Here is a 57671-nt window from a genome sequence, read left to right as displayed (position 1 = left end):
AAATTCAATACCAGCTTTTCGATTACCGAATTAAGGATCGAACCGGCAAAGGATTAATTGGCTGGGCAGGACTTATAAAGTTTTGCCACCGCTATGCTTTACCAGCCTTGTAAGTTGCGGAGGCTAGAAACTTCTGAAGTCAACAAATCACTTTAACGCTTCAGTAAATTGTCTGCTAACAAATATTTCTTATTTTTGCGGCATAAAATCTACATTTTGGATACTCAACTTATACATCAATTCATAAAAAATGCCCTTGCCGAAGATGTTGGTGACGGCGATCATACCTCACTTTCAACAATTCCTTCTGGTACACAGGGAAAAGCAAAGCTGATTATCAAAGAAGATGGTATTTTGGCAGGAATTGAACTGGCTCTTGAGATTTTTAAGGAGGTTGATGCCGAACTGAAAGTTGATGTATTGCTACAGGATGGTGTAGCGGTAAAAGTAGGTGATATTGCCCTAACCGTTTCAGGAAGTACACATGCTATTTTAATTGCTGAACGATTGGTTTTAAACTGCATGCAAAGGATGAGTGGTATTGCAACTAAAACCCATCGGATTGTTTCTTTATTGAAAACAACTAAAACTAAAATTTTAGATACGCGTAAAACTACTCCAGGTTTGCGCTATTTAGAAAAGTGGGCAGTTAGGATTGGTGGAGGTGTAAATCACCGCATTGGTTTGTATGATATGATCTTAATTAAAGACAATCATGTAGATTACGCAGGAGGGATTTCGAATGCCATTACAGCCGCTAAAAAATATCTAATAAATAAAAATAAATCACTTCAGATTGAAATTGAGGTGCGTAACCTGGAAGAGTTATCTCAAGTTTTGCATATTGGTGGTGTAGATCGTATTATGCTTGATAATTTCAGTTTCGAAAACTTAAGGGCTGCGGTTAAATTAATCGACGGTAAATTCATTACAGAGGCTTCTGGAGGAATTACTGAAGAGAATGTTGCCGAATATGCTGCTTGCGGAGTAGATTTTATTTCGATGGGTGCGCTTACACATTCTGTGAAAAGCCTTGATATGAGTTTAAAAGCATACTAAAGTGATTTGCTATAAAATTAAAAGCTTATTTTTTGTATCATTGTAGGCTATGGTTACGGTTTATTCTCTCAGCGCGTTATTAATTGCCTACCTTTTTGGATCTATACCAACAGCTGTATGGCTTGGTCAGGCCTTTTATGGGGTTGATGTAAGGGAGTATGGAAGTGGCAACGCTGGCGCAACCAATACCTTTAGGGTACTGGGCAAAAAAGCCGGAATTGCTGTAATGATCATCGATATTGCAAAAGGTTATACCGCAACCAATCTGGCCTATTTAATCGGCATGTCGGTAACCGGACCACAAAACTCAGTTGTTTTTGTCAATTATCAGCTCGCACTCGGTGTAACCGCAGTAATGGGACATTTATTTCCTGTTTTTGCAGGTTTTAGAGGTGGAAAAGGTGTTGCTACACTTTTTGGAATGATTTTGGCAGTTAACTTCGAAGCATCTATGCTTTGTGTTCTGGTTTTTGTGGTGGTATTGTTGTTAACCAAATATGTTTCATTAAGCTCCATTTGTGCAGGATTTACTTTTCCGCTCAGTGTGGTGTTCTTGTTTCAGGTTTCAATCAAATCGGAAGTGCTTTATGGCATGGTGGTTTGTATTTTAATCTTAGTTACACACCAGAAAAATCTCGAAAGATTGCTGAAAGGCAAAGAATCTAAAGTGTATTTGTTTAGGAAGAAAACTAATTAATTAAACAAAACACATTTCATTAAAACTTATTTATAGGCTTACTGTTTAATCTTCGGTTTTGCTTATCAGTATTTACTAATCATTTAAAATCGCATTATGAAAAAGTTATTTTTAACAGCAAGTGTTGCTGGAGTATTATTATTTAACTCCTGTTCTACCGTTCCTTTAACAGGCCGTAGTCGATTTGATTTAGTGAGTAACGACCAGGTTTTGCCAATGGCTTTCCAGGCTTATAGCACCTTTTTAACGGAGAATAAAACTACAGTTTTACCAGCCTCGAATGCGCAGGCTTTGAAAGTTAAAACCGTTGGTAGCAGATTAATTACGGCTGTAAAATCGTATATGAACAGCAATAATTATGGCAACCTGATTGCAGATTACCAGTGGGAGGTTAATGTTGTACAGAACAACGAGAAGAATGCCTGGTGTATGCCTGGAGGGAAGATTGTAGTTTATACAGGTATTTTGCCTATAACACAAGATGATGCAGGTTTGGCCACCGTAATGGGCCACGAGATTGCTCACGCTATTGCAGGTCACTCAGCAGAACGGATGTCGCAAGAAATGGTTGCTCAAGGTATTGGTGCAGCAGCAGGTGTTGCATTATCTAAAAACCCAAAAACTCAATCTATTTTTAATACCCTTTATGGTGTAGGCACGCCAGTTGCGATGTTAAAATTCAGTCGTAATCAAGAATTAGAAGCCGATCGTTTAGGCTTAATTTTTATGGCCATGGCCGGATACAACCCTCAAAATGCGACCAGTTTCTGGAACAGAATGTCTGCTGCATCTGCAGGAGCTCAAAAACCAGCTGAGTTTTTAAGTACTCACCCAAGTGATGCTACTCGTATTGCTCAGATCCAAAAATATTTACCAGAAGCACAACAATATTATAAGAAATAAGGTTTAGGGCTTAAGGTTTAAGGTGGAAGGTTTTGCATGATGTAGAAAATTCCACCCACTTATCTGGTCTTAGCGTCTCGCTAAGACCTTTTTTATTTAAATTAAGGCTTAAGATATTGTTGAAGTCGTAGCGAGACGCTACAACTAGAAAGCGTCGAGAAATCTGGGTAGATAGATCTCTCCATTTCACTGCGTTTCAGTCGAGATGACGGATTGCTGAGGACAAATGAACTGATGGTAACTGAACCAATTAACTGCCCAGCACCTTCAAAATTGCACTGGCCTTCAGTAAACACTCTTCGTATTCTAAAACAGCATTACTTTGGTAGGTAATGGCTCCACCGACCTGAAAAGATAAATAACTAGATTCAGCATTGTACAAAATACTCCGGATAACCACATTAAAGTCGAAATCACCATCTGGACTAATGCATCCAAAAGAGCCGGAATAAATACCTCTTTTGGTCACTTCGTATTCTTCAATTAATTTCATTGCTTTAACCTTTGGAGCGCCTGTCATAGAGCCCATTGGAAATGCATTTTTAATGGCGTCGATAAAGTGAACCTTTGGGCTTAATTCGCAACTAATGGTAGAAATCATCTGATGCACCTGAGGGAAGCTGTAGATGCCGAATAACTCGTCGACTGTAACGGAACCCTTAACGGCCGATTTGGTGAGGTCGTGGCGCACCAGATCAACTATCATTACATTTTCGGCTTGTTCTTTAATATCGTTCCTGAGCTGCAGTTTTATAGCCTCATCTTCCATTGGGTCTAAACTTCTTTTCGCGGTTCCTTTAATGGGTTGTGAGGTAAGTTTCAATCCGCGTTTGCACAAAAATCTTTCTGGTGTTGCAGATAAAACATATTTACCCTGAACTTTAAAATAACCGGCAAATGGAGTGGGCGAGACGCTGTTTAATGCTTCGAAAGTTTGAACAGGATCTATTTCTGCATTTTCGGCAAAAAACTCCTGGCAGAAATTAACTTCATAAATATCGCCACGAATAATATGCTCTCTTAAAGCTTCTACTTTTTGAACATATTGATCTTTCGATAACCGTTGTGCTACCGCTGCTTTTTTAGATTGGACATCTGTTTTAAGCCGAAAGGAATTAATCTCTGCTAAAATCGATTCAGGACCAACCAGAACCTCGGCATTGCCATTTTTAAAGGCAATCAGGTATTTTGGAACAAAAAAGTATAAATCTGGAAAATTTAAATGATCCGGATTATTAGAATGGAGTTCTTCTATTTCGTTTTTTAAATCGTAGCTGAAAAAGCCAAAAACCCACTGTTTATGTAATGCGTAAAAACTTTTTAGTTGATCAAATGCATTCTCAGTGGCACATTTTAGTTCATGATGTGCGTCGACAGCAATAATGAAATCGTAAGCCGAGTAGGCATCTTTGTAGTTATTTGAATCTAAAAAGCAGCAAACCTCGAACTGGTTGGCCCAATGCAAAGCTTTTTGTTTAAAATGGGATATGTTTTGTGTGGTTTTCAAGCTGCGGCAAAGGTAAAAATAGCGTTGATAATTGTAAGAAATTAATTTTTTTATCGGGCGATCGTCATTTCGAGCGGACCCGATAGCTATCGGGTGCAACGCAGTCGAGAACCACGAAGTGCTCAGCGAAGCTAAATCTGTTTAGGTAGATCTCTCCGCTTCGCTTTGCTACGGTCGGGATGACGCCAATTAAGCAAGTAGCCAAGTTGATTTGCTATCAATTGGTAAGAGTTGTCAGCTTTCTAGCGATATTGTTATTAAAGTTGACAACTCTTAAATGAAAAAAGCAATCCGCTATGGATTGCTTTCTTTCGTGTCCGTCATCCTGATCCGATAACTATCGGATTTATTTCAAGGGCTATCAGTTGATGAACAATATAGATGCTGAAATAAATTCAGCATGACGAACTGAGTGTTATTAACGTAATTCTAAAGTTTGTGCTCTATCTGGCCCTACTGAAAGGAATTTGATCGGCACTTCTAATTCTTTTTCTAAGAACGCAATATAATCAGTTAATTTAGCTGGAATTTCATCTACAGAAGTAATTTTAGTTACATCAGTAGCCCAACCGTCAATTGCTTTCAATACTGGTTTTGGTTCGATTGAAATGATGTCATACGGCATGTAATCAATTGTTTCGCCATTGTATTCGTAGTGGGTACAAGCATAAATGGTATCGAAAGTATCCAAAACATCAGCTTTCATCATAATTAACTCGGTTACACCGTTTAACATGATGGCATATTTTAATGCAGGAAGATCGATCCAGCCACAACGACGGGCACGACCTGTAGTTGCGCCAAACTCGTGACCTAAAGCGCGTAAATTTTCACCAACTTCATTATCTAATTCGGTAGGGAAAGGACCGCCACCAACACGTGTGCAATATGCTTTGAAGATGCCATAAACAGCACCTACTTTATTTGGTGCAATACCTAAACCGGTACAGGCACCTGCAGTTGTGGTGTTACTAGAAGTTACAAAAGGATATGAACCAAAATCTACGTCTAATAACGTTCCTTGGGCACCTTCTGCTAAAACCGCTTTTCCTTCTTTTAAGAAACCATTCACATAATGTTCGCTATCTACATGAGGAATCGTTTTTAAGAATTCGATTGCTTCAAAGAATGATGCTTCTTTCTCCGCTAGTTCATATTCGAAACCTTCGTAATGCGAAAGAATTTCTGTGTGTTTTTCTACCAATTTAGCATAACGCTCTTTAAAATCAGGTAGTGTAGTATCGCCAACACGTAAACCATTACGGCCAGTTTTATCCATATAAGTTGGACCAATACCTTTTAAAGTTGATCCAATTTTATTTTTACCCATGCGTGCTTCGTTAGCAGCATCCAATAATTGGTGGGTTGGTAAAATTAAGTGTGCTTTACGGGCAATCACCAATTTGCCATCGGCAACAGGATCATGACCAGCTTTTTTTAAATTATCTAACTCTCTTTTTAGGATAATAGGGTCTATTACTACGCCATTACCGATCAGGTTCATGGTTTTTTCGTTAAAAATTCCTGAAGGGATTGTGTTTAAAACGAATTTTTTGCCATCGAACTCTAAAGTGTGTCCGGCATTTGGGCCACCCTGAAAACGGGCAATAAGATCATATTTTGGACTTAGTACATCAACGATTTTTCCCTTTCCTTCATCACCCCATTGCAGGCCGAGAAGTACATCTACTTGCGTCATTATTTAATAAATTAAGCTGGTTTTATTTGTATTTTGATTTAATTTTCTACAATTTTTGCGGCTGTTGCTGCACTTTCGTTTACTTTTCTGGCCATACTGCAATCAGAGCAGAAACCATAAAGATTTAGCGAATGGTGTTTCACATCAAATTTTAAAAGATCACCAACCATGGTTTGGATCTGGTGGATGCGTGGATCGCAGAATTCTACTACTTTACCACATTCGATACAGATTACATGATCGTGTTGGCGGTAACCATAAGATTTTTCGAATTGTGCCATATTTTTACCAAACTGGTGCTTGGTAACTAAATCGCATGAAACCAATAACTCCAATGTATTATAAACCGTAGCACGACTTACGCGGTACTTTTGGTTTTTCATGTGGATATAAAGGGTTTCTACATCAAAGTGGTCGTTTCTTGAATATATTTCTTCCAATATAGCGAAACGCTCTGGTGTTTTACGTAGATTTTTGTTTTCTAAATAAGCCTCAAAAATCTTGCGAACGAGCTCATTTGTTTTTTGTTCAGACATAGTTTTTAAACTCCATTCAAAGGTAGGTAAATTGTTTGATTGTTATAGTGTTTGATTGTTGAAATGTTGTAATAAGTCGGAGGTTTGGGGTCGGGAGTCAGAAGTTTAAATTGCAAATAGCTTGCAACTTAGGCCTCAAAATCCTGACTTCCGACATCTGACTCCGAACTTTCCAACTCATTTATGCATCAAACCTCGTTACTCCGGTAACACCTCTAACTTTTAATAAATTTTTAATCAGGTTTTCCAGATGTTCGGTATCGTTTACGAAAATCATAATCGAACCATCAAAAATCCCCTCATTGGTATCAACAGTAATCGATCTCATATTTACTTTAAAGTCGGTAGAGATAACCCTGGTGATATTATTGATCAACCCTACATCATCAATACCTACAATGCGCAAGCCGGTTAAGAAAGTTAATTCCTGTTGTTTGTTCCATTTTGCTTTCACCACGCGATAACCATAATTGGCCATTAGCTGTGCAGCGTTAGGGCAGTTGGTACGGTGTATTTTAATGCCTTCGCTCACGGTAATAAAACCAAAAACATCATCGCCGGGAATTGGGTTACAACAAGCAGCCAAGGTATAATCAATGCGCTGCATATCTTCGCCAATCAATAAAATGTCAGATTCTCCACCTTTAATTTTACTCTTGATTCCGTCAACTGAAAGATTTTCAGGGCGTTCCGGGCCGCGGTTTTCAACTTCTTTCTCGCTTGATAGATACTCTTTTATATCTTTCAGTTCGATTTTTCCAAGCGCAACATTAACAAAAAGCTCTTGTGTAGAAGGCAGTTTAAAGAAATAACTTAACTTTTGTAGATTATCAGTATTGTAGGTAATTTTTAACGATTTCAGCTTCCTTTCTAAGATTTCTTTTCCATTTTCGGCAATTTTCCGCTTTTCTTCTTTTAGAGATGACTTAATTTTCGATTTCGCTTTGGCTGTAACCACCACGTTTAACCAGTCTTCTTTAGGCGTTTGTTTGCTTGAGGTGATAATCTCTACCTGATCGCCATTTTGAAGTTTATACGAAATAGGGACCAGCTTGTGATTTACTTTAGCGCCTATACAGGTTGCGCCTACATCGGTATGGATCTCGAATGCAAAATCTAATGCGGTAGCGCCTAGAGGCAACTGGATCAAGGCACCTTTTGGCGTGAAAATAAAAATCTCATCCGAGAAAAGGTTCATCTTGAAATCGTCCAGGAAATCTAAAGCGTTGGCTTCCGGGTTGCTCAGCATTTCGCGTACTTTCTGGATCCACTGATCAAGACCGTTATCGTTACTCGATTCTTTGTATTTCCAGTGTGCAGCAAAACCTTTCTCTGCAATTTCGTTCATGCGTTGTGTACGGATCTGTACCTCAACCCATTGTCCGCGTGGCCCCATCACCGTAGTGTGCAAACTTTCATAGCCATTTCCTTTTGGTGAGGAAACCCAATCGCGTAAACGATCTGGATTTGGGCGGTATAAATCGGTAACAATTGAATAGGCTTTCCAGCAATCGGCCTTTTCATTTTCGGGTGCCGAGTCCAAAATAATCCGGATGGCAAAAAGATCGTAAACCTCTTCGAAAGGAATATTTTTCTTTTTCATCTTGTTCCAGATGGAGTGGATTGATTTGGGTCTGCCGTAAACATCGGCCACTAAACCTTGTTCGTGAACAATTTCATCAATCGGTTCGACGAATTTTTTGATGAAAAGCGCACGTTCAGCTTTTTTCTCGTTTAATTTTTTTGCTATGAATTTGTAAGTGTCAGGGTCGAGATATTTCATCGAAAGATCTTCCAACTCTGATTTTATGGCATATAAACCCAATCTATGGGCTAATGGTGCATACAAATAAATGGTTTCTGAAGCGATTTTAAGCTGCTTGTGGCGGGGCATAAAATCCATTGTACGCATATTATGCAAACGATCGGCAAGTTTGATCAGGATTACCCTCACATCATCTGCAAGGGTAAGCAACATTTTACGGAAATTTTCGGCCTGTAAAGAGCTATTGGTATCGAAAACGCCAGATATTTTGGTTAAACCGTCGATAATTTTAGCGGTTTTCTTGCCAAATTCGCGTTCAATGTCTTCTAAAGTGATATCGGTATCTTCTACCACATCGTGCAATAAGGCACATACAATAGAGGTTGTTCCTAAGCCAATTTCTTCAGCAGCAATCTGCGCCACAGCGATGGGGTGGTAGATATAGGGTTCGCCAGATTTTCGGCGCATATCTTTATGGCTCTCCAGTGCCATATCGAAAGCTTTCCTGATTTCTTTTTTATCGCCCTTTTGTAAAGTAGATTTGCTTGCCCGTAGTAATGCCCTATATCTTTTTAGAATCTCTTGCTTTTCCGCCTCTAAATCAATCACTAACTCTGTTTTCATTTGTATTTTTTGCGTAAAAATTGCGTCTTATTTATGAATAAAACTTATATTAGTTTTGTGAAACACCTAATATATGAAATAACACCTAACTTTGTAAAAGTATAAATTTATGAAAATTAAAGGGCTCTTTTTTCTTTGTATTGTAATGATTTGTAGCATTTCGTTACGGGCACAGGATCCTGCTGCGCCAATATTCCCTAAATTGGGTAAAAGCGATACAATAAGAGTAGCCTCAACAAATGATAATGGCGTAATGATTCCGTGGATGCAGCTTAACGATGTATCTATTTATGCTGCAAGGATATGGAAATCGCCGGCAGAACAGGCCGCATATAATCGCTTAAGGTATAACGTATTAAAAGTAATGCCATATGCACTGTTTGCAAAACGTAGATACGAGCAATTAGAGCAGGATATTGCCCGTACACCAGAGAAAAAGGAACAGAAACAACTGGTTAAACAATGTGATAAAGAAATTAAAGACATGTTTAACCGCGAAATAAAGGAATTAACGATTACTCAAGGTCAGATTTTAACGAAGCTGATCGACCGTGAAGTGGGCAGAACAACGTATGATATTGTAAAGCAAACCAAGGGTGGTTTTGCTGCATTTTCTTATCAGATTGTGGCCCGCGTGGTAGGACATAACTTAAAAAGCACTTACGATCCGAACGAGGATAGGGATATAGAATCTATTATCCGTACTTCAGGATTTTATCAATAACATATAATGCAGGAACGCATTCCGAATATTTATTCATTTAAGGTTAAAAAAATTAATGGCGAAGAGCAGCCGTTATCAGCCTACCGCAATAAAGTTGTTTTAATTGTAAATACCGCATCTGAATGTGGTTTTACACCACAATTAAAGGAATTACAACAGCTAAAAGACGAAATTAACAGTCCAGATTTTGAAATTCTGGGCTTTCCGACCAACGATTTTGGAAAACAGGAACCGCTTAATGGATCTGATATTGCATCTTTCTGTGAGATTAACCATGGCGTAAAATTTCCCATTTTTGATAAAATTATGGTTCGTGGGGCACATGCCCATCCCCTTTATCAATTTCTGAGCGAGAAAAAACAAAACACAAAATTAAGTTCGAAACCCCGTTGGAACTTTCACAAGTACCTCCTGAACAAAAATGGCGAGTTGGAAGATTATTTCTTACCCTTTACCAAACCCTTGAGTTCGAAGATTAAAAAGAAAATTCAGCAACTGCTGAACCAAAATGCCCAATAAATAATGAAATTAGATATTTTAGTGATAGCCGTGCATCCTGACGATGCAGAACTTTGTTGCTCAGGAACCATTTTAAAACATATTGCACTTGGTAAAAAAGTAGGGATCGTAGATTTAACCCGAGGTGAATTGGGTACCCGTGGAACAGCTGAAACAAGAGATGAAGAAGCTGCAGATTCTGCGAAAATTTTGGGTTTACACGCCCGTGAGAATTTAGGAATGAGAGATGGCTTTTTTCAGAATGATGAATTTCATCGTTTGGAAGTGATTAAAGCAATCAGAAAATATCAACCGGAAATTATTTTAAGCAATGCTTTAGAAGACCGTCACCCTGATCATGGCAGAGCTGGAGATCTGGTTTATGATTCGGTTTTTTTATCAGGACTGCCAAAAATAGAGACTTCGATAGATGGTGTTAAACAAGAAGCACACCGGCCAAGATTGTTGTTACAGTATATTCAAGACAGGTACCTAAAACCTGATATTATTGTAGATATTTCTGACCACATGGATAAGAAAATCGAATCGATCAAAGCCTTTAAGACCCAGTTTTATAATCCTGATGTAGATGGCTTGCAAACCTATATTTCTTCTCCAGAGTTTTTTGAAAGCGTAATTGGCCGTTCGAGAGAATTTGGCAAAAGTATCGGCACCACTTTCGGCGAGGGTTTTACTTCGAGAAAATTGCTGGGGGTTGATAATTTATTTGATTTGAGGTAACTTTTTTTTTAACCGCAAAGAAAATAAGAGGTTCGCAAAGAGCGCAAAGGGAAGAGCTAGCCATGAAGTAATTTGTCTTCTGTTCTTCTTTTTCTTCGCGAAAAACTTTGCATCCTTTGCGGTTAAACTTGCAAGTCCAACAAAACCGCCCTTCGTTTGTTATTCTCAAAACGAATAATAATGGCGAATATATTCTCTTCTCTTAAAAACGCGTACAATCTTTTCAAACATGTAGATTTCGATAAGTTAGAAGCTTTATCAAAAAAAGTCGATTTACCCAAAATGGTCGAAACGATATCCAGCCTTGATGATAAACAGATTCAGGGGATGATGAAAATGATGGGTGGATCGGGTAAAAAACGAGAATTACCCCCAATTGAAGGTGATTTTTACCATTTGGGCGACGAGGCGCTCAACGATGAGGATCGCGAACTCCAGTTAAAAGTGCGTGCTTTTTTAGAAAAAGAAGTAAAACCCATTGTAAATCATTACTGGAACAAAGCCGAATTTCCTTTTGAAATCATCCCAAAACTTGCTGAGCTTAATATTTGTGGTTTAACGTATAAAGGTTATGGCTGCCCAGGAAAATCGAATTTGATGGAAGGGATTTTAGCGATGGAAATGGCTAGGATTGATACCTCGATTTCTACTTTTTTTGGTGTACAGAGTGGTTTGGCTATGGGATCGATCTATTTATGTGGATCGGAAGAACAAAAACAACAGTGGTTACCGCTGATGCAGCAATTTAAAATTATCGGTGCATTTGGACTAACTGAACCCGAAGTGGGCTCTGCTGCTGCTGGAGGCTTAACCACAACCTGCAAAAAAATAGATGGCAAATGGATATTAAATGGTCAGAAAAAATGGATCGGTAACGCCACTTTCGCCGATATCTTAATTATTTGGGCACGAGATGAAGAAAGTGGGGAGGTTAAGGGCTTTATTGTAAAAAAAGATAATCCGGGTTTTGCGGTAGAAAAAATGCAGGATAAAATGGCATTGCGGATTGTGCAGAATGGAATTATCACTTTAACCAATTGTGAAGTAGAAGAGGCCGATCGCTTACAAAATGCAAACTCATTTAAAGATACAGCAAAGGTATTGCAAATGACAAGGGCAGGGGTGGCTTGGCAGGCTGTTGGCTGCGCTCGTGGCGCTTACGAAAATGCATTGGATTATACCCGCACCCGAAAACAGTTTGGTAAACCCATTGCATCTTTTCAATTGATTCAAAACCATTTAGTTGAGATGCTGTCGAATTTAACGGCAATGCAAACATTATGTTTTAGGTTGTCACAATTGCAGGATCAGGGTCTGTTGAAAGATGAACACGCTTCGTTAGCAAAGGTATTTTGTTCGTTACGTACGCGTGATGTGGTGAGCAAGGCCCGTGAGGTAATGGGTGGGAACGGTATTTTACTAGAATATAATGTAGCACGTTTTGTGGCCGACGCCGAGGCGATTTATTCGTATGAGGGTACAAAAGAAATTAATACGCTGATTGTAGGTAGGGCCATAACGGGATTTTCGGCTTTTGTTTAGGGAAAACTCACGAAGTTTGAAGCGTAAGAGCAGTTTGGGAACTTCGCTGGTTTTGAGCTGGGCTGATTAGTTGCTTGCCAGTTTGAGCGTAGTTGAAAACTGATGTATTATGATAAATAGCAGGGTTTTTAGGGTTGGGAAATGAATGTCAGCATTTCATGGTTGCTGCAGTCCTGCCATTCGCTACAATCTTTTTGCGGGTTTTGAAGTGCTGAGGTGAGGAGCCTCTGTTCCATGGCTTGCAGATGCTTAGTGCCTCAGCATGATAGCATGTTAAAGGTGCTGCAAGCAAAAGGATTTTCGCTGCTGTCAGGTTTATTTAACAATGGCATATTGATTGGACTGGTAGTGTATATTTTGTGTATTCCGTTCTGTGAGGACACAGACCGGGGCAGATTAGAGGAGTTTGTTCTCCGTGGCACAAAACATTGTTCATAAACCCGATTGGAACGGATGCCAATTTCGTTCAAATTGGCAGGAGGGAAAGCGGGACTGAAAATGCCAAATGCACAGAACCCTTCATTTCCAAATCATAAGGATTAAGCATTCGGCAAACAAGTTCTAGAATTTTACATGTCAGAATGCTGAGTATTTCGTTCTATTAGGACTAGAAAATGCGGAATTGCAGCCCGGTTTTATTTAATTAAATCGCTTTTAGCACCCAGGTTTCTCGGATTCTCCCAATTTTATTCGCCTGTTCTTTCATTTTTTTTAATAATTCAATATCAATATATTTTAGCGAGGAAAGTTGATGCCAAACTGAAGTTGCTTTAGTTGTTAATTTGAAGCCTTGTTCAAGAAAGAAGTGTTCAGCCTGTTCAAAGCTATCAAACTTATTATCTTCTACATGATGTGCTTCCAGAAACTGAGAAAAATAATCATTGGTTTCACTTTTAGGTGCCGGTCGTTTAACATATACATCAGCAGTGATCCAATAACCACCTCTTTGTTTTAATGATTTATGGATGGTTTTACATAGTGATTTTTTTTCTTCATTATTTAAATACACCAGTAAACCTTCATTTATAATACTAATCGGGCCGAGCGGCATTTGATTTATAGCATTTGAAAAAGCGTCTCCATCCAAAGCATTTAAAGCTTCGGTTTTGAGTTTACCCTTTAGTTGTAATTTCTCATCAACAATTAGCCGATCAACCAAATCTTTTTTGATATCAATTACACCTTGTAAATCAGTATCCAAATAATAAATAGTCGGATGCCTTAAAACCAGATCCAAGCCCCTGAAAGAATAACCAGAAGAAATTTCTATAATATTTAAAGAGCCCGATGCAAAAAGTAAGCTATCCAGAGATAAATATCTACTCTCAAAATGCACCAACCGTTTTAAAAATACCTCATCAAAATCTTTATGATATAATTTTTCAAGGGCGCCGTTGCCGTAAATTAACTTAACAGCATCAGCAACAAACGGAATATTCGTTAAACTTTTGGCAAGTAAAAGCGATTTTGCTGATGGACTTATCGAACTATAATCACGATTCATTTGTAATTATAAAAAAAAAACTGCGTTTAAAACGGATACTTATTAAATGCCGATTGGCTCATTGCACTTTTTTCAAATAAGGCAATACAAGCTTTATTAAAAGATGGATCGAAGTTTATTGCTCCAGGCTGTAATGTATTTGGAATATTTCCGTTTTGCATAAAGAAATAAACTTTTGTATTACCATATTTTGTATGGGGCATTAGATTGCCATAATCTTCCATTTCTTTCCATATCGAATCTTTAACTGAAACGATATAAATCCGTTGTACCGGACCAGTGTTATTTGCATTTCTATACTTGGCAACTTCTTTAAAACCGGCTTTCATATCCTCAATCCCAGGCTGATCAAAAACAGCCTTAACCATGAAAAAGATCAATACTAAAATGCCTGCAACTAAGAAATAAATTAACGATTTTTTATTCATGCCTACAATAAAGGCAATATTTTTTCCATAACCGTCAAGCCTTCGTCAATATGCTTTTGCTCAATGCAAAGTGCCGGGCGAAAGCGTATCGTTTTTTCACCACAGCCCAAAAACATCACATTGTTTTCCAATCCTTTTCCAATAAATGCATTGCGCATTTCTTTTGTGGGGAAATCAAAAGAACACAACAAACCTCTTCCACGAACATTTGTCATTTGATCAAACCTATGCGATAGATTTTCTAGTTGATCTCTCAAGTAAGTACCCACTTTTTCAGCATTCTCACAAAGCTGGTCTTCTTCTACAATTTGCAAGATCTGCGTTGAACGTACCATATCAACCAAATTGCCTCCCCATGTTGAGTTAATACGGCTTGGCACTTTAAATACATTGGTTTCAATTTCTTCTACCTTATTACCTACAAGGATACCGCAAACCTGCATTTTTTTTCCAAAAGCGATGATGTCTGGTCGAGTTTTTTCACTAAAATGTTGATGGCACCAGAATTTACCTGTTAACCCAACGCCAGTTTGTACTTCATCATAAATCAAGAAGGCATCATTTTCATCGGCCAAAGCCTTAAGTTGTATCAAAAATTCTTCACGCAGGTGGTTATCTCCACCTTCAGATTGGATTGGCTCTACAATTATAGCACAGATATCGTCTTTATTATCTGCAAAGGCTTTTTTGATCTGAGCTAAAGATGTTTCTTCGGTTTGAATGGCATGACTTAAATTATTTCCTGAAAGCGGAAATTTAACTTCCGGAACAGCCACTCTTGGCCAATCGAATTTGGCAAACCACTTGGTTTTATCGGGTAGGGTATTGGTTAAGCTTAAAGTATAACCCGTTCTGCCATGAAATGCCCTTTCGAAGTGCAAAACCTTAAAGCCTTTTTCTTCGGTATATCCTTTTGCAAAGTTTTTCTGAACTTTCCAGTCCATGGCTACCTTAATTGCATTTTCTACTGCTAAGCCTCCACCAGCAATAAAAAAAGCATGTGGCAGGTAAGCGGGAATGCCAACTTTAGAAAATGTTTCAACAAACTGCGCATACTGCTGGGTGTAAACATCAGAGTTCGATGGATTGGCTAATGCAGCGAGGAGAAGATTTTTTTTAAACGCTTCATCATTGATCATTTTAGGGTGGTTATAACCTAAAGGAACGGAAGCAAAACAAGTAAAAAAATCGAGTAAAGTTCTGTTGTGTTTAGCATCGTAAATGTAAGCACCATGACTTTTTTCCATATCATAAGTCAGGTCGAAACCATCGGCCAAAATGTGCTTACTTAACGATTCGTTAACGCGATCTGCAGGTACTGTTAATTGATACATAAACTTGGTTTTGGTATAATCCAAATTTAGTTAAATGTGCCTAAAATCAAAATTTAAGCACTTTTTGTATACTTTACATAAAAAATAGGTTTAAACTGTTTAAAGTATGTTTTTGGACAATATGCTTCTTGTTCCACAAATAATGTGGAAAACTTTTTTCGAAAATTGTTATTGCAGGGCAAATTAAACCTAAATAAATATGAACTATCTATGGGTTTTAAGCCTGATATTGTAAACCTTATGAAAGAACTTCTCCATCAGCATATTTCTAACCATGTAACTATTCCTGAAAAGGAAAGAGATAGATTCTGTAACCTGTTCAAACATCAATTGGTTAAAAGAAAGAGTTTTTTACTGCAAGAGGGTGAAACCTGTAAATTTGAAGGTTTTGTAATCAAAGGACTTTTCCGCGTTTATCATATTGACCAAAATGGTTTTGAAAATATATTGTATTTTGCCATTGAAAACTGGTGGATTACCGATATTGATAGTTTCACCAATAACACACCTTCCCAGCTCTATATAGAAGCTCTTGAAGATAGTGAAGTACTGCTAATTTCTAAGAAGGACAAGGAATTTGCTTACATCAATCTTCCTCAAATTGAGAAACTATTTAGAATAATGACCCAAAAAACCCATGTTGCCTTACAAAGGAGGATGATCGATAATTTGAGTAAAACTGCAGACCAGCGCTATCTCGATTTTATTAAAAAATACCCGCAGCTCCTGCAACGATTGACCAACCTTCAGATTGCAGCTTACTTAGGTATTAGTCACGAATTTTTGAGTAAGATCAGAAAGAAAATTGTAACCGGTAGCTAGTTTACCTGTATTTATTGAACTTGTTCAATCTTTTTGTCTTGGTGTCCTGTGCATCTTTGTATCATCAAATAACATAAAGACATGAAATCAATTATTTCAACATTATTTCTAACTATTCTAATCTTATTAAAAATGGAAGCAAATGCACAAGGTTTCAAGGCTATTGAAACAACTAATTTAAAGCTTGAAGTTTATAACGCATCAGAGAATGCTTTTGGTGTGGCATCAGTAATCGTTTCGGGCAAAACAGATGCCGTTTTAATCGATGCACAATTTACTTTGGAAGACGCGGAAAGGGTTGCCAGCCAAATCAAAAAGTCTGGTAAAAAATTAACTGTAATTTATGTTTCCCATGCTGATCCGGATTACTATTTCGGATTGGAAGTCTTTAAGAAATATTTCCCTGAAGTAACTGCTTTCGCCTCACCGGCAACCGTGGAAGCAATCAAAGCTTCTGCACAGAAAAAACTGGATATTTGGGGAGAAAGATTAGGTAAGGCTATCACTTCTAATGTGGTATTGCCACAGGTTATAAAGGGAAATAGCATTGATTTGGAAGGTCAGAAACTCGAAGTCGTTGGCTTAGAAGAATTTCCTGCAAAAACCTTTGTTTGGGTTCCTTCAATCAAAGCAGTAATAGGTGGTATCAATGTTTTCGGAACTACATTTAACCTATGGATGGCAGATGCACAAACGCCGGAAGCCCGTAAAAATTGGATTGCTGTTTTAGACAAAATCGAAGCCTTAAATCCTTCAATTGTTATTCCTGCACATGCCAACAACGCAACTCCATTTGATGTTAGCGCAATAAAACATACCAAAAGTTATATCCAGTTTTACGAAGAGGCTTTGAAAACCAACAGAACTTCTGAAGAGTTGATCAAAGCGATTAAAGCAGAATATCCAACCTTAACTTTCGAAACGGCTTTGCAGATTGGAGCAAAGGTGAATACCGGAGAAATGAAATGGTAGAATCAAAATCGCCACGAATAAATTTTACGTTAATTTATTCATGGCGATCTAAAAGACTAAAAAAACTCTTTTAAACCATTATTTCTTTTTAGGATTTTTTTTGCAAAAGCACAGAATAAAAGAAATGAAAACAGTGATATCCAGTTTGTTGGTTGCAGGTATGTTGCTGACATGCTGTTTCTCAAATACCAATAAAATGACAAATCTAGAAATTGTAAAAAGTACCTACGAAGGAAAAACTTCGGAAGAAAATGGAGAAAACTTAGCAAAATATGTTGCTGAAGATATCTCTTGGACAGAAGCGGAAGGATTTCCTTGCGCAGGAACTTATATAGGCTTGAAAAACATCACAAAAAATGTTTTTGCAAGACTAGGAAGCGAATGGATTGACTATAAATTCACACCCGAAGATTATGTTGCCAACGAAGACAAAGTGGTAGCGTATGGAACTTACTCTGGCACCTATAAAAAGACAAATAAACCTTTTAAGGCAAGAGTTGCCCACATATGGAAACTGAAAGAAAGTAAAATTATAAGTTTTGAACAGTTTGTGGATAGTAAGCCGGTAAATGATGTCATGAAATAAAGTTATTAGCTTTATTGTTGAGATGGCCCTTTTGCATCATCTGATTCCCGCTTATATTCATTGAGTAAATACAGGATTTCGTCTGCCTTCCTGTCCAGATGTGATACCGGAATTTTTGCAGAAGTGCCGTTCTTTAATGATACGGTGATGTAATTTTTATATATACTCCCGGCATTATCTCGTCCCACTTCTTCTATGCTGAATGCAAAACCCTCTATGTTTTCCCAATTGTAAAAATCACGGTCTTTAACGATCAGCTCTTCTTCAGTAAAAGTAATATGGGGTGTTTTTTTGATCAGCTCGCGAAGTGCATAAATAAAAAGCCATATAGGGAATATACAGAAAACAGCTATGATGCTTACTGTTACAATTGTAAAATCACCATAAAATATATAGATAAAAAAGGGTACCGATATTACGGACAGCACTAATATAACATAAAGGTTTAAAGCTGCTTTTCTGATAATAAGGGGTTCCATTGAAATATTTTAAGGTTGAGAAACGTTCTTCACAATACAAAAACTTCTTATCTAAAGCACTAATATATACACTATTTGGTTGATTTAGAATAAATTCTTTCACAGGTTTGTGTGGATATTATTCCTATGTGGTTACCTCTTCAGTGAAACGTGGCACTTATAATTACAGCTCAAGTTGATTGCTTGTGCTTTTTGATATTCTAAACCATTTATCTTTTACAGTAGGTTTTCACTAAAAAGTGACGAAGAACCACTATTAGTGAAATATACAAATAGAGACCCAATTTTAAAAACCATTGAAATCACATTGTTTTAGGCGATTTTATCGATATAAAAATCAGAATGCCGAACGTGTTCCGCCGCCATCTACCACCGAAACTGTTCCTGTTATATATTTAGCCCGCGGCGAAACCAGGAAAACAGCCATGTTTGCCATATCCTGCACTTCACCAAAATCTTGTAAAGGTATTTCACTTTCAGCATATTTCCGGCGCTCATCGCCAGTAAAGTAAGGCCGGATGTTTTCAGTATCGATAAGTCCTGGTTGCAAACAGTTCACCCTGATTCCATATTTACCCAATTCACCGGCAAGTTGTTTAGACCACATTGCCACTGCGGCCTTGGCAACAGCAGAAACATTCAACGAGCGTAATTCATAAGTACTGGTTAAATTGAGTATTGTACCTTGTTTACGCGCTATAAAATGTGGTAATAGCGCTTGTGTGAGTAGCCTGGGACGTTCAAAATCTAAGGCCATCGATCTAGTCCAGGGTTCTTCTGGTCCTACAACATCTACAGGCTGACTTTGCCCTGCGTTGTTGATGAGGATGTCGATATGACCAAGTGCAGCCAAGGCCGCAGTGGCAATTTTGTGAGGCGCGTTAGGTGCCAGTAAGTCTTGTATAAAAACAATAGGAGCAAGGTTGCCTTCAGCAACGATCTCATTGGATAGGCTATCTAATAATTGTTGGTTACGGCCTGTTGCAAAAACTTTTACACCCTCCTTTGCCAGTTCTTTTGCTATTGCGCTACCTATCCCTTTAGAGGCTCCTGTTACTAATGCCGTTTTTCCGGTTAAATATAAGTCCATATTTTCTTGTAATTAAAATGACCTTGCAATAATAACCTGTACCGCGTATTTTTATAGCATACGCTACCATTTGTATGGTACAAACAAATTTGTAAGTAATGACGGCACGAAAAGAAAATTCGACTTATACCCTTAACGAAAAATTTATAACGGATTGCGATCTGACTTATGCGGCCAACAAAATAGGAGGGAGATGGAAAATTGTAATACTGGATAAACTTGGAAACCGGAAATTAAGGTTTAGTGAACTGAAAAAAGAATTCCCATATATATCAGAACGGATGTTAACCTTACAGTTGCGTGCATTAGAGCAGGATGAACTGGTTAAAAGAACCGTTTATGCAGCTGTTCCTCCAAGGGTAGAATATGAACTGACTCCCATAGCACTGGAGTTTCTCCCCATTTTTTGTCAATTAAGTGCTTGGGGCAAGAAGAATAAGGCGCTAAAGGAGAATAGATCATAAAACCGTTAAAGTATGATTATGGATATGGATAAATCAGCAGATATTGGTTACCTTTAGTTGGTTTGGCAGATATTTAATGCTGCATCAGTTGATTAGCAAATTTTAAAAATTATATCGAGTTAAGTATTATGGCAGAAGTTAAATTAAATATCCAAAAAGAAGAACCTAGTGCATTCGAACTTTACGATGAGGGCGAAAAATACGGAGAAATGATTTTTGATATTCAGGGAGAAAATTTAACGGTTTATCATACCGAAATTGATCCCGAAAAAGAAGGCAAGGGTTACGCAAAACTCTTGCTAGATGCTATGGTCAATTATGTACGGACAAATAACCTGAAGGTAATTCCACTATGCCCTTATGTGCATCTGCAATTTAAACGCCACGAAGAACTTTACAGAGATATCTGGAACAAAGTACGCGAAAACGATTAATCGATAAAAACAATACTAGAATTAAATTCAGGAAAGCTATACTGATCAAATATTTTGATCTGGATATTTTGTGCGATATCGTCAAAGAAAATTAACTTTACAGAAAATCACCCACTAAATCTTAAACTATACTACGCACAAAAATGAAACTCGTAACCATTCAGAAAAACGTTTTAGTAATTGTTTTCATGCTGTTTTCACTTGCTACCTTGGCACAAGGGACTAGTGCTGACGCATCAAAGAAATTAAATGCACTTCAACAGCAGTTTGTTGACTTGCGTTTTGGCATGTTCATCCATTACAACATTCCAACTTATGCAAATGCCGATTGGCCTGATCCTGAAGCTTCTCCTAAATTATTCAATCCGAAAAAGCTTGATGCAAACCAGTGGGCCAAAGCGGCCAAATCCGCCAACATGAGTTATGGTTGTTTAACCACTAAACACCACAGCGGATTTTGTATCTGGGATACCAAAAGCACCGATTATAATGTAATGAACAGTCCTTATGGAAAAGATGTGGTAAAGCAGTTTACTGATGCTTTCCGTGCAAACGGATTAAAAGTAATGCTTTATTATTCCATTTTGGATACACACCATAAATTGAGGCCAAATCAGATTACGCCAAAACATATCGATATGATTAAACAGCAATTAACCGAACTGTTAACCAGATACGGTAAAATTGAAGCTTTAATTATTGATGGCTGGGATGCGCCATGGTCGAGAATCTCTTATGATGATGTGCCTTTCGAAGATATCTACACTTTGATCAAAACCCTGCAGCCTGATTGCCTTGTAATGGATTTAAATGGTGCAAAATACCCATCAGAAGGACTTTATTATACCGATATTAAAACTTACGAAATGGGAGCAGGTCAGCGTATGCCTAAAGAAAGTAAAGTGATGCCAACTTTAGCGTGTTTACCAATTAATACTTCATGGTTTTGGAAAACCGATTTTCCAACGGTTCCGGTAAGAAAGCCACAAGAAATTGTAGATGGGTTAATTAAGCCTTTGAACACGGCAAGCTGTAACTTTATTTTAAATGTGGCACCAAATAGAGATGGTTTAATTGATGATAATGCACTAGCTGCCTTAAAAGAAGTCGGTCAATTATGGAAGAATGAAGGGCCAACCAAATCGCTCCCTCCATTGGGTTTACCGATCATTTCCAGTAACCTCGCCAAAAATCAGGCAAGCAACTCGAGCTGGAGCAACGATATGAATATTATGGATTTTGCAAATGATGATAGTTATCGGTCATCATGGGAATCGAACAGTGCCGTAACAGATCCTTGGTATGAAGTCGATTTTAAGAACGAAAAAGCTATAAACATGATTGTTGTGGCAGAACAAAAAGAAAACATAGATACTTATGTACTTGAATATTGGAACGGTGCGGAATGGAAAAAAGCTTTTGAGGGAAAAAATGAAGACCGCATTAAAATTCACCGTTTCGATCGCGTTTGGACAAGTAAAGTTCGTATCCGTATTACACATGCCAAAGAAACGCCATCAATTGCCGAATTTCAGGTTTTTAATGAGCGGAGGTTGTAAAAAAGAACTAAAAGCCGGTTGTTTTTGACGGTTTATTATTCGATGTGTATAGATAGTGCATCTTCATCTATTATTTAGCGGTCTTGCTCTATTTTTATTTCATTCAAAAGAAAGTAGCGATACTTTTATAACAAGAATCAAATCAACGGGACGATTTGGAGATCTTATTGGGGTTCCTCAGCGATGAGGGCCCTTTTTTATTCAGGGCCCATAATGTTGAGCATATACTTAATTGCATCAGTAGAATGAAGTGCCATTGTAGATTGCATTGTAATAGCTGCGGTTTCTGAAGCCCTTTTTAACATTTGTTTTTCGTAGGCTGTTATTGCGTCCTTTGGCGTATTAAAGCAGCTGTCCTTGAGGCATTGGCTTAGTTCTAAAGCATCGAGCATGGCCATATTTACACCTTCACCAGCATATGGTGGCATTAAATGAGCTGCATCGCCCAGCATGGTTAAATTGGAGACGGTTTCCCAGCTCTGATCTAAAGGCATGCAATATTGAGGCCGGGGAACAAAGGCTGTTGATGCATTTTCAAATAATTCCAACCACATTGAGTCCCAGGTGGAGAATTCATTCCTGAACCAGTCGATCACCTGGTTTTTATCTGAAAAACTAATACCCGAATCTTTTGGCCAGTTTTCCGGCGTATGACAACCCGTGTAAAATACCAGACTGCCATCGCCTTTTGAACTTACGATCAGTGATTTTTCATCACCCATAGCGAATATTTTGCCGCCGTTTAAAAGCGCATGCATTTTCGGGCAAGCAGTTGCCGATGAATAAATGGCGCCTTCAACAATGCTAATGCCCGAATAAAAAGGTTTAATAGGTGTAATGTAAGGACGGATTTTTGAATTTGCCCCGTCTGCGGCAATTACTATATCAGCCTGCTCTAATGTTCCATTTTTAAACCCGATCAACCATGAACCGTTGCTTGGCGTAAGTGTTTCAAAATGACTATCCCAAATTACAATATCTTTTATTAGCGAATTTAAAAGGATCTTTTGTAATGGACCGCGGTCTATTTCAGGCCTGAAAGCTTCTCTATTTTGTACATCGCTATCTTCAAAAACGATATTACCGCGCTGGTTAATAATACGTGTACGATCTGCGCCCGGACGATAATTTGCCATAAAGGCATCCATGAGTTTAGCTTCACGTAAGGCAGCTAATCCGGATTCCTCGTGCAGATCTAGTGTAGCACCTTTTGGTCTAGCATTTTTATCGTTGTCACGTTCGTAAACTTTTACATTGAAGCCATCCATTTGCAAGAGTCTGGCTAGGGTCAAACCTCCCGGCCCAGCACCTATGATGGCGATTTTTTTATCTTTAATGTTGTTCATTGTTTTTTTATTTAAGGATGCCTTTAATTACGATTTCGCAGGAGGTTAAAATAACTTTCTCGGTAATAATTTGTACAGGCCGATCTAAATGGTCAAAATATTCAGCTACCAGATCTTGGATCGGCGAAAATAGGAGCGCGCTGTGTACGTCATGGGGTAAATCCGGAATCAATCCCGCTTGAACATTTGTTTTTAAAAAGGTATGAATGGGTGCGAAAAATGCACCTTGTTGAATGTTTTTGTCTTGAAAAGCCTTATTTAAAAGGGGAGAGGATTTTCCATATCGTATTAAGGAGAAAGCAGGTTTATTATTTCTTAGATAATGAAAGGTATTTAGCCATAATCTTTTCATACCATCAGCAAAAGCCATTTTTGGATCAAAATTTTCCAATATTGCTTTTTCATACTTGCCCAATACTTCATCAATAAAAAGTTTTATCAACAGGTCTTCCTTATTTTCATATTTGATATAAATGGTACGCGGCGATATATTGGCTGCCTTGGCCAGTTTCTGCATACTCAGGTTTTCCAACCCTTCTTCAGAAATAATCTGTAGGGCAATCAATCGGATGGCTTCTTCTTTGGCTAAATTTTTAGGACGCATAACTCATTTAATTAATACGAATCAAAAATAAGTAAACGATTGTTTACTTATTAATTTTCTTTAAATTATTAATTTACACTGACAAATTGATCTGAGTTTGATCTTAGGCGATTGTCATGCTGTTCCCAAGTTTCGGGATCAGCATCTATCCTGAAATAATAGAAGATAATTAAGCTTAAAATTTAGAATGGATACGATCTCCACATGTGGATTATCTACATATCTTAATTAAGTTTAGGGGGAATATCAGAATTTATGCTTCATGCCAAAAAGGCCCATTAGTCCTCCGGTATGGATAGCCAATACTTTTTCATCTTTACCAATAATTTCTTGTTTTGCTAAATCTTGAATGGCATAAAACATTTTCGCTGTATAAACAGGGTCTAGGAGCAATCCGGTTTTTGCAGTAAAGGTTTTGATAAAGCTGATCAGTTCAGGAGTGGTTTTTGCATAGCCACCAAAATGATAATCAAGGTGAAGTTCGAGGTGATGCGATATGGGTGCATATTTGTTTATTTCCTCTTCAATAAAGGAAGCGCCCTTTAATACGGGGATGATATGTAACTTTGTATTTAACTGGTGTTGCTGAATTCCCCTCAACAAACCCGCGGCTGTGGTTCCTGTTCCGGCAGCACAAAAAATATGGTCGTATGGTTCTGTTAATTCGCTGATGATTTCTGCACAGCCTATGGTAGCTTCAGGCGAAGCACCACCTTCGTTTATAAAATAGGTTTGTTCTTCGTCAGCAAAATGCTGTTTATACAATTTGCACTTGTCGCGATAACTTTCACGGTCGGTAAAAATGAGTTTCATCCCAAATAAACTGCACAGCAATAACATCTCATTTTGGACTTCTTCGCCACGTACAAAAGCTGTAGCGGTTAATCCTGATCTTGATGCCGCGGCAGCAGTGGCTACAAGGTGATTAGAATAGGCACCCCCGAAGGTAACGAGATGTGTTTTATGCGCTGCTTTGGCCTTGGCTAAAATATATTTAAGCTTACGCCATTTGTTCCCAGAAATATAAGGATCAATAAGATCATCCCTTTTCACAAACAAGTTGTTTAAAGGTGCAAATGCTATTTTTTGTACCGGGCTATATATTTCTTCGAACACCGTGTAAAAATAAAAAACACCTGAGTATTTCAGGTGTTTTAAGCATTATTATATTCGAAAATTAATTATTTACCAATGCCAAAGCCAAAACCAGCATTAACCATGCTGTATTTTGCCTGGGTATACGAACCATAGAACTTAAAGAAACCAAACTTCAACTGAAAGCCTAAACTTCCTCTCACGCCATCAATATCGGTTTGTTTAACAGAAATCGGATCAACATAAGTTGCCGAAGTTGTGGCACTCGTTGCAAATTTATAGGTACCTAAGGCTTTTAAATTGGTGTTGGATGTTTGGTAACCAATACTGGCAAAAGGCGTGAAAAACAGGATCTTTTTGGAAACAATGGCATCAAAATTTACACCATTAAATTTGGCTTCAATATGTTGATCTGAGTTTGCCACATTATCGATATTCAGGTCTAAAGAATATTTATATTGCGTAAAACCGCCGGCAATCGCAATGTCTACAGGAATTAATTTCTCTGTAGTCGAACCCATAAATAAGGGTAAAAGTTCAACTTTGGCACCAAAACCGATCATCGATAAGCTTCCCAGGTCATCACCTAATTTAATTTTAGGCATTGCCCTTAAAGTAACATCAATATTTTTAGGTAAGCCTAATGTTGCCTGAATTTGTGCCGAAGGTACCACATGGAAACCTACACCTTGTGGCAAATTGAAAAATTTACCCGTTGGAATGCCATTGCTCGTGTAAACTTCCATTTTGCCTCCTTCATGGTCATCGCCAAATGCGGTAGGGCCGATAGAAGAAGCGCCAGGTGCTGGTTTGATATTACTTAAACCTAAGGTATTTACATCATAACTTCTGGCCGATTGTGGAACAAAAGCCCCCGAGGCCGAAACCCTGACATCGAATTTTAAAAAACCTTTTGACTGAGCAGTATTCGACCATCCATCGGTTAAACCCAAGCCTAAACCTTTATACAGAGGATCAAAATAGGCATTAACAAGTTTGGTCGCATCTGCTGGCCCACCAACAAATAGCCCTCCAACATCTTGTTGGGCACTTGCTTTTTGAGCCATCACCAATAAAAATAAGGCACACAGGGCCTTTAAAGCGTAAAATTTTTTCATATAAATGATTTAGGATGATTTGATTGTACTAAAGATAGGGTTGTTTTTTCGAAAACTGCAATCATTAAAAAATTCTTGAAGTTAAAAGTTTATTTTTGCGCCATGGAAAATGTGGTCGAATTGCAGGAATCAGAAGAGCAGGAATTATATGAACATTTAAAAATTATTGTTGATAAGGGGCAATCGTTGCTTCGTATTGATAAGTTTTTGATGGTACGCGTAGAAAATGCCTCCCGAAACCGTATTCAAAATGCAATTGATGCAGGGAATGTACTGGTTAATCAGAAACAGATAAAAGCAAGTTATAAGGTTAAACCTTATGATGAGATATCTATCGTTTTACCTCACCCACCGCGCGATACCGAAGTTTATCCTGAAGATTTACCACTTGATATTGTTTATGAGGATAGCGATCTTTTGGTTGTAAATAAAGCTGCCGGAATGGTTGTGCACCCTGGTTTTAATAACTATACCGGAACCTTGGTTAATGCTTTGGCATTCCATTTTGAGCAACTGCCTCAGTTACCTGGCAATGATGGCCGACCAGGCCTAGTGCACCGCATTGATAAGGATACCTCAGGTTTATTGCTGATCAGTAAAAATGAAAAGTCGATTACGCACCTTGCACGTCAGTTTTTCGACCACAGCATTACTCGTAAATATATTGCACTGGTTTGGGGCGATATCGAAAACGATGGAACGGTAACCGGTTACATTGGCAGAAGTGTGAAAGATCGCCGTGTGATGGATATTTACGATGATGAAGAAAAAGGGAAATGGTCTGTAACACACTATAAAGTATTAAAGCGTTTGGGGTACGTTACTTTGATCAGTTGTGAGTTAGAAACAGGTCGTACGCACCAGATCAGGGCGCATATGCAACATATCGGCCATCCGCTTTTTAACGATGCAATGTATGGTGGCGATAAGATTTTAAAAGGGACTACGTTTAATAAGTACAAACAGTTTGTAGATAATTGTTTTGAACTGCTGCCCCGTCAGGCTTTACACGCACAAAGTTTGGGGTTTATTCACCCTACTACTAAAGAGTATATGTATTTTGAATCGCCATTGCCACCTGATTTTAAAGCTGGCTTAACCAAATGGGAAAATTATATTGCTACATCATAAAATATGCTTCAGGAGTACCTTTTATTTAATGATGAATTTCAAGCAGTTGATCTTCCGATTTTAACAGCTTCTAACAGAAGCTTCAAATTTGGCGATGGATTGTTCGAAAGTATGCGAATGATCAATTATAAGCTGCAATTTGCCGATTTACATGCCGATAGATTAACGGCTGGCATGAAAGCACTTAAAATTGATGGTCATGCTTTAATGGATGATTATTTCTTACGCCAAAAAACGGCTGATCTGGCCAAAAGGAACAAGTGGAATGGCAATGTTCGTTTTCGCCTTTCTGTATACAGAGGAGGAGCAGGTGTTTATACACCCGAAATCAATAAAGCAGGATACATTTTAGAAGGCATTCCCTTAAAAGCATCTACATATGAGTTGAACAGCAAAGGTTTGATCATTGATGTTTTTGATGAAATGACCAAGCCGGTTAATAAGCTCTCGAATTTTAAAACAGCCAATGCGCTGCTTTATGTAATGGCCGGAATTTTTAAAAGCCAAAACCGCTTGGATGAGGCCATGATTCTGAACCAATATGGCTTTCTTTGCGAAAGCATCAGTGCTAATGTTTTTGTAGTATACAACAAACAGATTTATACCCCCTCACTTGCTGAAGGTTGTATAAGTGGTGTAATGCGTACAGCCATTATGCAGTTGTGCAAAATGAACGATATGCCTTTAATTGAAGCGCAGATCAACCCCGAAATATTAAAAGAAGCCGAAGAAGTTTTTATCACCAACGCTACGCAAGGCATCCAATGGGTAATGGGCTACGGCAGGAAACGTTATTTTAACGAGGTATCGAAGTTTTTGATTGAGAAATTGAATGCTTTGTAATCTGGTTCATTGGTCATTAGGAGATTAGTGCCATTGGTTCGTCATCTCGGCTGAAGCGTAGCGAAATGGAGAGATCTTTAACCTAAATTAATTATTTTTTTGGAAAGCAATACCTGTGCTAATCGGTTCGGGCTGGTCCCGCCCTTGGCTTAATCCCAATTAAATTTCACTTCATAAGATAAACAATTCTTAATCGGGATAACGCTGCCTGTCGGGTTTATTTAACAATGGACAGTTCTACTATGCAGTTTAAACCTAAATAATTGCACTTTGTGGCCATCTAAACCCGATGAAATTGGCAGAAGCGGGAGCGGGGCTGCATAAACCTAAAAGCTACTGTACCTGCTTTCCAAAAAGAATTGCTTAAGTCGATCGTCATCCCGACTGAAGTGCAACGGAATGGAGGGATCTTTGAACTTGATTCATATCCGATACAGCTAAATAGATTTCTCGACTTCGTTGCACTCCGCTCGAAATGACGTATCTTTTGTGGGTCACCATCCCTACTGGAGTGCAACGGAATGAAGGGGCTGTATTAATTATTACAACCGCATTCCCCTTAAAAAATCTTCGATCAACATTCGCTTTTTTCCTTCGTACTGGATATCTAAAAGTTTGATAAAACCATCTTTAGCTGCAAATTTTAAATAAGTTTTACCATCGGTTAAAAAACCTCCGGCTACAATGCCTGGCTCTTTATCTTCTATTTCGGCCTTAAATACCTTTAAGTTTTTCTCGTTGAGCACGGTAAAAGCAGTTGGATAAGGGCTTAAACCGCGGATTAAATTATGGATGGTTTGCGCCGGACTGTTCCAGTCGATTTTGCAATCTTCCTTAAAAATCTTCGGAGCATGTTTTAAATCATCATTTTGTGGCTGCGGCTGCTCTGTTATATTATTGGCTTCGATAGCGCGTAGTGTTTTAACCAAAAGATTTGCGCCAACTACCATCAGTTTATCATGCAACTCACCCGCAGTTTCGTCGTCGGCAATGGGAACGCTGTCGCTGAGGATAATATCACCGGTATCAATTTCCTGTTTAAGGAAAAATGTAGTTACGCCACTTTCTTTCTCCCCATTTATAATGGCATGGTTAATCGGGGCTGCGCCACGGTATTGCGGCAACAAAGAACCATGTAAATTGATGGTTCCTTTAGCCGGCATATTCCAAACTATTTCTGGTAGCATCCTAAAAGCCACTACCACTTGTAAATCGGCTTTGTAAGATCTTAGTTCTTCAATAAACTCAGGGTTTTTTAACTTTTCAGGCTGTAGTACAGGAATTCCTTTTCCTACAGCATATTTTTTTACTGCACTTTCATTCAATTTTTGGCCACGGCCTGCAGGTTTATCTGGTGCAGTAACCACTGCAACTACATCGAAATTGGCTTGTACCAAGGCATCTAAAGAGGCTACCGCGAAATCGGGCGTGCCCATAAAAACTATTTTCATAAAGAAAGTGTTGTGTTTCTAAAAATAACGTGGCTACCCATGTTAAAGTTTTGCAAAATAACTAAAAATAAACCCATACTTATAGGCAAAAAATGGTACAAGGCAAAGATGTTGTTCAGGCAAATGGATTGGTGTATGTAACTGATGCGCTACCTGGGATTTACCGTAAAGGAAAACCTGGTAAATTTCATTACGAAGATAAAGATGGAAACAAAATCACCGACGAGAAACAGCTCGGCCGGATAAAAGCCTTAGTTATTCCACCCGCATGGGAAAATGTATGGATTGCTAATAGACCAAATGCATATCTACAGGTTACAGGTATTGATGCTGCAGGCAGGAAACAATATAAATATCATGCAAAGTGGACCAGCCGCCGATCGGAGGCTAAATATTTTCGTTTATTGGAATTTGGAAAAGCATTACCCAACGCCCGGAAAAACCTGGAAAAAGACCTCCGCAGAAAAGATTTCGATGAACGCAAAGTATTAGCCATTTCTGTAGATATACTTCAGAAAACGTTAATCCGCGTAGGTAACGAGAGTTATAAACAGCTTTACGGTTCTTTTGGCTTAACTACACTTCGCGATAAGCATGTTAAAATCGAAGGAAGTAAAATTACCATGGATTTTGTTGGGAAAAAAGGTGTTCGGCAAAAAGTAGAGTTAAATGATCGATCACTGGCGAAACTGGTCAAGAAATGCAGAGACATTCCAGGGCAGGAATTATTTCAGTTTTATTCGAACGGAAAAGAACATAAAAGTATAGATTCGGGTAAAATAAACGCTTATATTAAAGAAATTACAGGCGATGATTTTACGGCAAAGGATTTTAGAACCTGGGGTGGTACCTTAGAAGCGTTGCGCCAGTTTTCGAGGTGCAGTGCTGATGAAAATTTTAACCTAAATTCAAAAAAGACCATCGTTAATGTTTTAGATTGCGTAGCGAAAAAATTAGGCAATACCAGAGCCGTTTGTAAGAGTTCTTACGTATATCCGTTATTGCTCACCGCTTATGAAAACAACGAACTTGGTAAATACATGAAAAAAATGAATAATAACAAAGTAACTGGTAAATTAGGTTTGGCACACGATGAGAAAATTTTATTATCATTTTTAAAATCAAGCAGTAAATAGACAAATTAATATAAAAAATCGTCATTTAGAGCGGACCCGATAGCTATCCGGTGAAACGCAGTCGAGAACCCGCAGGCTCTGCGAAGCAAAATCTGTTGTAAACGACCGTATTAAGCTATACTCCAGTTGCAATGATGGTGCTTTGGAAATTATTCTTTAGGTGCTTTCTTTATTGGATGGACAGGCTGCTCCTCTAATTCTCTTTGCTTAGCGGGGTTGTTCGTTTTTGGTGCTTTATTAGGTGTGCTGTCGTTTTTATGCCTCACCGTTTTATGGTCAACAGGTTCTCTGCCTTTAGGTACTTCTTCCTGGTAATTGCTTCCTGGTTTATCACTTTTAATTTTTGGACCGCTCATAGCTAAAATGATTGAGTTTTGAATGCTTGAATAGCACTGCGCTTATCAATTACAAATAATAACAAACCTCTTTCTGTTAAGTTTGAAATAATTGCAATGGGCAATCCGATCATTCAGTCATTCAATCCCTCTCTCATTCAATAATTAATTGTATAGCAAATATTTCTTACGCATGGTTTTGTACGCACTTAGTCCCGGCTCCCAGCTCGCTCTGATTTCTGCTTCACTTTTTCCGTCGATTACCTGTTGCCTGAAATCTGCCACACCAACTAATCTTTCAATAGTTCCCATTTCTTTGCTCAGCTTGGTATTAAAAAAATCTTCTTTTCTTGGCGATGCCTTGTACAGTTCGATTAACCAGCTGATGTTTACCTGTTTCGATTTTACCAGTTTTGAGGTATCGTAAGTTCTTAAATCTAAACCATAACAAACCTGATCCTGAAACAATGGTGTTTCAGACATGCCTTTTATGCTTTTTGGCGTAAAACTGAAATCGAATTTTCCTTTAAGGTATGGTGCCCCAACAACAGTAAAAGGAAACATCGTTCCGCGGCCGTGGTTTAAATAAGTGCCCTCAAATAAACAGGTAGATGGGTAAAGTAAAATAGATTGCTGCGTATTCAGGTTAGGAGAGGGTTTAACGGGTAAAGTATACTCCATATCATGATTGTAATTGGCGTTTTTGATAATGGTAATCTTGCATTGCACCTTATCTTTCAACCAGCCTTCGCCATTTAACATTTGTGCATATTCGCCAACCGTTAAGCCATGGGCAATAGGGATAGGTTGTGCGCCAATGCCCGATTTAAATTTTGGATCTAAAATCGGTCCGTCAATTAAATAACCATTTGGATTGGGGCGATCTAAAATCAGCAGCGTTTTATTGTTTGCTGCACAAGCTTCCATAACGTGCTGTAAGGTATTAATATAGGTATAAAAACGAACACCAACATCCTGGATATCAAACACCATAATGTCGATATCTGCTAAGTCTTCAGCCGTAGGCGTACTGTGTTTGCCGTAAAGTGAAATGGCTTTTATGCCTGTTTTGGTGTCAACATCATCGTTAACGGTAACGCCAGCACTGGCATTGCCTCTAAAACCATGCTCAGGACCAAATATCTTCTGGATTTTAACCCCTCGTTTCAGCAGGCTATCAACCGAAGTCTGCGTACCGATAATTGATGTGGGGTTAACTACCATACCAACACGTTTTCCTTTTAAAAGTGGCAGGTATTTTTCGGTCTGCTCTGCACCGGTTTTAATTGTCGATGGCAGTTTAACCGTCTTGATCATCAGTTTTCTGTTTTCAGGGCTTTTCTTCCCCAAAGCTTCTTGTTCAAGAGGTTTGGGTTGTCCGCAGGCCGATAATGCAATTAAACTGGTTAAAGCAAAGCTGATGTAATTTTTCATTTTGAGTATTATTCTAATCTTCCGGTATTATAACAAAACAATTTACAATATATTTCAATTATGCTATTGGTATTTTCTTGTTACAACTTAATGATTGATGTTTAAAGTTGGTTATTTATTTTCGAAAATGCCATTTTTAAAAAGGAATTGAGCATTTTTGTTAATACAAATTGATTAAATTGAATTTCGAATATTTCATAGCCGGGCGGATAGCCATTAAATCTGAGCGTACTTTTTCAAAACTTATCGTGCGTATTGCAATAGCAGGCGTGATGTTGAGTTTGGCTGTTATGATTCTCTCTATAGCCATTATTAAAGGCTTTAAAACTGAAATTCAGGATAAAGTAAGGGGCTATTTGGGTGATGTGCAGATTACCCGTTACGATCTGAATAATTCTTTTGAGCATTCTCCCTTCGTACTTGATGGAGAAACAAAAAAAATGCTCAAAAACAATCCCGATATTGAATATTATTATCCTTTTGCTACAAAACCTGCTATCCTTTCGGCCAATAATGAAATTGAAGGCATTAATTTTAAAGGAATAGATAAAAACTATAAGTGGGATTACATTAAGCAGCATATCATCAGCGGAACCATTATCGATTTTTCTGACAGTACCGCTGCCATGCAAGAACTGCTCATTTCGAATTATACAGCTAATCGTTTAAAACTCAAAACCGGTGATGATTTTATCATGTATTTTGTTCAAAATCAGTTGCGGCCGCGTAAATTTAAAATTGTAGGCATTTACGATATTGGTGTAGAAGATATTGATAAGGGTTTTGTGCTTGGCAACCTGAATATTATTAAACGCCTGAATAACTGGGAGGCCAACGAAATTGGCGGTATAGAAATCAGGATTAATGATTTTAACAGGCTTAAACCTATTGCCAGCAATATTTATGAAAAGCTTCCACGCAATTTGCGCTCGTATTCTATTGAAGAAAATTTTCCTAACATATTTACCTGGTTAGGCCTTCTTGATGTAAATACAAAAGTGCTTTTAATCCTGATGCTCATTGTAGGCGTAATTAACATGGTAACTGCACTGTTGATTATGATTTTAGAGAAAACAAATATGATCGGCATGCTAAAATCTTTTGGAGCCAGTAACTGGAGTATTATGAAAATTTTCCTTTACAATGCAGCTTATTTAATTGGTATTGGCTTATTACTGGGAAATATTCTGGGTTTAGGGCTTGGTTTTTTACAGCAGGCCACTCACATTTTCAAGCTTAACCAGGCCTCTTACTTTTTAGCTTATGCACCAATAGAATTTCATTTTATTGATGTGCTGCTGCTAAATATCGTTACGGTAGTGGTATGTTTAACGGTCTTGATTATCCCTTCGCTATTGATCAGTAAGGTTTCTCCGCTTAAAGCAATCAGATTTAAATAAGGAAAAAACTTGGGTCACCGGACAGATCATTTTCCGATGCCCAAGCAAACCTAAACTTAAGTTCTTGTCAACTCAACTTTTACAGTTTGTGTAACATTCCTTTTCTGGAGTTGAGGATATGGTGTGATGTCAATTAATTTGAGTGAATAATCTATGCCGTTAATTTTAATGTTTGCTACACTTGCAAGTGTGCCACAATCTCCTTTGCATAAGATAATTTCCTGATCAATATTATTGGCTGTTAATTTGAAATATGCTTTTGCTCCCCCGGCGCCAATACAATCAGCATTTATTGGGCAACGGCTATCGCTAATCGATTTTAATACTAATGTAGATGCACCGATTGATTTTGAAGTATTGATTTCAAAATCGTAATTCGTCGTTTTTGTTTCGGATTTCTTCTCACATCCAAAAACAAAAATAGATAATACAATAAAGGAGAATATTAAATTTTTCATTTAGAGATGGATTAATTACTTCTTTTTAAAATGTATTCATAATCTACGGTAGCATAGGAGGTAGCCGGAGAAAAATCTGTTTTTGCACTGAATCTTTTTCTAAGGGTTAAATCTACTCCGCTGCTTCTAATATCGTATTCGCCGTTTAAAATCATATTCCAATCAAAATCTGCTGTCCAAACGCCCTCATCGGTAAAATATCCGATCCCATTCTTAAAGTTATAGGTTCCCTTACCTCCAGATGGTTTTAGGTTAGCATCAGCACTAGGAGTAATGTTGAATTTTCCATCCTGTAACGAGATTGACATTGGTCGGGTTACTGGCACGGAATTAACACTATTGGTAATTACCAACACACCTGTATAGTTGCCATCCAATAAAACATCTACGTTTGTAGATTTTTTACAGCCTAAAGATAAGATCAGGGCAAAAAGGAAAATACAGATTTGAACTTTCATACCCCTTAAACGGAGCTCAAAATGAAAACGCTACACTTAAATTGAAATCCACTCTACACCTTGTGTATTATGGATAAATTCAGTTCTTGGCTCGAGGTTTAGATAAGGATAAGTGACTTTCGAAAGGTATAAGCCTGTAGGATGAGCGGGCAATGATAGTTTTGAGGATTGAAGGGTAATCAGTTCGCTTTCAAATTCATCAAAGCTAAGCTCTCCTTTGCCAACCATGAGAATTTTACCCATAATAATGCGGATCATTTTGCCCAAAAAGCGGTTGCTGGCAATATGAAACCTCAGCCTGTCGCCTTTTGGATTTACAAATAAATCGGCCTCCATTACATTGCAGATGGTATGCTCATATTTATCAGGATGTGTACAAAAAGCCCTGTAATCTTTGTATTGGGGTAATAATTTTACAACAGCTTTCATTTTATCAAAATCTAGATTGTTTAATTGATAAAAGGAACTTTGGGTGCTTAAAAAAGGATCTTTATAGGTATGGATAAAATAATCATATTTCCGTTGTACAGCATCAAACCGGGCATGTGGTTTCCCCTCCATTTTAATAATGTCGAATACCGCGATATTATAAGGTAAAGCTTTATTTAGGATGTAAAGCAGATCGAAATCAATCTCTTTTTCGATATCGGCATGAAAAAAGAACTGACTGGCATGCACATGCGCATCAGTCCGCCCGCAGCCATTAATAGCAGTCGGCGATTTTAAAATTTTCGATAGCGTTTGTTCAATAACTTCCTGAACGCTTTTTACCCCAGGTTGTTTTTGCCACCCACTAAAGTATTGGCCTTGATAGGCAATGTGAAAGAAATACCTCATTTTTCAGCTGCAATTTTACGGAAATTTTAGCAGCAGGAATATTAAATCATATTTTTGTGCGGTAAATTTTAATCATGAATTTAACAAACTGTCCTTGCGGAAGCGGAACTGCCTTTAACCAGTGCTGCCAGCCTTATCATTTAAAAGTGAAAGCGGCACCAACGGCAGAAGCCCTAATGCGTTCCAGATATTCGGCTTTTGTAGTTGCTGATGCAGATTATCTTTATGAAACCACACACATCAGTAAAAGAAAGAATCATTCGAAAAGCGCATATTTAAATAGTGCGAAAAATACCAGATGGCTAAAACTCGAAATTGTTTTTTCGGATTTTGATATTGTGGAATTTAAGGCCTATTACCTCAGTAAGAAATTTCAGACTGAAGTATTGCATGAAAAATCTAATTTCAGGTTAGCAGATGGGAAATGGTATTATGTGGATGGGGAATTTTATGAATAACTTTAATTTAGTCGTCACCCTGACTTGTAGCGAAGCGGAAAGCTACGAAGTAAATTTATTTCAAGGTTTTATTAACAAGGAAAATGCTGAAATAAATTTTCCAAAACAAATTTCGATAGAAAAGTCGTCATCTCGACTGAAGCGTAGTGAAATGGAGAGATCTATGTAGACAGATTTCTCGGCTGCGTTGCACTTCGCTCAAAATGACGACCTTTAGCAGTTTTTCATCGTACACTTCAATTTTTTTGAATAAAAGCAGACCTTTAAGTATAACGATGCGCTAATAGAAGGCTATATTTTCTTGGCTTCATTCCAATACACATCCATCTCTGCAAGTGTCATATCAGCGAGGGCTTTTCCGTTTTCTTTTGCTTTGGTTTCGAGGTACTGGAAACGTTTGATAAATTTTTTATTGGTTTTTTCCAATGCATTTTCAGGATTGATGTTAATGAAACGTGCATAATTGATTAAAGAAAAAAGTACATCGCCAAATTCTGATTCTGCTTTTTCGATATCAACGGCTGTATTATCGGTAACGTTAAATTCAGTTTTAAACTCCTGTAGTTCTTCTTCTACTTTTTCCCAAACCTGGTTTTTATCTTCCCAATCGAAACCTACGCCGCGGGCTTTTTCCTGAATGCGGGCAGCCTTAACTAAAGCTGGTAGTGAAGATGGAACACCAGCCAACACCGATTTGTTGCCTTCTTTCAGTTTAATCTGCTCCCAATTGCGTTTAACATCTTCTTCGTTCTGCACTTCAACATCGCCATAAATATGTGGATGCCGGTTTACCAGTTTATCACAAACCCCGTTTAAAACATCTGTAATGTTAAAATCATTGGTTTCGGAAGCAATTCTCGAATAGAAAACCAGATGCATCATCACATCGCCAAGTTCCTTTTTAATTTCGTCTAAATCGCCCTCTAAAATGGCGTCGCTCAATTCATAAGTTTCCTCTATAGTTAAATGGCGCAGTGTTTCCATGGTCTGTTTTTTATCCCACGGACATTGCGTACGCAGCGTATCTAAAACAGTGAGTAAACGTGTAAAAGCATCAGCTGGATTATTGGCACTTGCAGGAATTGGATTGTTAGGCATGTTTTATGGTTGAGCTATATTTATCGAACGCTAAAGTACCAAACCCAGGCGATTAAGAAAAGCTGAAAAGGTATTCTGAACCATAAATATTTTGGTCCCGGCCCTGGCTTATACAAATCTTCATAATTGATACGGTGTTTGGCAGCGTAAATATTGGCAGGTAAAATAGCAATGTAAAAAATAATTAGGGCTATCCCGGTAAAATATCTAGTGCTTTCAATCGCCAGGCCAATGGCAAATAAGATTTCCAGCACACCTGTTAAAAGTACAATTTCTACTTTTTTAGGGATAAATAATGGAACCATAGCAGCCATACTGGTTTTAAACTTGAAATGCCCGATAGCTGTAAAAAGTAACATCACGCCCATAGCGATATTGCCTGCAAAAATATTTCCTTTATCAAATGTGGTATGGCCGCCAAAGGCTAATAGGGCAATATAAACGATAAGTAATACAAATAAAGGTTTCATTTATTATAATTTTTAACTTACTTGATCAGATTAAAGGCAATTAAAATCGTTGCTACGAATAAGACAACCAAGCCTGATAGAAAGACAAAATCGGCAACTTTTTCTAACTTTTTACTTGCATTTCTTTCTCTTCTCATAGATATAAAAGATAAGATACAGCTGGTCATAAAAAACATTACGGCAGCTACTGCAAATTCATCGATTATGGAACCATCGGTAAGTGCGAGTTTTTTCAAAGAAGTAAGCACAATAAAGCAGATGCCCAACAGATTGGCAGAAGTGCTTAAAATATGAGGCGATCTATTTTCGGACATACTAATCCTTCTCTTCTAATTTAATCTTTTTTGTAATCCGATAAACGCGTTTCTTTTTGTCGGGCTTATGCTCTTCGCCCATTAAAATACCCCAGGGTTTTAAATTATCTACTCTATCGAAGATTATTTTTAATATGGCCAGATAAGGTATACATAAAAACATACCCGATATTCCCCAGATCATTTCGCCAACTACAATACCAATAAAGGCGAAAAGCGCATTAATTTTTACTTTCGAACCCACTACTAAGGGCATTAAAACATTTCCATCTATAGCATGTACACCGACGAAGGCAATTAAAACTAAAAGTACTTTACCTGCACCAGCTGTTGCAAAGGTGATTAAACAGCTTACCAGTAAAGCAAAAAATATCCCTAAATAAGGTACCACATTAAAAATACCAGCCACCAGGCCTAATAGCACTGCATATTTAACCCCCAAGAGGCTTAGTACGGTAATCATTAAAATGGTAACGATCAACATCTGTAAGAAAAGACCAATAATATATTTTTTAATGATGTACTGAATCTGACTAACAATTTCTGAAACCTTTTCTTTGTGTTCTTCTTTAAAAACAGAGGTTAAGAAAGTGAATAAAACACGGCGGTAATTTAAAATGAAAAAGGTAAACAAAAGCGTGAAACCCAAAAATAATAGGGTAGAAGATAGTGTGGCCAGGGTTGTAGCAACAATAGCAGCACTGGTAGCCAAAGCTTTTTCGGTACTATCATTTAAATAATCGAGTTGTTTCTGAGAATTTACACCAAAGGTGTGCGAAATCCATTTCTGTAGTTCATGGTATGAAACATTGGCTTTCTCTTTTAACAATGGCCAATCAGCCCATAAATCGCTCAGCTGATTGCCAAAAAAATATATAATTCCACCAATAACAGCGATCATTAGCACTACTGAAACAAGAGTAGATAAGCTTCGTTTAAACTTAAATCTCTGCTCTAAAAAATTGCCTACGGGCAACAATAAAATTGCCATTAAAAAAGAGAAAAGCAGCGGCGCCAACAGCGATTGACCTAAAATGGCGATGTAGGTTAAGCTTATTAAACAGAAAAGAACCAGGGCAAATTTGGGTAGGAACGATAATTTGTCTTTCATAAATTTTAAATCCTGTTTAATACAAAATGCCCGATTAATTGTTTCACCAATCGGGCATTTAAATATAAGAGATTATTTTTAATAGATACTTGCTTTATCTAAAAGTGAAATATCTTCTGGTGATAATTTCAAATTCGCTGCATCGGTAAAAGATTTTAACTGGCTTAAATCGGTAACGCTTGCAATCGGCGCTGTAATTGATGGATGATAAATTAACCAGGCAAGCGCTACCGAAGCTGGCTCGACATGGTGTTTTTCTGCAACCTCATCCAATGCCGCTAAAATTTTAAAGCCGCGTTCGTTCAGGAATTTTTTAATGCCTCCGCCACGCTGGCTTTTATTCAAGTCATCTTCGCTGCGGTATTTTCCTGTTAAAAACCCGCTGGCCAACGAATAATAGGTCACTACGCCCAAACCATAATCTAAACAGATTTTTTCGTGCTCCTGCTCAAAGTTCTCCCTATCGTAGAGGTTGTATCCTGGTTGGTAAACTTCGTAACGAGGCAGACTGTGTTCGGTAGCATAAACCAAAGATTCTTTTAACCGATCAGCAGAAAAGTTTGAGGCCCCGATCCAACGTATTTTGCCCGCTTTAATTAACGTTTCGTAAGCACTTAAAGTTTCTTCAACCGGGGTGTTTTCATCATCGTAATGAGAAAAATAGAGATCGATATAATCTGTTTGCAGGCGCGATAAAGAATGTTCTACTTCATTAATGATATAATCTTTCCTTAACGATTTACCCTGGCCCATATCTGAGCCAACTTTTGTTGCAATAATTATATCGTGGCGTTTGTTTTGTTTTTTTAGCCAGTTACCAATAATCGTTTCCGATTCGCCACCTTTATTTCCAGGTGCCCAACGCGAATACACATCGGCAGTATCGATAAAGTTAAATCCACTTTCTACAAACTGGTTTAATATTTCAAACGATTTTTGCTCATCGATTGTCCAGCCGAATACGTTTCCTCCAAATACAATGGGGGCAATATTTAAATCGGTTTTTCCTAATATTCTTTTTTCCATGATATGAATGTTAATAATATGCTAACAAATTATATGGGATGAGGTTTTGCACAGAAGTCTGAATTATGTCAGTAGTTTTTAGAAAGCAGTTCACCTTCAATTTTAGAGTTATTCCCGTCAGTCGGTTTATTGTAGTCAGTTCGTTGCCATGATCGTCATCCGATAGCTATCGGATGCGAGGCAGGATAAGCGAGCGCCTAAGCAATCTTTCTCCATAAATTAAAATGCGTTCTATTTTTTTAGAAAGCAAAGCCTGTGGTGCTTAGGTTATACCCGTCCCGCCCTTTGCTTAATCCCGATAGATAAAATGTTAAATACAATCATCTAAAAACCTTATGCCCTCAACCTTTTAACCTTCAACCTTTGATGGCCCTAAGCATTTCCCTTTTTCCTGGAGCACCAGGTAATTTTTCGATGGTAAACCCGCAGGCTTTAACTGCTCTTTTCAATTTTCCGGTAATGGCGTAGGTTACAAAGGTTCCACCTGGTTTTAAGAAACTGCAGGCATGGGCAATAATTTCATCACTCCACATTTCGGGCTGGTGCTGCACAGAAAAGGCATCGTAATAAATCACATCAAATTTTTGGTCGCTCTGGTATTCGGCCAATGTAGTATGCGGAATTTCCAAGGTGCAAAGCGAAGTCAATTGTTGAGGTGTTTTTAATGCATCAGGGTAATTTGAGATAAAATCGGCCCATATTATTTCGGGAACATATGCGGCGTAACCTGTTTGCTCAATTACTGCTGTACTGAGCGGAAACGCTTCGATACTGGTATAGTTAAGTTTAATATTATTTGCCGCACAGTATTCGAAACTTAAAATAAAATTCAGTCCGGTACCAAAACCAACTTCCAAAACGGAAATTTCAGTTAAATTAGTGGACACGAATTTTAGTCCAGCATCAATAAATACGTGTTTGCTTTCCTGTAATGCGCCATGTTTACTGTGGTAATGTTCGCCTATGGTTTCGTTATACAGTGTATTCGAGCCATCAGCAGTAGGTGTTATAATATTCATGAGCTAGGATTTTAAGGATTCTTGGATTTCAGGATCATGGTGCAAATATAGATATAGGATTAATATGATTTTTGGATTTCAGGATCATGGTGTAGATATGAATGCAGCATTTAAACGATTTCTGGATTTAGGGACAAACTATCCAGAGATAGGAGGAGGAAAGTTAACCCGCTTTAGTCCTTAGTCTTTTAGCTTTAGTCTTCGGACTTCTGAATTCTCTCTTTGTCCTTTCAGCTTTAATCTTTTGTTCTTAGCTTTGGTCTTACCCTAAACCCTAAACCCTAAACCCTAAACCCTAAACCCTAAACCCTAAACCCTAAAATGGATATCGAATCTTTCAGAGAATATTGTTTGAATTTACCTGGTACAACCGAGGGGATGAAATGGGGGCATTTATGCTTTATGATTGAAGAAAAAATGTATTTCATTATCGCTATTGATGAAGACAACAGTTTCTCTATAAAGTGTGATCCCGAAGAGTTTGATGCATTAACGGCTAGAGATGGCATACAACAGGCCCACCATATGGCTAAACGACAGTGGATACGTGTTGATAACCTGGAGGTGTTTCATGAAACAGAACTGAAAAAAAGAGTGGCCGATTCGAGAGCTATGGTTTTAGCTAAATTACCTAAGAAAACACAGGCAAAGTACGCCTAAGTTTGCCATAGAAGCATTGAAGAAAAGGAATATCTTCATTGTAAGATTTTTATGCAAGTTTCTTTAAGGCCATAATGTAACCGATATGCATACCCTCGTGGAAAGGGATAAAATTTATCGCGTCTTCTATCGAGTTTAGTTTCATGCCATAACGTTTATCCCATGGATCGAACTTTAGAAAAATATTACTCGAATAATCTGCTGCCAGACGATCCATACTATTTAAGAGTGCATCGAAAATCGAAGCAATATCTTTGTGCTCAATAAATTTTTCAGGTTTTGTGCCGCTTAAAAAAGGGCTGAAATATCTTTCCTCAACAGTTATATCAAGTCCAGACCTTATATAACACATGTTTTGTTGTGCTGCGGTTAAATGCGCAATATTCCAGATAATATTATTGTTAAAACCTGTAGGGATTTTATTTAACTGTTCGATGCTCAAATCCTTTACCAGTTCTAGTATAAAAGCCCTGGTGTTTTTGATCTGGGTAATGGTAGCAAGTGTATCAGTCATATAATTATTTTATAGACAGTAACTTACTGCTCATTTTTGGTATCCTCTTTGGTTTCTTTCTTTTGTGTATCGTCTTTTTTTATGCCTTTATCCGCATTCAGTTCTTTCGACTTCATGATATTAAAACGGTACATTTCTTCAATTCCAACAAGTTTCCGCGTACATTTATCAATGTCGGTACCTTCTTCCCATAAATAAGGGCGGAAGCTATAAGTTTTGGTGCCATCTAAATTTGCAATAAACTGGTTCCAGCTGCTCCAACGTAAGCCTTTATAAAATTTAGAAAGATCGCTGTCGAAACAAAAAACAAGAAACTCGCCATAGCCGGCCCCAAGCGGTTGCCAGGTTAGGCTGTTAGGCTCCAGGTAATACACATTTTTAATATCTTTACCCAAACCGCCATAATTAATAGCAAAGAAACCACCCACAGCATCATCAGCAATTAACAGGTAGGGGATGTTATCGCCATATTCTTTTATGGTTTTTCCTTTGTTCCATTCGGCAACATTCCGGCTCAATCTTTCGCTGCCCGAACCTAAAATTCTAATCCAGCCATTATCAACCATAATGCCTCCGGTATTGTAAATTACCGAGCCAAGTGTGGCATAGGTCGTCATTTGCGCATTATATAAAACTTCTTTTGCTTTTGCAGAATCAACTGGCAGAACCTCCACCTTATTTTTGGCAGAATCGATCCACTTTTTTACCAACGGCCAAGCTGGATCGGTTTTATTTATTAACGCCTCAAGGCTTATTAATTTATTATCTTTATTGTCTTGGGCGAAAATCTCTGAAGAGAATAAAGTTAAACCAAGGAAAAAGAGGGTTTTGAATGCGCTTTTCATGAAAAAGGGGCTTATGTTTTTCCAAAGATAGAATGATAATTAAGAATTGTTGAAGGGAGTGTGATAATTTTTGATTTGGGAGAAATATCGAGCTTGGTTTAATTATTGGTTTGTGGAGACACAAACCAGGGCATGTGAATAATCGTGCAGTCGGATGTTACCATCTGACACCACACCTAAACAAAACGCCCCAATGAAATTGGGGCGCTTGTAATATAGGGATGATAAATAATTGATTTCAAACTATTAAGTGGAAAAGCCTTAAACCCTCCACCTTTTAACCTTCCACCTCAATCTACCACATTCTAATTCTGTCTTCTGGTTTTTTGTATAATTTATCGCCAGGTTTAACATCAAAAGCATTGTACCATGCATCCATATTTACAGGTGCACCAATCGTACGATATGGGCCTGGAGAATGTGGATCGGTTTTAATTAACTGAGCGGCACTTTCAGGTAAAATATTACCTCTCCATACCTGTGCCCAAGCCAGGAAGAAACGTTGATCTGGTGTAAAACCATCAATTTTCTCATTGCTTTGACCTTGTTTGGTCATTTTAAAAGCAGTATAAGCCGCGTTTAGGCCCCCTAAATCGCCAATGTTTTCGCCCATAGTCAATTTGCCGATTACGTGAACCGTATCCAATACGGTATAGCCATCAAACTGCTCGCCTAAAGCTTTTGTTTTAGCATCAAATTTGGCTTTGTCTTCTGCTGTCCACCAGTTTTTTAAATTACCGGCAGCATCGTACTGGCTTCCGCTATCATCAAAACCATGACTCATTTCGTGACCGATTACCGCACCGATACCACCGTAGTTAACGGCATCATCAGCATTTGGATCGAAGAAAGGGAACTGTAAAATACCTGCAGGGAAAACAATTTCGTTCAGGGTAGGGCTGTAGTAAGCATTAACTGTTGGGGGTGTCATTCCAAAACGTTTGCGATCGACAGGTTTACCTAACTGATCAATCATTTCATTGTAACCCCAAACACTTGCATTGCGTAAGTTTTGGAAGTAGGTGTCTTTATTAATCACCAAACCATCGTAGTTTTTCCATTTTTCCGGATAACCCACCTTTGGTGTAAATGCATGTAATTTAGCTAATGCTTTTTGTTTGGTTTCAGGGCTCATCCACTCTAAACCATTAATTCTGATTTCGAAAGCTTTACGCAAGTTCACAATCATCTGGTTCATGCGTTCTTTAGCTTCTGGCTTAAAATACTTCGCTACATAAAGCTGGCCCAATAATTCGCCAATAGTGCCATCAGTTAAAGATGACATCCGTTGCCAACGTGGTGTTTGTACTTTTTGACCAGTTTGTGCCTGTGTGAAAGCGAAACTTGCCTTAACAAATGGAGAACTTAAACTAGAAGCCGAACCTTTTAAAATATTCCACTCCAGATAAGTTTGCCAATCGGTAACCGGAACCGATTTCAACATTCCATCCAGGCTTGCCATAAATTTAGGCGAGGAAACCAGAACAGTATCTTGGCTTTTGATTTTGAATTTAGGCAAATAGGTTGTCCAGTTAATATCTGGAGTTTTTTTGTTCAGTTCTGCAACAGTAAGTTTGTTATAGGTGGCGTAAGGATCACGCATTTCTAAACGGCTCATCTGTGCTTCTGCAAATTGCTTCTCGATTTTGTAAACAGTAGCTGCTTTTTGTTTAGCTTCTTCAGGAGTACTTCCTGTTAAGGTAAATAAAGTAACCATATAGGTATTATAGGCATCGCGGATTTTAACACTACGCGTGTCATCTTTTAGATAATAATCGCGATCGGGCAGGGTTGTACCGCCCTGACCAATATTTACCATGTATTTGTTTACATTCTTGCGGTCTTGGCCAACACCCAGTCCGAACATTCCACCGCCTAAACCATTGGTTCGCATGTAAGCCACCTGATCTAGCACGCCCTGGATGTTTTTAATCTGTTTAATTTTTTCTAAATCGGCTTTTATTGGTGTATAGCCCAGTTTTTCTATGGTTGTACTATCCATGGCGGCCGTATAAAAATCGCCAACTCTGCGCTTAACAGAACCTACAGGAGCAGATTTATCAGCAGCTGCATCTTCAACTAAAGACTTTACGGCGTTGATGTTGAAATCGCGAAGTTCGTTAAATGAACCCCAGCGTGTTTCTTTAGCAGGAACTGGATTGTTCTTTATCCACGTGCCACTTGCGTAAGTGTAGAAATCGTCGCCTGGCTTAACGGAAAGATCCATGTTAGCAGGGTCGATAAATTTTTTGGTTTGTGCATTTGCAGAAAAGCCTGCAGCGACTATACCTAGCGCCGCAAAACATCTTTTCAAATTTTGGTATTTCATTCGCTTAATAAGTTAGTAATTATGCGAAATTTATGAAATACTAATTAATACTGGCGTTATATATTAAGAATATTACTTGTTAAACCAGTAGTAAATTTTTGCTAAACCAAGTCGCCTAATAAGTTCAGACGCTGAAAAAGAAATTTTAATAGATTTCATGATTTTAAATCTTTTATACACTATTAACATTTTTTAACAAAATTTATTGTGCGCTTGTAAAAATTATTGTTATTAAGAACGATTCGGGATAAAGCATTTTATTTTCCATAAATTTGAAAACGGTTATCTAAACCTGCGAGGTTTTATCGATAATAAATAAAATGATGTTTAGCATACAATAAATATAATGAGCCACTCACACGATAAAGAAGATAGCTGTTGCAGCAGTAAAGTACATTCCGCCCCAAAACATAACCACGATCATGCACACGAAGAAGGCGACGAACACGACCACGATCATGGTGGAGATCCATCGGCCTTTCAAACTTATCTGCCAGCCATTGTAACATTAGTTATGCTGCTGATCGGGATTGCGTTTGACAATCTTTTTACGGTTACTGCATTTCAGATCATCCGACCTTATTGGTACATCGTAGCTTATTTACCTGTGGGCATTCCGGTTTTACGTGAGGTTTGGGAAACTTTTAAAGCAAAAGATTTCTTTACCGAATTCTCTTTAATGTCTATCGCTACAATCGGTGCTTTTGCCATTGGCGAATATCCGGAGGGGGTAACGGTAATGCTTTTTTATACCATTGGAGAGCTGTTTCAAATGGCTGCGGTAAACCGTGCCAAAAGGAATATCAAGGCTTTACTCGATGTCCGTGCAGATATAGCGCATGTGTTCCGCAATGGAAAATACGAAGACATTAATCCCGAAAAGGTAGAAATTGGCGAAACCATACAAGTAAAGGCTGGAGAAAAAATTCCTTTAGACGGAGAACTGATCAGCGATAAGAGCAGTTTTAATACCGCTGCTTTAACAGGCGAAAGTAAACCACGTACAATTAATAAAGGCGAATCGATTTTGGCAGGGATGCTTAATCTGGAGAAGGTAATCGAAGTAAAAGTAACCAGGGCTTTTGCCGATAGTGCATTGTCGCGCATTTTAGAAATGGTTCAGAACGCCACTACACGTAAAGCTAAAACAGAACTCTTTATTCGCAAGTTTGCGAAAATATATACACCAATTGTTTTCTTTTTAGCCCTCGCGCTGGTTACTATCCCAATTTTGGTTTTAGGAAGCGAATATCACTTCCAAACCTGGTTATACCGATCGTTGGTTTTCCTGGTTATATCTTGCCCTTGTGCGCTGGTAATTTCCATCCCTTTGGGTTATTTTGGTGGCATTGGTGCGGCATCGGCAAATGGGATTCTTTTTAAAGGCTCTAATTTCCTCGATTTAATTACCAAGTTGAATACTGTAGTAATGGATAAAACGGGAACCTTGACAAAAGGCGTTTTTAAGGTTCAGAAAGTAGAAAGCAGCATCGATGAAGCAACGTTTTTGAATTTATTAACTGCCGTTGAAGCAAAATCAACCCATCCAATTGCAAAGGCCATTGTAGAATACGCAGGCCAGAAAGAAATTCATCCCGCAGAAAATATTGAGGAAATTGCTGGAATGGGCTTAAAGGGATCGGTAAATGGCAAAGCGGTTTTGGCAGGGAATACAAAGCTTTTAGCGAAATTTAATATTGCTTTTGATGCCAAGATTACAGCTATTGAAGAAAGTATTGTGGTTGTTGCCGTTGACGAAAAATATGTGGGGTATGTTTTAATTGCCGATGAAATAAAAGAAGACGCCGCAGAAGCCATCAAGCAGCTCCACGAAAACGGAATAAAACAGGTAGTGATGCTGAGCGGCGATAAAACTTCAATTGTTAAAAAAGTAGCAACAGGTTTAGGTATTGATACTTATTTTGGCGATTTATTACCTGAAGATAAAGTAGCCAGGCTAGAAGAAATTAAAAGCGACAAAAGCAAGGTGGTGGCTTTTGTTGGCGATGGGATAAATGATACGCCTGTATTGGCCATTAGCGACATTGGTATTGCCATGGGGGCAATGGGAAGCGATGCTGCTATTGAAACGGCCGATGTGGTTATCCAAACCGATCAGCCTTCTAAAATTGCAACTGCGGTTAAAATCGGAAAGGCAACCAAAAAGGTTGTGATCCAGAATATCGTATTGGCATTCGCGGTAAAAGCACTAGTTTTGATTTTAGGTGCGGGCGGTATTGCCACCATGTGGGAAGCCGTTTTTGCCGATGTTGGTGTTGCACTTTTGGCCATTTTAAATGCGGTTAGGATACAGAAAATGAAGTTTTAATACACTATTTGTATGTGGAGTCTAAATGTTTATCATTAAGGCATTTAGATAATTAAGAAAATTACATAAAGCCTTAACCTTTCTTAACTTCTTAATGATAAAAAGCAATGTAGATCCGTTTACCATTAAGAAGTTAAGGACATTAAAAAGATTATGGTGTAACAGTTCTCTAGCCTTTCTTAACTTCTTAATGATGAAAAAGCAATGGGGATCAATTTACCATTAAAAAGTTAAGGGCATTAAAAAGATTATGGTGTAACAGTCTTTATCTTTATTAACGTATTAATGGTAAGTAAGATATGTTGAAAAATAGAAAGGCGGATTACTATAAAAATTAGTATATTCGTTTATGTCTAAGCCTGTTCCATACCCGGTTTTAAACGATGATGAGCCTGTTAGGCAATTCGAAGAACTTGATGCATCATTAACTTATAGCTATTCTAATTATTTAAACTGGCTTTTCCCTGAAAGAGTAGAACTGATTAAAGGTAAAATCTTTAAGATGAGCCCTGCGCCTTCAAGGGTGCATCAGGAAGTTGCTGGTAATATTTTCTTGAAACTAGGTAATTTTTTAGACGGCAAACTATGCAAGGTTTATTCTGCTCCGTTTGATGTCCGCTTTCCTAAAGAAAGTAAAGCAGATAAAGATGTATATACGGTACTACAACCCGATATTTGCGTGATCTGTGATAAAAGCAAACTAGATGCCCGCGGCTGTATTGGCGCACCCGATCTTGTTGTAGAGGTTTTATCTCCCGGCAATACCAAAATGGAACTACTCAATAAGTATAAGGTTTACGAAGAATTTGGTGTTAAAGAATATTGGGTGGTTAGCCAAAGCGATCAGAGCATCCTCATTTACACCCTTAATGATTCAGGCAAATTCCAGCCATCTAAAATATTTACCCACAGTGAGAAAATCACTTCATCGGTATTACCAGGGTTTGAACTGGAATTAGATGATGTTTTTAACGATATCGATTAACTTATTTTTCCGTTTCTGATTTTTGTGTTGTATTGTTTTGAATCAGCATTCAAAAACATAATAGCGGTTAATACGCATAACAATACGAAATTATATTCTACACCATTTCTTCCACCACCTACCACAAACCAACCCTCTTTAAGATGCACCATGATTATTCCCATAATCAATACGAAAATGGTAGCAAAACATGCCAACCGGATATATTTGTTCATGATTAAAAGCACTGCACAAACTACATGCGACAGTTTAATTATCCATGCAATAGCTACTCCATAGGGCGCGAACCCAACTTTATTCAAATAGAGATTGCCAAAATCATTAATTCCGCCATCAAACATGCCCAACACACTGTGTGATAATAAAATGATGGCGATTGTTATGCGCAAGATGGCATAAGCAATTTTAGCGTTTTTAGTATTCATGGTAGTTTAAAGGGTTTTATGGTGGAGCAAATCTTTGAAATGGTATTTGGTGTATACTAAAATACAATTATCGACGGAAAGATGAATTAAATAGTGGGCGCTTAAACTATAATATTTCACTTCTATGCTTGCTTTCAAACGATTTCTGCTTTAATTTTTGCCCTTAAAAACGTATTTTTGCCACTCAAATTGATATTGAATAATTTTTCATGAGCATATCCACCAAGTACAATCCTGCAGAAACAGAAGATAAATGGTATAGCTATTGGCTATCGAAGAAATTTTTTCACTCCGAACCCGATGAACGCGAGCCTTACACTATTGTAATTCCACCGCCAAATGTTACCGGTGTGCTGCACATGGGGCATATGCTTAACAATACCATTCAGGATGTATTGATCCGTAAAGCCCGTATGCAAGGTAAAAATGCATGCTGGGTTCCAGGAACTGACCATGCCTCTATTGCTACCGAAGCTAAGGTTGTGGCCATGTTGAAAGAGCAGGGTATCAATAAAAAAGATCTTTCGCGTGAAGAATTTTTGAAATATGCCTGGGAGTGGAAAGAGAAATACGGTGGTATTATTTTAGAACAGTTAAAGAAACTGGGTGCTAGTTGCGATTGGGACCGTACCCGTTTCACCATGGAAGAAGATCTTTCTGAAGCGGTGATCGATTCATTTATTCATTTATACAAAAAAGGGTGGATTTATCGCGGTATCCGTATGGTAAATTGGGATCCAGCCGGTAAAACTGCCGTTTCTGACGAAGAAGTAATCCGTAAGGAAGTAAACCAAAAACTATATTATATTAAATACCTGATTTCGGGAACGGAAGATCAGTTTTTAACGATAGCTACAACGCGTCCGGAAACGATTATGGCCGATGCAGCAATCTGTATCAACCCGAACGACGAGCGTTTTACACATTTAAAGGGTAAAAAGGTTTTTGTGCCTCTGATTAATCATGAAATTCCGGTTATCGAGGATGAATATGTTGATATTGAGTTTGGTACAGGTTGTTTAAAAGTTACACCAGCGCACGATCTGAACGATTATGAGCTTGGCGTTAAGCACAATTTACCAGTTACCGATATCTTAAACGATGATGGAACTTTAAATGAACTAGCGGTTATTTTAGTAGGCGAAGACAGATTTGTTGCCCGTAAAAAAATTGCCAAAATGTTGGAAGAAGCTGGGCATTTAGACAAAGTTGAAGATTATAAATCGCAGGTTGGCTTCTCTGAACGTACTGATGCCGCTATCGAACCAAAGCTATCTATGCAATGGTTTGTGAAGATGAAAGAAATGGCACAACCAGCTTTGGATGATGTATTGAATGGAGAAGTAAACCTGATTCCAAATAAATTTGAAAATACTTACCGCCATTGGATGGAGAATGTTCGCGATTGGAACATTAGTCGCCAGTTGTGGTGGGGGCAGAGAATCCCGGCCTGGTACGATGATAAAGGAAATTGGGTGGTTGCCAAAACTAAAGATGAAGCATTAGAAGAATTCTGGAAGAAAAAACATTTGGATGAAAGCTGCTCAGAAACGGAAAAAGCTGGATTCAAGCATCAATTAGAGCCATTTTTAAGGCAGGACGACGATGTGATGGATACCTGGTTTTCGTCATGGTTATGGCCGATTTCAGTTTTCGATGGTTTTAAAAATCCTGAAAATAAAGACATCAATTATTATTATCCAACCAACGATCTGGTTACCGCACCTGAAATTTTATTCTTCTGGGTGGCCCGTATGATTATGGCCGGGCATGAGTTTATGGGCAAAAAACCATTTACGAATGTATACTTAACAGGGATTGTACGTGATAAATTAGGCCGTAAAATGTCTAAATCGTTGGGTAACTCACCTGATCCGATTGGATTGATCGAAAAATATGGTGCCGATGCGGTTCGTGTAGGGATGTTAATGTCGTCGCCTGCCGGAAACGATTTAATGTTCGATGAAAGCTACTGCGAACAGGGGCGTAATTTCGCCAGCAAAATCTGGAATGCTTTCCGTTTGGTAAAAGGATGGGAAGTTGACGAAAACTTAGCAAATCCGAATACCCAGGCCATATTATGGTTCGAAAATAGATTTAATGAAGCATTAGTAGAAATCGAAGCCAACTTTAAGCAATATCGCCTGTCAGAAGCATTAATGATTACCTACAAACTGGTTTGGGATGATTTCTGTGCCTGGTATTTAGAAATGGTTAAGCCGGCTTATCAGCAACCGATTGATGCGGAGAGTTATAAAGCTACAATTGCCTTTTTCGAAAATATCATCAAATTATTGCATCCTAACATGCCCTTCTTAACCGAAGAATTATGGCATGATGATCTGTTTGCCGAGCGTGGAGAAATGGACTGCTGTATTGTGGCCGAATTCCCGAAAGGTGGTGCTTTTGATGAGCAATTATTGAAAGATGCGGAGGTAATTAAAACTGTTGTAGCCGAAATTAGAAATGTAAGGAACCAGAAGCAGATTTCTCCTAAAGAAGCATTGCCTTTAAGTATCAAAATAAATTCTGATCTTGATTATGAAAAATGGTTAAACATTGTTTTCAAATTGGCCAATGTATCAGAAGCTGAAATAGTGAACGATAAAATTGTGGGTGCAACTGCTTTTATGGCTGGTAAAGACGAATTCTTTATTCCGTTAACCGAAAACGTTGATATAGAAGCAGAACGCGAACGCTTAAATGCCGATTTGATTTATTTGCAAGGTTTCTTAAAATCAGTTGATGCTAAACTGAGCAACGAACGTTTCGTGCAAAATGCAAAGCCTGAAATTATTGCTAACGAACGTAATAAAAAGGCCGATGCTGAAGCAAAAATCAAGATTATTGAAGAGAGTTTAGCGGTTTTAGGATAATAATAACTTAACAGCCATTGCGATCGTCATGCTGAATTAATTTCAGCATCTTTCCTGCTATTATATTTAGACCCTGAAATGAATTACCTTCGGTGAACTCGCTAGGGCTCGGTTCAGGGTGACGACTCTCCCTAAAAAGCCTTTTAGATTATTTTCTGAAAGGCTTTTTTACTTATAGTTAATTAAAACTATCTCAATAGGAATAAATTATTTCAAACGTTTTCCTAGATATCGATAAAAATAAATTATTGCCTTGAATAAGGGTTTTCTGGCTATTTATTTAGGGTTAATACGATTATAAGCCATTTTTTTAATATAAAGTTTCAAAAATATTACTTGCGAATATTTAAGGTTTGTTTTTATTAACCATATTTTAGGTTTTATTTAAATGGTTTGTCAGATTAGCAAACTAAGAGATAATCTAACCTAATATCCCAAATGGAAAATTCCAGAAGAAAATTTATTAAACAATCAGCAATATTTGCTGCTGCAACCTACGCGGGTACAATGGGCATGAGTGCCAAAAGTTATGGACGCATCATCGGTGCAAATGATCGGGTACGCGTTGGTGTTGTTGGGTTTTCTGATCGTTTTAAAGAGACCCTTTTGCCTTGTTTCCTGAACCATAACAAGGAATTAAACTTCGACATTGTAGGTCTTTCTGATTTATGGAACTACCGGAGAGATTTAGGGATTGCCCATTTAAAAGCAAAATTTGGTCACGATATTAAAGCCTGCCGGAACAACGATGAGCTTTATGCCACTAAAGATCTTGATGCGGTGATTATCAGTACGGCCGATTTTCAGCATGCACTTCACACCATCGAAGCTGTAAAAGCCAGTTGCGATGCCTATGTAGAAAAACCCTTTGCCGAAACCATGGACGATGCCAAAGCCGCATTTAAAGCCGTTAAAGCAAGCAAACAGATTGTACAGATTGGTTCGCAAAGAAGGAGTGGTGAGAATTATACCAATGCGGCAAAATTTATTCAGGATGGAAAATTCGGGCCGATAACTGCTGTAGATTTGGTATGGAATGTAAACCAGCCTGGCCGATGGCGCAGACCAGATTTAGTAGCCAAATTAAAAGAAGAAGATATCGATTGGAAAAGATTCTTGTTGAACCGCCCAACCGAAGCCTTCGATCCAAGAAAATATTTAGAATACCGCTTGTTCTGGCCATATTCTTCGGGTATGCCAGGACAATGGATGTCGCACCAGATTGATACGGTGCACTGGTTTACCAATTTAAAACATCCGCGCAGTGTAGTGGCAAACGGAGGCATTTACACCTGGAAAGATGGCCGTAGAAACTGGGATTCGATGGTTGCCGTATTCGATTATGGCCAGCCTGATACTACAGATGGTTTTCAGGTTACTTTTACCTCAAGAATGCAGAATAGTGTAGGCGATGTGGGCGAGGTTTACTATTCAAACGGTGGCGAGTTGAATTTAATTACCAATAAAGTATCGCCAAAAGGTGGTTTAAAGGAAAAAGAGGCTGCAGCTATGGGTTTAAAAGCCAATCTTTTGCCTGAGTTTGATTTAAGTAAAACCGAAATTAAAACGGCTACAGGAGCCAATATGGGTGGCGATGCATTAACCTCTGGCCATATGCGCAACTGGATGGAATGTGTGCGCAGTCGTAAAACACCAAATGCGCCTGTTGAAGCTGGTTATTCACACTCTATTGCCAATATCATGACCAATGCCGCGGTACGAACAGGTGCAAAGGCAATTTTCGATGAAAGCAGACAAGAAGTAATCGCAAACGGAAAAGTATTTAAATATTAAAAAAAAATATCGTCATTCTTCCCCGCAATGACGGCAAGAAAAAAACAAATCATGTTAAATTTTAAAAAATATAGTATTCTGGCACTTTCGCTAATCAGTTTATCAGCCGCTGCCCAAAAAGCAAAACCATTATTTGATGGTAAAACCTTAACCGGTTGGAAAGCAGTTGCAGGAGCCGCTCCATACAAAGTTGAAGATGGAATGATTATCGGAACGATGACCAAAGGCACACCAAATTCGTTCTTAATCACTGAAAAAGAATATGGAGATTTTATTTTAGAACTGGATGTAAAACTCGAAGGTGAAACCACTAACTCGGGCGTACAAACCCGCAGCCATATTAAACCAGAGGGAAATAACGGTAAAGGATTGGTTTTTGGCAGGCAGGTAGAAATAGACCCTACACCAAGGGCATGGACCGGGGGAATTTACGATGAGGCCAGAAGATTGTGGCTATATCCTTTGGAGCTTAATCCATCGGCAAAACCACTGTATAAAAAGAATGAGTTTAACCATTACAAAATCGAATGTATTGGTAACGAAACCAAAACCTGGGTAAATGGAACGCCTGTGGCCTACGTGATCGATACTTTGGATAAATCAGGATTTATCGGTTTGCAGGTTCATGGCATTGGCAATAACCTGGATAATGATGGCAAGAAAGTTTATTTCAAAAACATTAACATTCAAACAGAGGGCTTAAAAGCCAAAGCTTTTCCAAAAGGAATTTATACGGTTAATTTAACACCCAATACCTTATCTGCTTACGAAAAGTCAGAAGGTTATAAACTTTTGTTCGATGGTAAAAGCAATGCAGGTTGGGTTGGTGCCTATAAAACTACTTTCCCCGCCAAAGGATGGAAAATTGCCGATGGCGTTATCAGTGTAGAGCCATCGGGTGGTGCAGAATCGACCAACGGCGGCGATATTGTAACCAAGGAAGAATATGCTGCTTTTGATTTGTCGTTCGAGTTTAAGCTTACCCCTGGTGCCAACAGTGGCGTAAAATATTTTGTTACCCTGAGCGAAAAAAATAAAGGTTCTGCTATTGGTCTCGAATATCAGGTTTTAGATGATGTTTTACATCCTGATGCAAAATTGGGCAGAGATGGAAACCGCACCTTGGCTTCGTTATACGATTTAATGACTTCGAAAAAAGAAGCCCGTTACCTGCGTCCTATTGGAAGCTGGAATAACGGACGTTTGGTGGTGTATCCAAATAACAAAGTAGAGCATTATTTAAATGGCGTAAAAGTTTTAGAATATACACGCGGTTCAGAAGAATTTAAAAAATTGGTTGCCATCAGCAAGTATAAAGATTGGAAAAACTTTGGTGAAGCACCAAAAGGACATATCCTCCTTCAGGATCACGGTAACAAAGTAGATTTCAGGACGATTAAAATTAAAACATTGTAACCTGAGTTCGGTTAATATTTATACGTTTTGATTAGTTTTAGCCTACTTTTCTTAACGCGATCGTCATGCTGACCTGTAGCGCAGCGTAAAGCTACGCAGTAAATTTATTTCAGCATCTTTCTTGCTATATAGACCCTGATCCCGAAGCTTCGGGACAGGGTGACGACTGTGAGCTAAAATATCCGAGAAAACTTTTAAGCCAATATTAATAATCAATTTAGGTTTTCCGTATTAATCTGTGGTTAAATATATTTACGAATAAAGAAATAAAATATTAAAATATCATGCATCGTCGATCTTTTGTAAAACATACCACTTTGTTAGGCTCTGGTTTACTTTTGGGTAACCAGGGTTTTGCTAATTTAGTGGCTGATGAAATTATTAATGTGGCAATGATTGGTTGTGGCGATCGTGGCAAAGGTGTTTTGTCGGTAATTAAATCAATGCCCGCAAAATATAAAATTAAAGCTTATTGCGATTTACTCGATTTTAGACTTAAGGAAACCGAAAAGTATGTTCCTGCTGATGCAAAGGCCATAAAAGATTACCACAAAGTTTTAGACGATAAAACAATTGACGCGGTTTTTATTGCCACACCTTTAAGTGAACATTTCAGAATTGCCAAAGATGCGGTACTGGCCGGCAAACATGTGTATGTAGAAAAAACCATGACATACAATATTGCCCAGGCACTCGAACTTAAAAAACTGGTAAAACAATATCCCAATCGGGTTTTTCAGGTTGGTTATCAGTATCGTTATTCGCCTTTATATTTTAAGGTGAAGGATATGATCCAAAGTGGTTATTTGGGCAAGGTTAGCCAGATCGATTGCCGTTGGGACCGTAACGGCAATTGGCGTAGGGCAGTGCCAGATCCAGCTTTAGAACGTAAGATCAACTGGCGGATGTATAAGGAGTATTCTGGCGGATTAGCCGCCGAACTTTTATCGCACCAGATTGATTTTATCAATTGGGCTTTCGAAACCCAGCCTGATGAAATTATGGGATCGGGTGGGATAGATGTGTTTAAAGACGGGCGCGAAACCTATGATAATATCCAAGCCATTCTCCGTTATAACGAAAAAGGCATGATCGGCAATTTTGGAGCCACTTGTGGCAATGCGCATGATGGTTACCTTTTTAAAATAAAAGGCACTAAAGGTTCGGTTTCTTTGCTTACCAATACCGGCTTGTTTTATCCTGAAGAAAGTGCTAAAAAAGAATTAGGCATAGTTGATGGCGTAACTGGAGCCACAAAAATTGTGGTAAATAAAGATGGCGGAATCCCGATTTTGGATAAAGCCACCATTGATGGTACAAATTATGCCCTAGATGAATTTTATAAATCGATAACAACCAGGAAAGAACCAGCATCAAATATCAATACCGGAACGCAAGCGGCTATATGTGTGGCCATGTGTAACGAGGCCATTTATAGCGGGAATAAACAGGTTTGGAAGACGGAATATAGTGTGTAGCTCATGTGTCATCCTGAGCTTGTCGAAGGACTTTTTTTGAGTTTTTTCTATTAGTTGGTGTCTCACCGACCAAGAAGAATATTATTCTACTTTCATTTTATTTTGGAAAGCAATTGTTGTCGCTATTTTTAAAGTTAGCCCTGCTTTCTGCTCCAATCTTTTTTGCCCTTCGACTCCGCTGAGGGTGACAAAAAAAGGATTTTCGCGTCAATCAGGTTTAGAATCAGAAGGCTTTTGCTGCTATTGAAGATTGCATAGCATGATTCAGAAAGATGTTATTCCTGCTCATAGCAACCCCAAATAGTATTTTTCTGTTGGTTGGTGTCTCACCGACCAAGAAGAACTGTTATTCTACTTTCATTTTGTGGATGTAGATTAAGTTTCGGTCGGTGGGACACCAACCGATAGGTGAATCTAATAGAAACATCGTCATCTCGACTGAAGCACAGCGTAATGGAGAGATCTGCTACTGTTGATTTTCTTATACAAACGATTAAATCATAAAGCTATTTATGAATATTTAGGCCATCTACAAGCTCAGATTTGTACTCTTTCCCTATTGGTTGGTGTCTCTCCGACCAAGAAGAATATTATTCTACTTTCATTTTATTTTGGAAAGCAATTGCAGTAGATCTTTTTAAGGTTAGTCCTGCTTTCTGCTCCAATCTTTTTTGCCCTTCGACTCCGCTCAGGGTGACAAAAAAGGATTTTCGCGTCAATCAGGTTTAAAATCGGAAGGCTTTTGCTGCTATTAATGGTTGAATAGCATTATTTAAAACTGGAGTAATTTTATTCTGTGATTTTCCGTGCTTCCGTGGCAAAATTATTGTGCTACAACCCCAAATAATCCGGCATTTCCTGTACGAAGTTAAAGCTGCCTTTTTCCATATCCATCTTTGCATAAACATGCT

The 57671-nt window shown here is 38.2% G+C and carries 56 protein-coding genes (2 of these 56 cut by a window edge); 26 read left to right on the top strand and 30 right to left on the bottom strand.

The window, feature by feature from the left end; all coding sequences use genetic code 11:
- The 4 genes from ASU31_RS17925 to ASU31_RS17910 form a co-directional block, all read left to right on the top strand.
- Positions 1 to 57, top strand: the 3' portion of a protein-coding gene (locus tag ASU31_RS17925) for a DUF4783 domain-containing protein (protein WP_057933646.1). It extends 342 nt beyond the left edge of the window; 57 of the gene's 399 nt are visible here — the last part of the coding sequence; its start codon lies beyond the left edge, outside the window; the stop codon is at positions 55 to 57.
- A 159-nt stretch (positions 58 to 216) separates the two neighbouring features.
- Positions 217 to 1059 (top strand): carboxylating nicotinate-nucleotide diphosphorylase, encoded by an 843-nt coding sequence (gene nadC, locus ASU31_RS17920; protein WP_057933645.1) that lies wholly within the window; start codon positions 217 to 219, stop codon positions 1057 to 1059.
- 49 nt (positions 1060 to 1108) lie between these two features.
- The gene (gene plsY / locus ASU31_RS17915; RefSeq protein ID WP_029279402.1) at positions 1109 to 1756 is read left to right on the top strand and encodes a glycerol-3-phosphate 1-O-acyltransferase PlsY; all 648 of its coding nucleotides are present in this window, start codon (positions 1109 to 1111) and stop codon (positions 1754 to 1756) included.
- Between the two features lie 96 nt (positions 1757 to 1852).
- Positions 1853 to 2659 (top strand): M48 family metallopeptidase, encoded by an 807-nt coding sequence (locus ASU31_RS17910; RefSeq protein WP_057933644.1) that lies wholly within the window; start codon positions 1853 to 1855, stop codon positions 2657 to 2659.
- A 250-nt stretch (positions 2660 to 2909) separates the two neighbouring features.
- Here the strand turns inward: ASU31_RS17910 and ASU31_RS17905 are convergent, their stop codons facing one another.
- The 4 genes from ASU31_RS17905 to ASU31_RS17890 form a co-directional block, all read right to left on the bottom strand.
- Entirely contained in the window at positions 2910 to 4166 is a 1257-nt protein-coding gene (locus ASU31_RS17905; RefSeq protein WP_057933643.1) for an anthranilate synthase component I family protein, read from the bottom strand.
- Between the two features lie 418 nt (positions 4167 to 4584).
- A complete protein-coding gene (locus tag ASU31_RS17900) occupies positions 4585 to 5865 on the bottom strand; it encodes an adenylosuccinate synthase (protein WP_057933642.1) in 1281 nt (426 codons plus the stop codon).
- 38 nt (positions 5866 to 5903) lie between these two features.
- Complete coding sequence (locus ASU31_RS17895; RefSeq protein ID WP_057933641.1) at positions 5904 to 6401, bottom strand: Fur family transcriptional regulator; 498 nt, start codon at positions 6399 to 6401, stop codon at positions 5904 to 5906.
- A 181-nt stretch (positions 6402 to 6582) separates the two neighbouring features.
- Entirely contained in the window at positions 6583 to 8790 is a 2208-nt protein-coding gene (locus tag ASU31_RS17890; RefSeq protein ID WP_055906427.1) for a RelA/SpoT family protein, read from the bottom strand.
- A 109-nt stretch (positions 8791 to 8899) separates the two neighbouring features.
- Between ASU31_RS17890 and ASU31_RS17885 the strand changes: the two genes are divergently transcribed.
- From ASU31_RS17885 to ASU31_RS17870, 4 genes are all read left to right on the top strand, one after another.
- Positions 8900 to 9514 carry a DUF4294 domain-containing protein gene (locus ASU31_RS17885; RefSeq protein ID WP_057933640.1) on the top strand — a complete coding sequence of 205 codons (615 nt, stop codon included), beginning with the start codon at positions 8900 to 8902 and terminating at the stop codon, positions 9512 to 9514.
- 6 nt (positions 9515 to 9520) lie between these two features.
- Entirely contained in the window at positions 9521 to 10033 is a 513-nt protein-coding gene (locus ASU31_RS17880; protein ID WP_057933639.1) for a glutathione peroxidase, read from the top strand.
- A gap of 3 nt (positions 10034 to 10036) precedes the next feature.
- On the top strand, positions 10037 to 10753 hold the full coding sequence (gene bshB1 / locus ASU31_RS17875; RefSeq protein WP_057933638.1) for a bacillithiol biosynthesis deacetylase BshB1: 717 nt from the start codon (positions 10037 to 10039) through the stop codon (positions 10751 to 10753).
- A gap of 180 nt (positions 10754 to 10933) precedes the next feature.
- Positions 10934 to 12295 (top strand): acyl-CoA dehydrogenase family protein, encoded by a 1362-nt coding sequence (locus ASU31_RS17870; protein WP_057933637.1) that lies wholly within the window; start codon positions 10934 to 10936, stop codon positions 12293 to 12295.
- A gap of 643 nt (positions 12296 to 12938) precedes the next feature.
- On the opposite strand, the gene ASU31_RS17865 is transcribed toward ASU31_RS17870, so the two are convergent.
- Genes ASU31_RS17865 through lat form a run of 3 tightly spaced genes read right to left on the bottom strand, consistent with a single transcriptional unit; the run spans position 12939 to position 15561 of the window.
- On the bottom strand, positions 12939 to 13799 hold the full coding sequence (locus tag ASU31_RS17865; protein ID WP_057933636.1) for a hypothetical protein: 861 nt from the start codon (positions 13797 to 13799) through the stop codon (positions 12939 to 12941).
- A 26-nt stretch (positions 13800 to 13825) separates the two neighbouring features.
- Positions 13826 to 14227 (bottom strand): hypothetical protein, encoded by a 402-nt coding sequence (locus ASU31_RS17860; protein WP_057933635.1) that lies wholly within the window; start codon positions 14225 to 14227, stop codon positions 13826 to 13828.
- 2 nt (positions 14228 to 14229) lie between these two features.
- Positions 14230 to 15561, bottom strand: a complete 1332-nt coding sequence (gene lat, locus ASU31_RS17855) for an L-lysine 6-transaminase (protein WP_057933706.1) — start codon at positions 15559 to 15561, stop codon at positions 14230 to 14232.
- Positions 15562 to 15801: 240 nt separating this feature from the next.
- Between lat and ASU31_RS17850 the strand changes: the two genes are divergently transcribed.
- From ASU31_RS17850 to ASU31_RS17840, 3 genes are all read left to right on the top strand, one after another.
- Positions 15802 to 16383 carry a Crp/Fnr family transcriptional regulator gene (locus ASU31_RS17850; RefSeq protein WP_057933705.1) on the top strand — a complete coding sequence of 194 codons (582 nt, stop codon included), beginning with the start codon at positions 15802 to 15804 and terminating at the stop codon, positions 16381 to 16383.
- Positions 16384 to 16464: 81 nt separating this feature from the next.
- Positions 16465 to 17355: an MBL fold metallo-hydrolase gene (locus tag ASU31_RS17845; RefSeq protein WP_057933634.1), complete on the top strand. Its 891-nt coding sequence runs from the start codon at positions 16465 to 16467 to the stop codon at positions 17353 to 17355.
- Positions 17356 to 17479: 124 nt separating this feature from the next.
- Positions 17480 to 17941 (top strand): nuclear transport factor 2 family protein, encoded by a 462-nt coding sequence (locus ASU31_RS17840; RefSeq protein ID WP_209435012.1) that lies wholly within the window; start codon positions 17480 to 17482, stop codon positions 17939 to 17941.
- An 11-nt stretch (positions 17942 to 17952) separates the two neighbouring features.
- Here ASU31_RS17840 and ASU31_RS17835 read toward each other — a convergent pair whose 3' ends face one another.
- Positions 17953 to 18420, bottom strand: a complete 468-nt coding sequence (locus ASU31_RS17835) for a hypothetical protein (RefSeq protein WP_057933633.1) — start codon at positions 18418 to 18420, stop codon at positions 17953 to 17955.
- A 337-nt stretch (positions 18421 to 18757) separates the two neighbouring features.
- Positions 18758 to 19510 carry an SDR family NAD(P)-dependent oxidoreductase gene (locus ASU31_RS17830; RefSeq protein ID WP_057933632.1) on the bottom strand — a complete coding sequence of 251 codons (753 nt, stop codon included), beginning with the start codon at positions 19508 to 19510 and terminating at the stop codon, positions 18758 to 18760.
- A 98-nt stretch (positions 19511 to 19608) separates the two neighbouring features.
- Here ASU31_RS17830 and ASU31_RS17825 point away from each other — a divergent pair, with 98 nt between their 5' ends.
- From ASU31_RS17825 to ASU31_RS17815, 3 genes are all read left to right on the top strand, one after another.
- Positions 19609 to 19974 (top strand): winged helix-turn-helix transcriptional regulator, encoded by a 366-nt coding sequence (locus ASU31_RS17825; protein WP_057933631.1) that lies wholly within the window; start codon positions 19609 to 19611, stop codon positions 19972 to 19974.
- 128 nt (positions 19975 to 20102) lie between these two features.
- Positions 20103 to 20408: a GNAT family N-acetyltransferase gene (locus ASU31_RS17820; RefSeq protein WP_057933630.1), complete on the top strand. Its 306-nt coding sequence runs from the start codon at positions 20103 to 20105 to the stop codon at positions 20406 to 20408.
- Positions 20409 to 20551: 143 nt separating this feature from the next.
- Positions 20552 to 21967 carry an alpha-L-fucosidase gene (locus tag ASU31_RS17815; protein ID WP_057933629.1) on the top strand — a complete coding sequence of 472 codons (1416 nt, stop codon included), beginning with the start codon at positions 20552 to 20554 and terminating at the stop codon, positions 21965 to 21967.
- Positions 21968 to 22164: 197 nt separating this feature from the next.
- On the opposite strand, the gene ASU31_RS17810 is transcribed toward ASU31_RS17815, so the two are convergent.
- The 4 genes from ASU31_RS17810 to ASU31_RS17795 all read right to left on the bottom strand — a co-directional run bounded on the left by ASU31_RS17810 (position 22165) and on the right by ASU31_RS17795 (position 26130).
- Positions 22165 to 23313, bottom strand: a complete 1149-nt coding sequence (locus ASU31_RS17810) for an FAD-dependent oxidoreductase (protein ID WP_057933628.1) — start codon at positions 23311 to 23313, stop codon at positions 22165 to 22167.
- 7 nt (positions 23314 to 23320) lie between these two features.
- Positions 23321 to 23917 (bottom strand): TetR/AcrR family transcriptional regulator, encoded by a 597-nt coding sequence (locus tag ASU31_RS17805; protein WP_057933627.1) that lies wholly within the window; start codon positions 23915 to 23917, stop codon positions 23321 to 23323.
- 246 nt (positions 23918 to 24163) lie between these two features.
- Positions 24164 to 25033, bottom strand: coding sequence for a 1-aminocyclopropane-1-carboxylate deaminase/D-cysteine desulfhydrase (locus tag ASU31_RS17800; RefSeq protein ID WP_083505417.1), 870 nt, complete (start codon positions 25031 to 25033; stop codon positions 24164 to 24166).
- A gap of 65 nt (positions 25034 to 25098) precedes the next feature.
- Entirely contained in the window at positions 25099 to 26130 is a 1032-nt protein-coding gene (locus ASU31_RS17795) for a DUF6588 family protein (protein WP_057933625.1), read from the bottom strand.
- A 102-nt stretch (positions 26131 to 26232) separates the two neighbouring features.
- Here ASU31_RS17795 and ASU31_RS17790 point away from each other — a divergent pair, with 102 nt between their 5' ends.
- Both ASU31_RS17790 and ASU31_RS17785 read left to right on the top strand, forming a co-directional pair.
- A complete protein-coding gene (locus ASU31_RS17790) occupies positions 26233 to 27261 on the top strand; it encodes an RluA family pseudouridine synthase (RefSeq protein ID WP_057933624.1) in 1029 nt (342 codons plus the stop codon).
- Between the two features lie 3 nt (positions 27262 to 27264).
- Complete coding sequence (locus ASU31_RS17785; RefSeq protein ID WP_057933623.1) at positions 27265 to 28104, top strand: aminotransferase class IV; 840 nt, start codon at positions 27265 to 27267, stop codon at positions 28102 to 28104.
- Between the two features lie 542 nt (positions 28105 to 28646).
- On the opposite strand, the gene fmt is transcribed toward ASU31_RS17785, so the two are convergent.
- Positions 28647 to 29555: a methionyl-tRNA formyltransferase gene (fmt, locus tag ASU31_RS17780; protein ID WP_057933622.1), complete on the bottom strand. Its 909-nt coding sequence runs from the start codon at positions 29553 to 29555 to the stop codon at positions 28647 to 28649.
- Between the two features lie 92 nt (positions 29556 to 29647).
- On the opposite strand from fmt, the gene ASU31_RS17775 reads away from it, so the two are divergent.
- Positions 29648 to 30691 carry a DNA topoisomerase IB gene (locus ASU31_RS17775; RefSeq protein WP_057933621.1) on the top strand — a complete coding sequence of 348 codons (1044 nt, stop codon included), beginning with the start codon at positions 29648 to 29650 and terminating at the stop codon, positions 30689 to 30691.
- Positions 30692 to 30840: 149 nt separating this feature from the next.
- On the opposite strand, the gene ASU31_RS17770 is transcribed toward ASU31_RS17775, so the two are convergent.
- Both ASU31_RS17770 and ASU31_RS17765 read right to left on the bottom strand, forming a co-directional pair.
- Positions 30841 to 31047 (bottom strand): hypothetical protein, encoded by a 207-nt coding sequence (locus ASU31_RS17770; protein ID WP_029279784.1) that lies wholly within the window; start codon positions 31045 to 31047, stop codon positions 30841 to 30843.
- A 144-nt stretch (positions 31048 to 31191) separates the two neighbouring features.
- Positions 31192 to 32460 carry an exo-beta-N-acetylmuramidase NamZ family protein gene (locus ASU31_RS17765; protein ID WP_057933620.1) on the bottom strand — a complete coding sequence of 423 codons (1269 nt, stop codon included), beginning with the start codon at positions 32458 to 32460 and terminating at the stop codon, positions 31192 to 31194.
- Between the two features lie 179 nt (positions 32461 to 32639).
- Between ASU31_RS17765 and ASU31_RS17760 the strand changes: the two genes are divergently transcribed.
- The gene (locus ASU31_RS17760; RefSeq protein ID WP_057933703.1) at positions 32640 to 33860 is read left to right on the top strand and encodes an ABC transporter permease; all 1221 of its coding nucleotides are present in this window, start codon (positions 32640 to 32642) and stop codon (positions 33858 to 33860) included.
- A 56-nt stretch (positions 33861 to 33916) separates the two neighbouring features.
- Here ASU31_RS17760 and ASU31_RS17755 read toward each other — a convergent pair whose 3' ends face one another.
- From ASU31_RS17755 to ASU31_RS17745, 3 genes are read right to left on the bottom strand one after another with little or no spacing between them, the layout of a single operon-like run.
- On the bottom strand, positions 33917 to 34318 hold the full coding sequence (locus tag ASU31_RS17755; protein ID WP_057933619.1) for a hypothetical protein: 402 nt from the start codon (positions 34316 to 34318) through the stop codon (positions 33917 to 33919).
- Between the two features lie 11 nt (positions 34319 to 34329).
- Positions 34330 to 34776 (bottom strand): hypothetical protein, encoded by a 447-nt coding sequence (locus ASU31_RS17750; protein WP_057933618.1) that lies wholly within the window; start codon positions 34774 to 34776, stop codon positions 34330 to 34332.
- 36 nt (positions 34777 to 34812) lie between these two features.
- Entirely contained in the window at positions 34813 to 35613 is an 801-nt protein-coding gene (locus tag ASU31_RS17745) for a tRNA pseudouridine synthase A (protein ID WP_057933617.1), read from the bottom strand.
- Positions 35614 to 35687: 74 nt separating this feature from the next.
- Between ASU31_RS17745 and ASU31_RS17740 the strand changes: the two genes are divergently transcribed.
- A complete protein-coding gene (locus tag ASU31_RS17740) occupies positions 35688 to 36071 on the top strand; it encodes a YchJ family protein (RefSeq protein ID WP_057933616.1) in 384 nt (127 codons plus the stop codon).
- 291 nt (positions 36072 to 36362) lie between these two features.
- Here ASU31_RS17740 and mazG read toward each other — a convergent pair whose 3' ends face one another.
- The 6 genes from mazG to mnmC2 all read right to left on the bottom strand — a co-directional run bounded on the left by mazG (position 36363) and on the right by mnmC2 (position 41109).
- Positions 36363 to 37169, bottom strand: a complete 807-nt coding sequence (mazG, locus tag ASU31_RS17735) for a nucleoside triphosphate pyrophosphohydrolase (RefSeq protein ID WP_057933615.1) — start codon at positions 37167 to 37169, stop codon at positions 36363 to 36365.
- A 20-nt stretch (positions 37170 to 37189) separates the two neighbouring features.
- Positions 37190 to 37639, bottom strand: a complete 450-nt coding sequence (locus ASU31_RS17730) for a DoxX family protein (RefSeq protein ID WP_057933614.1) — start codon at positions 37637 to 37639, stop codon at positions 37190 to 37192.
- A 17-nt stretch (positions 37640 to 37656) separates the two neighbouring features.
- Positions 37657 to 37953: a hypothetical protein gene (locus ASU31_RS17725; RefSeq protein ID WP_057933613.1), complete on the bottom strand. Its 297-nt coding sequence runs from the start codon at positions 37951 to 37953 to the stop codon at positions 37657 to 37659.
- 1 nt (position 37954) lies between these two features.
- Entirely contained in the window at positions 37955 to 39064 is a 1110-nt protein-coding gene (locus ASU31_RS17720; protein WP_057933612.1) for an AI-2E family transporter, read from the bottom strand.
- Between the two features lie 78 nt (positions 39065 to 39142).
- The gene (locus tag ASU31_RS17715) at positions 39143 to 40090 is read right to left on the bottom strand and encodes an aldo/keto reductase (protein WP_057933611.1); all 948 of its coding nucleotides are present in this window, start codon (positions 40088 to 40090) and stop codon (positions 39143 to 39145) included.
- 356 nt (positions 40091 to 40446) lie between these two features.
- On the bottom strand, positions 40447 to 41109 hold the full coding sequence (gene mnmC2, locus ASU31_RS17710; RefSeq protein WP_057933610.1) for a tRNA (5-methylaminomethyl-2-thiouridine)(34)-methyltransferase MnmC2: 663 nt from the start codon (positions 41107 to 41109) through the stop codon (positions 40447 to 40449).
- A 321-nt stretch (positions 41110 to 41430) separates the two neighbouring features.
- Between mnmC2 and ASU31_RS17705 the strand changes: the two genes are divergently transcribed.
- A complete protein-coding gene (locus tag ASU31_RS17705; protein WP_083505416.1) occupies positions 41431 to 41769 on the top strand; it encodes an MmcQ/YjbR family DNA-binding protein in 339 nt (112 codons plus the stop codon).
- Between the two features lie 49 nt (positions 41770 to 41818).
- On the opposite strand, the gene ASU31_RS17700 is transcribed toward ASU31_RS17705, so the two are convergent.
- The 3 genes from ASU31_RS17700 to ASU31_RS17690 form a co-directional block, all read right to left on the bottom strand.
- Positions 41819 to 42283, bottom strand: a complete 465-nt coding sequence (locus tag ASU31_RS17700; protein WP_057933608.1) for a DinB family protein — start codon at positions 42281 to 42283, stop codon at positions 41819 to 41821.
- Between the two features lie 23 nt (positions 42284 to 42306).
- A complete protein-coding gene (locus ASU31_RS17695) occupies positions 42307 to 43128 on the bottom strand; it encodes a DUF2625 domain-containing protein (RefSeq protein ID WP_057933607.1) in 822 nt (273 codons plus the stop codon).
- Between the two features lie 295 nt (positions 43129 to 43423).
- Positions 43424 to 45457, bottom strand: coding sequence for a M13 family metallopeptidase (locus ASU31_RS17690; protein ID WP_057933606.1), 2034 nt, complete (start codon positions 45455 to 45457; stop codon positions 43424 to 43426).
- A 346-nt stretch (positions 45458 to 45803) separates the two neighbouring features.
- Here ASU31_RS17690 and ASU31_RS17685 point away from each other — a divergent pair, with 346 nt between their 5' ends.
- Both ASU31_RS17685 and ASU31_RS17680 read left to right on the top strand, forming a co-directional pair.
- Entirely contained in the window at positions 45804 to 47786 is a 1983-nt protein-coding gene (locus ASU31_RS17685; protein WP_057933605.1) for a heavy metal translocating P-type ATPase, read from the top strand.
- Positions 47787 to 48135: 349 nt separating this feature from the next.
- Entirely contained in the window at positions 48136 to 48771 is a 636-nt protein-coding gene (locus ASU31_RS17680) for a Uma2 family endonuclease (protein ID WP_057933604.1), read from the top strand.
- Here the strand turns inward: ASU31_RS17680 and ASU31_RS17675 are convergent.
- The gene (locus tag ASU31_RS17675) at positions 48768 to 49196 is read right to left on the bottom strand and encodes a DoxX family protein (protein WP_057933603.1); all 429 of its coding nucleotides are present in this window, start codon (positions 49194 to 49196) and stop codon (positions 48768 to 48770) included. The two genes, ASU31_RS17680 and ASU31_RS17675, sit on opposite strands and share 4 nt — an antisense overlap.
- A 209-nt stretch (positions 49197 to 49405) precedes the next feature.
- Here ASU31_RS17675 and ASU31_RS17670 point away from each other — a divergent pair, with 209 nt between their 5' ends.
- The 4 genes from ASU31_RS17670 to ASU31_RS17655 all read left to right on the top strand — a co-directional run bounded on the left by ASU31_RS17670 (position 49406) and on the right by ASU31_RS17655 (position 56760).
- Complete coding sequence (locus tag ASU31_RS17670; protein WP_057933602.1) at positions 49406 to 52072, top strand: valine--tRNA ligase; 2667 nt, start codon at positions 49406 to 49408, stop codon at positions 52070 to 52072.
- A 438-nt stretch (positions 52073 to 52510) separates the two neighbouring features.
- Positions 52511 to 53866 (top strand): Gfo/Idh/MocA family protein, encoded by a 1356-nt coding sequence (locus ASU31_RS17665; protein WP_057933601.1) that lies wholly within the window; start codon positions 52511 to 52513, stop codon positions 53864 to 53866.
- Positions 53867 to 53917: 51 nt separating this feature from the next.
- The gene (locus tag ASU31_RS17660; protein WP_057933702.1) at positions 53918 to 55282 is read left to right on the top strand and encodes a 3-keto-disaccharide hydrolase; all 1365 of its coding nucleotides are present in this window, start codon (positions 53918 to 53920) and stop codon (positions 55280 to 55282) included.
- Between the two features lie 284 nt (positions 55283 to 55566).
- Positions 55567 to 56760, top strand: a complete 1194-nt coding sequence (locus tag ASU31_RS17655; protein WP_057933600.1) for a Gfo/Idh/MocA family protein — start codon at positions 55567 to 55569, stop codon at positions 56758 to 56760.
- An 831-nt stretch (positions 56761 to 57591) separates the two neighbouring features.
- Here ASU31_RS17655 and ASU31_RS17650 read toward each other — a convergent pair.
- A protein-coding gene (locus ASU31_RS17650; protein WP_057933599.1) for a type I restriction enzyme HsdR N-terminal domain-containing protein crosses the window boundary here: on the bottom strand, positions 57592 to 57671 show its final stretch. The gene runs 379 nt beyond the window's last position; the window shows 80 of its 459 coding nt (coding positions 380-459); its start codon lies off the right edge, out of view; the stop codon is at positions 57592 to 57594.

Source organism: Pedobacter ginsenosidimutans, assembly GCF_001442625.1.
GTDB classification, from domain to species: Bacteria; Bacteroidota; Bacteroidia; order Sphingobacteriales; family Sphingobacteriaceae; genus Pedobacter; species Pedobacter ginsenosidimutans.
This window is presented reverse-complemented; position numbering and strand designations above follow the sequence as displayed.

Coding starts and splice junctions, on each gene's coding strand:
- ASU31_RS17810 (WP_057933628.1), bottom strand. CDS start 23,313: ATGAACAACATTAAAGATAAAAAAATCGCCATCATAGGTGCTGGGCCG.
- ASU31_RS17870 (WP_057933637.1), top strand. CDS start 10,934: ATGGCGAATATATTCTCTTCTCTTAAAAACGCGTACAATCTTTTCAAA.
- ASU31_RS17860 (WP_057933635.1), bottom strand. CDS start 14,227: ATGAATAAAAAATCGTTAATTTATTTCTTAGTTGCAGGCATTTTAGTA.
- ASU31_RS17835 (WP_057933633.1), bottom strand. CDS start 18,420: ATGGAACCCCTTATTATCAGAAAAGCAGCTTTAAACCTTTATGTTATA.
- ASU31_RS17785 (WP_057933623.1), top strand. CDS start 27,265: ATGCTTCAGGAGTACCTTTTATTTAATGATGAATTTCAAGCAGTTGAT.
- ASU31_RS17895 (WP_057933641.1), bottom strand. CDS start 6,401: ATGTCTGAACAAAAAACAAATGAGCTCGTTCGCAAGATTTTTGAGGCT.
- ASU31_RS17805 (WP_057933627.1), bottom strand. CDS start 23,917: ATGCGTCCTAAAAATTTAGCCAAAGAAGAAGCCATCCGATTGATTGCC.
- ASU31_RS17880 (WP_057933639.1), top strand. CDS start 9,521: ATGCAGGAACGCATTCCGAATATTTATTCATTTAAGGTTAAAAAAATT.
- ASU31_RS17765 (WP_057933620.1), bottom strand. CDS start 32,460: ATGAAAAATTACATCAGCTTTGCTTTAACCAGTTTAATTGCATTATCG.
- ASU31_RS17840 (WP_209435012.1), top strand. CDS start 17,480: ATGAAAACAGTGATATCCAGTTTGTTGGTTGCAGGTATGTTGCTGACA.
- ASU31_RS17890 (WP_055906427.1), bottom strand. CDS start 8,790: ATGAAAACAGAGTTAGTGATTGATTTAGAGGCGGAAAAGCAAGAGATT.
- ASU31_RS17865 (WP_057933636.1), bottom strand. CDS start 13,799: ATGAATCGTGATTATAGTTCGATAAGTCCATCAGCAAAATCGCTTTTA.
- ASU31_RS17715 (WP_057933611.1), bottom strand. CDS start 40,090: ATGGAAAAAAGAATATTAGGAAAAACCGATTTAAATATTGCCCCCATT.
- ASU31_RS17720 (WP_057933612.1), bottom strand. CDS start 39,064: ATGAAAGACAAATTATCGTTCCTACCCAAATTTGCCCTGGTTCTTTTC.
- ASU31_RS17680 (WP_057933604.1), top strand. CDS start 48,136: ATGTCTAAGCCTGTTCCATACCCGGTTTTAAACGATGATGAGCCTGTT.
- ASU31_RS17725 (WP_057933613.1), bottom strand. CDS start 37,953: ATGTCCGAAAATAGATCGCCTCATATTTTAAGCACTTCTGCCAATCTG.
- ASU31_RS17815 (WP_057933629.1), top strand. CDS start 20,552: ATGAAACTCGTAACCATTCAGAAAAACGTTTTAGTAATTGTTTTCATG.
- ASU31_RS17770 (WP_029279784.1), bottom strand. CDS start 31,047: ATGAGCGGTCCAAAAATTAAAAGTGATAAACCAGGAAGCAATTACCAG.
- ASU31_RS17750 (WP_057933618.1), bottom strand. CDS start 34,776: ATGAAAGTTCAAATCTGTATTTTCCTTTTTGCCCTGATCTTATCTTTA.
- ASU31_RS17740 (WP_057933616.1), top strand. CDS start 35,688: ATGAATTTAACAAACTGTCCTTGCGGAAGCGGAACTGCCTTTAACCAG.
- ASU31_RS17825 (WP_057933631.1), top strand. CDS start 19,609: ATGACGGCACGAAAAGAAAATTCGACTTATACCCTTAACGAAAAATTT.
- bshB1 (WP_057933638.1), top strand. CDS start 10,037: ATGAAATTAGATATTTTAGTGATAGCCGTGCATCCTGACGATGCAGAA.
- ASU31_RS17665 (WP_057933601.1), top strand. CDS start 52,511: ATGGAAAATTCCAGAAGAAAATTTATTAAACAATCAGCAATATTTGCT.
- ASU31_RS17795 (WP_057933625.1), bottom strand. CDS start 26,130: ATGAAAAAATTTTACGCTTTAAAGGCCCTGTGTGCCTTATTTTTATTG.
- ASU31_RS17755 (WP_057933619.1), bottom strand. CDS start 34,318: ATGAAAAATTTAATATTCTCCTTTATTGTATTATCTATTTTTGTTTTT.
- ASU31_RS17670 (WP_057933602.1), top strand. CDS start 49,406: ATGAGCATATCCACCAAGTACAATCCTGCAGAAACAGAAGATAAATGG.
- ASU31_RS17655 (WP_057933600.1), top strand. CDS start 55,567: ATGCATCGTCGATCTTTTGTAAAACATACCACTTTGTTAGGCTCTGGT.
- ASU31_RS17775 (WP_057933621.1), top strand. CDS start 29,648: ATGGTACAAGGCAAAGATGTTGTTCAGGCAAATGGATTGGTGTATGTA.
- fmt (WP_057933622.1), bottom strand. CDS start 29,555: ATGAAAATAGTTTTTATGGGCACGCCCGATTTCGCGGTAGCCTCTTTA.
- ASU31_RS17700 (WP_057933608.1), bottom strand. CDS start 42,283: ATGACTGATACACTTGCTACCATTACCCAGATCAAAAACACCAGGGCT.
- ASU31_RS17690 (WP_057933606.1), bottom strand. CDS start 45,457: ATGAAATACCAAAATTTGAAAAGATGTTTTGCGGCGCTAGGTATAGTC.
- ASU31_RS17675 (WP_057933603.1), bottom strand. CDS start 49,196: ATGAATACTAAAAACGCTAAAATTGCTTATGCCATCTTGCGCATAACA.
- ASU31_RS17900 (WP_057933642.1), bottom strand. CDS start 5,865: ATGACGCAAGTAGATGTACTTCTCGGCCTGCAATGGGGTGATGAAGGA.
- ASU31_RS17850 (WP_057933705.1), top strand. CDS start 15,802: ATGAAAGAACTTCTCCATCAGCATATTTCTAACCATGTAACTATTCCT.
- mnmC2 (WP_057933610.1), bottom strand. CDS start 41,109: ATGAATATTATAACACCTACTGCTGATGGCTCGAATACACTGTATAAC.
- ASU31_RS17730 (WP_057933614.1), bottom strand. CDS start 37,639: ATGAAACCTTTATTTGTATTACTTATCGTTTATATTGCCCTATTAGCC.
- ASU31_RS17660 (WP_057933702.1), top strand. CDS start 53,918: ATGTTAAATTTTAAAAAATATAGTATTCTGGCACTTTCGCTAATCAGT.
- ASU31_RS17790 (WP_057933624.1), top strand. CDS start 26,233: ATGGAAAATGTGGTCGAATTGCAGGAATCAGAAGAGCAGGAATTATAT.
- ASU31_RS17845 (WP_057933634.1), top strand. CDS start 16,465: ATGAAATCAATTATTTCAACATTATTTCTAACTATTCTAATCTTATTA.
- ASU31_RS17695 (WP_057933607.1), bottom strand. CDS start 43,128: ATGAAAAGCGCATTCAAAACCCTCTTTTTCCTTGGTTTAACTTTATTC.
- plsY (WP_029279402.1), top strand. CDS start 1,109: ATGGTTACGGTTTATTCTCTCAGCGCGTTATTAATTGCCTACCTTTTT.
- ASU31_RS17685 (WP_057933605.1), top strand. CDS start 45,804: ATGAGCCACTCACACGATAAAGAAGATAGCTGTTGCAGCAGTAAAGTA.
- lat (WP_057933706.1), bottom strand. CDS start 15,561: ATGTATCAATTAACAGTACCTGCAGATCGCGTTAACGAATCGTTAAGT.
- ASU31_RS17910 (WP_057933644.1), top strand. CDS start 1,853: ATGAAAAAGTTATTTTTAACAGCAAGTGTTGCTGGAGTATTATTATTT.
- mazG (WP_057933615.1), bottom strand. CDS start 37,169: ATGCCTAACAATCCAATTCCTGCAAGTGCCAATAATCCAGCTGATGCT.
- ASU31_RS17885 (WP_057933640.1), top strand. CDS start 8,900: ATGAAAATTAAAGGGCTCTTTTTTCTTTGTATTGTAATGATTTGTAGC.
- ASU31_RS17705 (WP_083505416.1), top strand. CDS start 41,431: ATGGATATCGAATCTTTCAGAGAATATTGTTTGAATTTACCTGGTACA.
- ASU31_RS17745 (WP_057933617.1), bottom strand. CDS start 35,613: ATGAGGTATTTCTTTCACATTGCCTATCAAGGCCAATACTTTAGTGGG.
- ASU31_RS17820 (WP_057933630.1), top strand. CDS start 20,103: ATGGCAGAAGTTAAATTAAATATCCAAAAAGAAGAACCTAGTGCATTC.
- ASU31_RS17830 (WP_057933632.1), bottom strand. CDS start 19,510: ATGGACTTATATTTAACCGGAAAAACGGCATTAGTAACAGGAGCCTCT.